This window comes from Elusimicrobiota bacterium (assembly GCA_028718185.1).
In the GTDB taxonomy this organism is placed as follows: domain Bacteria; phylum Elusimicrobiota; class UBA8919; order UBA8919; family UBA8919; genus JAQUMH01.
Genome location: JAQUMH010000003.1, coordinates 144,482 through 202,152 on the forward strand (window position 1 = coordinate 144,482; position 57,671 = coordinate 202,152).

Genomic DNA, 57,671 nt, shown 5'->3' on the forward strand with positions numbered 1-57,671 from the left:
ATGTAATGTTACCGCAAATGAGCGGTTGGGAAGTGTGTAAGAATATAAAAAATAACCCTGCGTATAAAGATATTTTAGTAGTCATATTGACTGCTTCTACACAGAAGTCGGATATGAACAAAGCAGTTTCGGCAGGTGCAGATGGATTTTTCGGTAAACCATTTGAAATAGATTTTATAACCGGAAAAATAAAAGAATTATTTGAAAAAAGGACTATTCGGTAAAATCTTCTCCCCTAAGGGGAGAAGAATAAAGATGAGGGGAGAATGATAAATTATGCGTATTCTTGTCGTGGAAGATGAGAAAAAACTTGCCAGTTTTGTAAAACGCGGTTTGAAAGAAGAGGGTTATGCAGTGGACGTTGCACTTGACGGTGAAGAGGGGTATAATTTAGCTACTATTAATTTAAACGAATACGATTTAATTATTTTAGATGTTGTAATTCCTAAAATTGACGGGATAACTTTATGCAGGAAACTAAGGGAAGAAAAAATAAATACCCCTATTTTAATGCTTACCGGAAAGGATACTGTCAAGGATAAAGTCGCAGGATTAGATTCCGGGGCAAATGATTATTTAACAAAGCCTTTTGCTTTTGAAGAACTGCTTGCCCGTGTCCGTGCAATAACGAGAAGAAAGAACGAAAAAAATGTTACGAAGTTGGTAGTAGGCGATTTGGAGTTGGATTTATTGACTCACAAGGTGATGCGTGCCAACAAGGAAATAATATTGACTACTAAGGAATATTCGCTTTTAGAGTATTTAATGCAAAATGCAGGGAATGTTGTAACCAGAACTATGATTTCAGAACATGTCTGGGATATTAATTTTGATTCATACACAAATGTAATAGACGTATATATAAATTACCTGCGAAATAAAATTGACAGTAATTTTAACAGCAAGATGCTCCATACTATTCGCGGCCGTGGCTATATTTTGAAGAATAAATAATCTTGTTTGCCATGCTTCCGTTTGTTATATATCCGCATCTCCTTGGTATGCCCATGTTTATGTAGTAGCTTGCCCTTGGCAAGCAGGTCATATTGTGTAGTCGCAAACCTTGGTTTGCTGCCGTTGTTTGTTTTTGTAGTTGCCTTGTCTTGCGAACTGATGTTATGTAGTAGCTTGCCCTTGGCAAGCAATGTCATATTGTGTAGTTGCAAACCTTGGTTTGCTGCCGTTGTTTGTTTTTTATAGTTGCCCTGTCTCGTGATCTGATGTTATGTCGTTGCCCGCCATCGATTCAGTGGCGGGGCCTAACTTTTATGATTAAAAAACCTAAAAATTCAGATTCTACGCAAAGTAGTCTTGTCCACCACATGCTACACGAATTAAAAACCCCCTTAACTATTCTAAAAGGTGAAATAAGCTTGGTCTTAAAAAATAACAATTCACCGCGTAATTATAAGTCAGTTTTGATTAGCAGTATGGAAGAAGTAAACAGAATTTCAGTTATTGTCGAAAATTTAACAACACTTATGAAATATGAAAACAACGAAATAATTCTTCAAAAGAAAATCATTGATATGAATTTAGTGATAAAAAGTGTCTTGGATGATACCAAAATATTACTAAAACAAAAAAATATTAAAATAAAGTTATTATCAAAACCAAAAATATTTTTAGAAGGGGATGAAAAACAGTTAAAAGTCCTTTTTGCTAACTTATTGAGAAGCATTATCAAATACACCCCTGAAAAAGGAAATATTCTTTTAAATTTAAGTAAAAAAGCTAAATATACTATAGTCCAAATAACAGGCACAGATATTACGGGTTCCGCCGGTATTGAAAATTTTTATTTAAGTTTAAAGTTACCCGAATATATAGTCAAAGCCCACAACGGCAAAATTAAAATAAAAAAAGAATCAACCCATCCCAAAACCCTGATAGTTTATATCCCATTATCCTTTTAATATGTTATCCGCCAACGGTTCAGTGGCGGGTTCATTCCATAGTTTAATCAATAGTTCTTACCCGCCAAAGCCCCAGTGGCGGGCTAATGTTATGTAGTAGCTTGCCCTTGGCAAGCAATGTCATGTTGTGTAGTCGCAAACCTTGGTTTGCTGCCGTTGTTTGTTTTTTGTAGTTGCCCTGTTTTGCAGACTTGTTGTTATGTAGTTACCCGCCAAAGCTTCAGTGGCGGGTCAATCCCATTATTCAATCTTTTAATCTTCCTAATCGTCGTTAACATTAAAATCTTTTAATCTATTTTTAACGTTATTTTAATTGCCGTTATTATAATATCTTGTCAAATAAATCCGGGGTATTATAATGGAAAAACAAAAATATAAAATATTGATAGTTGATGATGACCCAAAAATAGTCGAGTTCATCAGAGTCAATCTTGAAGGAGAAGATTACGAGGTTGATATCGCATATGACGGGGAGCAGGCATTAGAAAAAGTAATTAACCAGGGGAGAGAGCGGCCCGATTTGATAATTTTGGATTTAATGTTGCCAAAATTAGATGGTCATGAGGTGGCGAAACGAATTAAGGGAAAAGAAATGTTATCTGATATACCTATTATTATGTTAACTGGCAAAGATAGACCTTTAGATAAGATTGAAGGATTAATTAATACCGGAGTAGATTATTATTTCACCAAACCTATTAATATCAACGATTTATTAATATATATTTTTAAGATTTTATCAGAAAAAAATAAATAGTATTAGAAAAGTTAAGGCATAGCTGGAGTATATTTATGACACAGAATCCGGGTTCACCTGTAAGAAAAGATAAAAAAAGCGTAGAAAAATATGTTGATACAAATTATCTGCTGCCTGATTATTATAATGAGTCCTATCTAATTATTTTACCGAGAGATCCTCTCTGGATGTTTGCGTGCTGGGAGGTTACAGATAAACAAAGAGAACAAATTAAGAAAGAATACGGTAAAGATATTTTCGAAGAATCTCAGCCAATATTGCGTGTTCATGATATAACGGATGTAGAGAAATTCACTGGTGTCAATTCTAAAAGTTATAAAGATGTTCCTGTTTTTATTAATGTTAGATGCTGGTACATAAAAGTTGATCATCCCGGGCGTAATTGGTGTGTTGAGCTTGGTTTTAAAACGAAAGAAGGGAAATTTATTATGTTATTACGGTCAAATATTATTGCGTTGCCGTTAAATAAAGTATCTGATAATACATTTGAACAATGGTTATTGATGACAGAAGATTATGAAAAACTTCTAAACCTTTCTGGTGTTGGTAAAATGGGTGCAGGTTCATTAGAGATAGTTAACTCTTTGGCAAAAAGATGGGAGATGTCTCAAAGAGCATCTTCCAGTACATTTCAAAAAATTAATCGTGCAAAAAAAATTCTTGAAGAAAAGTAGTTTGAAGGGAGGTGAAAATACATAAGGAAATAATATGTAAGTATGTGCAAATTGTAGCGGTAGGTTGAGTTGTCCGGATTTAGAAAAGTAAAAAATAATCCGGCAAAAGGAGGAGCGATGTTTATTGTGGTTCATGTATTAGGGGTGGTATTGGTTGTAACAGTCGGGTATTTTGTTATGTGGACAGCTTCACAGACAAATACACCGAAAGGTGTAGCGGTTTTTGGAAAAATTGTGTCAATTGCTTTGCTTATCATTGCCGGGTTGGTATTGATTTATGGACCCAGAATGCATCAAAGGATGATGGGTAGTATGAGTTGTCCATATATGTCTATGGGAAGCATGCACGGAATGAAAGATATGGAAGAAATGAAAGAAGGAGAGGGCGATGAAGGCATAGTGAAAATGTACAAAGATATGAAAATGAAAAAGAAAGCGGAATCTACAGAGAAAGGAACAGATATGAAAGGAATGCCAAAAAGTAAGTAACAATTATTAAAGAAGGAATATGAAAAGAGCTCAGGTTGATTGTTTATTTTAGAGTATGAGAATTTTAATGTAGCGGCAAAGCTAAACGGTAGCAGGCAGCAAAGAGGCACAAAAAAAGGAGATGATAAATCATGGCGAAGAAAAAAATAAAAAAAAGTGAGAAGACTGAAAAAAGCCAGAAGTACAAATGTTCAGAATGCGGGAAGGTTGTTAGCGTAGACGAATGTGGATGTTCAGACTGTTGTGATTTAGTATGTTGCGGTGAACCCATGGTTGCATGTTAATAGTGGTTAGTAAGAATAATATTCTCACCTCTTCCCTCTCCCCTGCTGGGGTTTGCTGAAAAAGTCCCCAGGTGTCATTGCGAGGAGTCACGTTGTAAGCGGGACGACGAAGCAATCTCGTCTGAAGAATAGATTGCCGCGCTCCCATTGGTCGTTCGCAATGACCGGCAAAGAGAGTTTTTCAGCAATCTCCCTGCTGGGAGAGGGCGAAGGGTAAGGGGAATATTTAGCGGACTCCGATAAATATTTAAATTAAAATGAACCCTATATTTGAAGTTCCTCAGGAACTGAAATTAAATTTACCTTTAATAGAAAAGCTTTACGATGTCGCAATCATCGGGGCAGGACCTGCCGGTATGACAGCCACTGTTTATTGTTCCAGGAAAAAATTAGATACGTTGCTAATCACTAAGGACATAGGCGGTCAGGTGCTGGTTACCAGCGGAATTGAAAATTATATGGGCTATCAGCACATAACCGGCAGAGAACTTTCGGAAAAGTTTTATAACCAGATATCACAGTTCCCTATATCTCTATTGAAGGATGTAAAAATAAGTAATTTGGAGCTATCCAAAGATAAATTTGTTCTTAGTTGCGAGGGGAAAAAGTATTTTTCAAAAACTGTGATTATAACATCCGGCAAAAGGGCTAAAGAGTTAGATGTTCCTGGCGAGAAAGAATTTTTAGGCAAAGGTGTTGCTTTTTGTTCGACCTGCGACGCGCCTCTTTTCAAAGATAAGGTAACTGCCGTTATCGGAGGCGGGAATTCTGCCTTGTCAGCTGTAATAGACTTGCTTTCATATTCGCCCAAAGTCTATTTAATAAATATTGCAAGTACAATACAAGGTGACCCGGTACTTATTGAAAAAATAAAAAATTCAGGCAAAGTAGAGATAATATTAAATACAGAAGTTGTTGAAATAAAAGGCGAAAAAAGGGTTGAATCTGTTGTGGTTAGAAATAGTGATACAAATCAAATACGACAGATTGATGTTTCGGGGGTTTTTATAGAGGTGGGACTTACACCAAATACCGAGTTTGTAAAGAACGTCCTGAGCCTTAACAATAACAAGGAAATAATTATTGATTGTAATAGCAGAACATCTGTTCCTGGGATTTTTGCTGCAGGTGATGTTACCAGTACCACCGGTAAGCAAATAATCATTGCTGCAGGTGAGGGTGCAAAAGCCGCACTTTCAGTTTATAAGTATCTGTTGGAGACAAAGTGAATTTTATGGACGATAAAGCAAAAGATACGATAAAAAAAGATTTATCGGTTCTAACAAAAAAAGTCAAACTCATTGTTTTTACTAAAGAAACAGAGTGTTCTTCATGTAAAGATAGCATTTTAAGTATTGAAGAAGTTGTCTCACTTTCAGATAATATTTTAATGGAAAAATATGATTTTACGAAAGATAAAGAGAAAGCAGAGCAATATAATATTGATAAAACTCCGGCAATAGCAGTAGTTAGCGATAAAGATTTTGGTATAAGGTTCTACGGTTTTCCTGATGGTTTGGAGTTTTTATCGCTGCTTGATGCAATAAAATTGGTATCTTCCGGAGAATCAAATTTGACTTTGGAGACAAGAGAAATGACTTCAAAAATCACAAAACCTGTCGTTATAAAAGTTTTCACAACAGTAAGTTGTCCATACTGTCCGGCAGTAGTTAAACTTGCAAATAGGTTTGCTGTTGAAAGTGATTTAATAGGTTCACATTCCATAATCGCAAATGAATTTCCGGAACTCGTTGAAAAATATAGTATTTTTTCTGTACCTAAAGTTATGATAAATGAAACGGCGGAATTTGAAGGTGTTCCTTCTGAAAAGGAATTTTTAGAAAATATATTAAGAGCATGAGAAACTTTAAGACAGCATTTTTAATGATTAGAATTTTTTAATTTATTTTTAATGTTAGTTTAATACCGTTTATTATATACTTGCCCCGTAAAATGACAATGTCCGTAAAATAACAATGTCGCAATGTAGTCGCCCGCCATCGATTCAGTGGCGGGCTGATGTTGTGCAAGGGGTGAAACTAAAGGAGGTGAAGATGAGCTGGTTGTCAATTTTATTACAAGGAATCGAGCAACTCGTAAGCTGGAATAATTACAAGAGCATATACGAGGAATATGATATGTTTTGGTATCAGAAGTTATTTGTTTTACTTGTTTTGTTTTTGTTCTTTTCCGAAGGAAACCAATTGATTGCCAAAAGGACGAATATTAAATAAGTGACTGAGTATTTCAAAGGTTAAGCAGTAAGAGATGCCAACCTTGATGTATAGGAGAATTTCAATGTCTGGCAGAGCTGACGCTCTGCGGTTACAACATCAGCTGTTTTGTAGCTGCAAAGCAAAGCTTTGCTTAACTTGGTTATAGAAATTTCAATGTTTGTAGTTGTCGTAGATTCTTGGCGTGCCTAACTTGGGGGGGGATATAGTATTATGAAAGACATAAAAGAAGAGTTGATTTCCATGTTAAATAAAGCGTTAGAATTAGAACATGCAGCAAGGATTCAATATCTATCGCATGCTGAACTTGTTAAAGGTGAGGATGCCGAGAAAATAATAGAGAGGATTAAAGAGATTGCTTCAGATGAAAGTAAGCACGAAGATATTTACCGGAACTTGATAGGAAATTATTTATGTGGAGAACCCAGTATGGGTATTGCAGGAACATATCATGCGCATCTGAGAAAAGAAATATTTGAAATTAATCTAAAAGGTGAAAAAGAAGCCATTGATTTCTATAAACAGATTTATCAAAAAGTTATAGATAATAAAAAAGATTTACAGTATGAATATGAAAAATTAGAACACGATATTCGTCACGTTATAATAGACGAACAAGAACACGTATCAGAACTTTTACAACTTCTTGGTATATAACGGGATTACATTGTTTGTTATGTATAGTTTATATGTTTTTGTCCATATCCCTGTAGTAGCTTGCCCTCGGCAAGCAGGTTGTATTAAGTAGTTGCCCGCCAACGGTTCAGTGGCGGGCTAATATTGTCTTCATGTTTAAGTAGTAGTCCCGCCTTGCGGGATTCCAAGTAGCGGTGAGATTGCCATCTCACGGTAGTTATGTAGTAGCTTGCCCTCGGCAAGCAAGTTGTTTTGTGTAGTAGCAAACCTTGGTTTGCTGATGTTATGTAGCCGCAAAGCGATAGCTTTGCATAAGTATTACAGGAGGGAAAAATGAAAGGTTATGTATGTAATGTATGTGGTTTTATCTCTATTGATGGAACGGCTCCCGAGTCTTGTCCTGTATGCGGAGCACCGAAAAAAGCATTCCAGGAAAAAGACGCGATAAATTTACCGCAAGACACGAAAAATCTTACGGAACTTGAAAAAAAACATATTCCTGTGATAAAAATTGTTAAAAAATGCGGGTTAATCCCGGATACCGGTTGTATAGATGCCCATGTGCGGATTGGTGAAATACTTCATCCTTCTCTTCCGGAGCACTTTATAGTCCGTATAGATTTTTATTTAGATAAAAAATATATATCAAGGATGATGCTTAATCCCGAAAAAATCAATCCGGCGGCTTGTGTACATCTTAGAGTAAAAAGCGGTAAACTTACAGTTATTGACTTCTGTAACCAGCACGGCAACTGGATAAGTGAGGTTGATTTATAGAAAATCTCATTTCTTTCTTCTCCCAATTGAGAGATTGCTGAAAAAGTCCCCATGTGTCATTGCGAGGAGTCACGCTATAAGCGGGACGACGAAGCAATCTCGTAGGAAAAAGAGATTACCACGCTCCCGTCGGTTGCTCGCAATGACCAACAAAGAGGGTTTTAATGTTAGGGGGGAATTGGCAGGTCAAAAAAAATGAAAAAAATTCATAATGAAGGAAAGAAAGTCGGTGACATAATCCTGTATGCTCTTAGTACATGTATCTGGTGCAAAAAAACAAAACAGCTGCTGAAAGACTTGGGCATAGATTTCTATTATGTTGATGTGGATTTACTTGATAAAAAGGATATGAAAGCTGCTGAAAAAGAAATTATGAAGTGGAATCCCGACCGGTCATTTCCAACTCTTGTTAAAGATAACAAGTTTTGTATAACCGGATATAAACCGGATGAAATTAAAGAAAAAGTTTTGTAGGGGAAAAAATGGAAGAAAAAAATAAAGTAACTTCCGAACAGATTAATCAATTATACCGGAAACTCAAAGAAGAAGCCGAAAATTCCGGATATCATTTGAATTTTGATAAAAAATTTACGAAAGAACTTATTGAAGGGCTTCTTGTTAATGAAATAAGGTACGGTTATTATTCATGCCCGTGCCGGCTTTCTTCCGGTAATAAGCAGGATGATATGGATATTATATGTCCTTGTGATTATAGAGATGCAGATTTAAATGATTATGACACTTGTTACTGCGGGCTTTATGTTTCAAATAAGATATTAAGCGGTGAAAAAGAACTGAAATCTATACCTGAAAGGAGACCTTCTTTGGAAAAAAGAAAAGGCAAAAAGCCAGATACGGCAAATCCTATTTTTTCAGTTCCTTTGCCGGTGTGGCGATGCAAGGTATGCGGATATCTTTGTGCCAGGAACGAACCACCGGAGATATGTCCTATATGTAAGGTAAAAAAAGAAAGGTTTGAAAGATTTATATAGATTGTTTAAACCTCTCAATTATTTATTCTCCCCACTTATTCCTTTCCTCTCCCCTGTGGGGAGAGGAAAAAAGGTGAGGGGGAAATTATGAGATTTTTAACGGAATGATTTAATTTAAAAAAAACAAAAATGGCAAAAACTTCAATTATTATTTGCGGTCAGGCAGGGCAGGGAATACAGACTGTTTGTAATATTCTGGCAAAGGCAATTTTACGTTCAGGGTATTATGTTTTTGCCTGGCAGGATTTCCAGTCAAGGATTCGCGGCGGAGAATCTTCTTCCCGTCTTGTCCTGAGTGATATGCCGGTTGAATCTCTGCCGGAGAAATATGATATTTTAGTGTCACTGGACAAATCCAATACTTCCGTATATTTGCCGTTCCTTAAAAAGGATGGTATTGCAGTAGCTGAAGATGAAACCGGTGAAAATATTTTAGCGGTACCTTTTCAAAAAACTGCTGTTGAAATCGGGGGCAACAAAATTTATGCAAACGCTTCCGCTATAGGAACGATAGCAGGAATTATTAATCTGGGTTTTGAAAGAATAGAAACTGTTTTAAGAGAGGAATTTACAAGAAAAAGCAATGAGATTGCTGATAAAAATGTTTTAGTCGCAAAATATTCTTATGATTGGGCTGTTAAAAATAGTAAAAAATATCCAACTGAAACAAAAGGACTGAAAAACCTGAATATGAAAGTTATGACCGGGAACGAATCGCTGGCTCTCGGTGCTATTGCTGGTGGCTGTAAATTTATGTCTGCATATCCAATGACACCTTCAACGGGCATAATAACTTATCTTTCCGAAACATCTCATAAAACAGGTATTTTAACAGAACAAGCGGAAGATGAGATATCAGCTATTAATATGGTGATAGGGGCGAGTTATGCCGGTGTCAGGTCTTTAACTGCAACCAGCGGCGGTGGATTTTGCCTTATGGTAGAAGGACTTTCGCTTGCAGCAATGACAGAAACGCCTGTTGTTATTGTTTTAGGCCAGCGTCCCGGACCTGCAACTGGGCTTCCAACGAGAACCGAACAGGGTGAATTAAATTTTGCGTTGAATGCTGCACATGGCGAATTTCCTAGATTTATTTTTGCTCCTTCAAATGCTTATGATGCTTTCAATATAATGATAAAAGCTTTTGAGATGAGCCAGAAATACAGGGTACCGGTTATAATTCTTACTGACCAGTATCTTGCCGATTCATATTGGACGGTTAAAAATTTTAATATTGATAAAGTTGAAATAAAAGATTATTTTTCTAACCCCAATGACATAGCAGGTGAATTTAAAAAATATTCTATAACTGACGACGGTCTTTCTCCTCGGCTTAAACCCGGCGAAAGTGAGAATCTTGTAGTTGATGATTCGGATGAGCATGACCAGTATGGTCATATAACCGAGAATAACACAATAAGAAAACTGATGGTTGAAAAAAGATGGAATAAAAACTGTTTAATGGCAGAAGAGATGAATGTATCTGTTCCGGATGGTATTGAAGATTCGGAACTTGTTCTTGTGTCCTGGGGTTCTAACGGAGGGATAGTTTCATATGCAGTTGATGTTTTGTTAGAAAAGGGAATCAGAGCAAAAAATATAAACTATACAGAAATCTGGCCTTTAAAAATCCCAAAGGAATTTCTGGATAAAAACAGAAAATTTAAAATAGTAGTTATTGAGAATAATTTTACCGGGCAATTTGCCAGACTCCTTGAGAGCGAGGGTGTTAAGATTTACGGAAAAATACTCAAATATGACGGATTGCCTTTTACGGAAGACGAAGTTATCGAAGAGGTTTTAAAATATACAAGTGTCCATCCCCTAAACTCTTCCTTCACACCTATAGATGGAAGATAAAGGGGAAAGCGAGCAGGTTTGTTTAAAATATTATGTTAAAAATAGACGATTTTAAAAATAATGTAAAATCCGCTTGGTGTCCCGGGTGCAGCAATTTTGGGATATTGAACGCTGTAAAAAATTCATTTGTAAAACTTGATGCTAAACCGCAGGATATTGTTATTGTTTCCGGCATAGGTCAGGCACCAAAGTTGCCCCATTACTTAAACTGTAATGTTTTTAACGGTCTGCATGGACGGGCATTGCCTGTTGCTACCGGTATAAAAGCTGTCAATCCGGAATTAACCGTTTTAACTGTCTGCGGAGATGGTGATTTCTATGGTGAAGGCGGTAATCATCTTTTACATGCTTTTCGCAGGAATCCTGATATAACTTCTCTTATACATAATAATCAGGTATATGCTTTGACAAAAGGTCAGGCATCGCCTACTACGGATATTGGAGTGAAAACAAAGTTACAGTTTGACGGTGTTAAAGAGGAACCGCTTAATCCGCTGGCATTAGCAATAATAATGAATTGTTCATTTGTTGCAAGAGGTTATGCCGGTGATTTGGAATTTCTGTCTGAAATTATAGTTGCAGGAATACAACATAAAGGATTTGCCCTGATAGATATAATTCAACCTTGTATAACCTTTGGGTATCATCAGGGTCCGTGGTATAAGGACAAGATTTATCATTTAGAGAAAGATTATAATCCTTACGATAAAGAATCGGCATTAAAAAAAGCAAGTGAAACAGGAGATAAAATACCAACGGGTATTTTTTACATAAATAAAAAGCCGGTATTTCCTGAAAACGAATCAAACCTTACAAAAATTGCAAAAATTGATAAAGATATTATTTATGGGTTGTTGAAGTTGTTTGAGTAGAGGAGAAAACAATGGATTTAAAAAACATTTTCGAAAAAAGACGTTCTGTTAATTTTTTTGATACTAAAGAGAATATTAATGAAACGTTACTTGAAAAAATTTATAACATAGCCAGGCTGGTCCCGTCATCGTTTAACCTCCAGCCATGGAAGATGCTGCTTGTGAAAAATCAGGAGGACAAGAGAAAACTAAGAAAAGCTGCGTTCAATCAGGAAAAAATAGAAGATGCATCTGTCGTGATTGTATTGCTTGCAGATATGGAAGGATATAAAAATACAGATAAACTTTTAAATGATATGATAGCAAAAGGATATATTAAACAGGAAGAAAAAGAAAAACATAGCAAAATGCCGGAAACTCTTTACGGGAATCCTTTTGCCGGTCGCGGTTTTGCTTTAAGAAACGTCGGTCTTTTTGCTATGGGATTTATGCTTGCTGCAAAAGATTTGGGAGTGGATACGCATCCTATGGACGGGTTTGAGCCGGAAAAAGTAAAAGAAGCGTTTAAAATCCCCGATAGATATGAAGTGGCAATGCTTATAGCGGTTGGTTATCATGATAAGTCTAAAAATTTATTACAGCGCCTGAACAGAAAAGAGTACGAAGAAGTTGTTGTCCGGGGAAGTTTCTGAATTTATGGAACAAATATATCTGGAAAATCAGTCAAATACGAAAGTTGACGAGCGTGTTTTTAACGAAATGCTCCCGTTTTTAAAAGAAAATTACGGTAACGCCCAAAGCATGCATTCATTGGGTGCGGTATCAAAAGATGCAGTAGAAAAAGCCCGTGGTCAGGCAGCTGATTTGATTAATTCAAAGCCTGATGAAATATATTTTACATCCTGTGCTTCGGAATCAAATAATTTGGCTGTAAAAGGTGTTGCAGAAGCATATAAGCAAAAAGGGAAACATATAATAGTTTCCGATATTGAACACTTTTCTGTTTTATATTCTGCGAAGCGTTTAGGTCAGAATAATTTTGAGGTTACATATTTACCCGTTGATAGAAACGGTTTTGTGTTTCCGGAAAATGTTGAAAAAGCGATTCGTGAAGATACAATACTTGTTTCAATACAGCATGCAAACCCGGAAATCGGTACAATTCAGCATATAGAAAAAATTTCAAATATTTGCCGTGCAAAAGGTGTTCTATTCCATACTGATGCTGTTTGCAGTGTTGGTACAATCCCTGTTGATGTTGACAAGATAGGTGCTGATTTATTAACTTTCTCCGGAAGCCAGTTTTACGGTCCCAAAGGAGCTGCCGCTCTGTATTTAAAGAAAGGTATAAAAATAATTTCGCAGATTGACGGCGGCATACAGGAAAATGGGCGTCGTGCAGGAACTGAAAACGTTCCGGCGATTGTCGGTTTTGGAAAAGCGTGCGAAATCATAAAAAGTGAGATGGCAGAAAATAACAGAAGAATTACTGCTTTAAGAGATAAATTGATTTTTGAATTACCCCAAAAAATAGAATATATTTATTTAAACGGACCGGTTGAAAATCGTTTACCCAATAATGTTAATTTTTCAGTTGAGTTTATTGAAGGCGAAGGGATGTTTTTATTATTGGACCAAAAAGGTATTTATGTGTCAAGCGGTTCTGCCTGTGCATCTAAATCGTTGAAAATGTCACACGTTTTAACATCTATAAAAGTTGACACTGCAATAGGACAAGGCTCCATTTTAATGACCCTTTCAAAAGATAACAGTTATGAGCAAATCGAGTATGTTATGTCGGAATTTCCGGCAGTAGTAAAAAAATTACGTGACATGTCTCCATTATACAGTTATTTTCTAAAAACAGGTACTAGACATCAGGCAGGTCCCGGTACCGACTACGAGCATGAATCCGAGCACGATGTAAATAAAGAATAATGGTCGAAAAGTGTATTTTAATGTATAGGAATTTCAATGTTTAGCAGATCTGACACTCTGCGGCTAAACATCAGCTGTTTTGTAGCTGCAAAGCAAAGCTTTGCTTAACTTGAATCTGTTGTTTTAGTTATTCATTACACATCACACATTACTCATTGCACGGTTTTTAATAGGGGATAACGTTATGCCGTTTTATTCAGAAAAAGTGATGGACCATTTTCAAAATCCGAGAAATGTAGGTGAGATAAATGACGCTGACGGAGTCGGAGAAGTCGGTAATCCTGTCTGCGGCGATATGATGACTTTTTATATAAAAGTAAAAGACAACAAGCTTGAAGATGTAAAATTTAAAACTTTTGGATGCGGCGCGGCAATAGCGGTTTCGTCAATGGTAAGTGAAATGGCTAAGGGAAAAACAATTGATGAAGCTCTCAAGATTACCAACGCTTCTGTTGCACAGGAATTAGGCGGTCTTCCGCCGAACAAAATGCACTGTTCCAACTTAGGTGCCAGTGCACTGCATAAAGCTATAGAAGATTATAAGAAAAAAACAGGTAAATAAATGAAAAAAAAGTGTAAATGTAATTTTTGTGAAAGTGAGTTAAAAGAAGGTTGTTTCGAACCGGTTTTTTGTAAACCTTGCAGTGTAAAACTGGTAGAATGTAAAACTTGCGGGCATTTATATAAATCAGATTTAAAAAAATGCCCAAAGTGCAGTAATTTGTGATGGTGTAATGTCACCGATACTTCTTGACATTTGGTTGTCATTGCGAGCCCGCCAACGGTTCAGTGGCGGGCGTGGCAATCTCGTCTTCGACGAAATACATTTTATAAGATTGCTTCACTTTGTTCGCAATGACAAATTTAAAGGGACTTATGAGATAGTCTTATGAAAGAAAAAATGACAATCATTATGTTTTCCGGTGAGTTAGATAAAGCAATCGCTGCCTTTACTCTTGCAACTACAGCTGCTGCCAGCGGTATGGACGTTTCGATATTTTTCACTTTTTGGGGATTAAATATTATTAAAAAATCAGTATTTTCCATGTCAAAATCACAAAATATGTTGCAAAGAATGTTTAACTTTATGAGTACGACAAGACTTCCGATATCAAAATTAAATATGTTGGGTATTGGTCCCTGGATGATGAAAAAATTGATGAAAAAAACAGGGATGGCGTCACTGGACGACCTTATGAAGCTTGCCCGGGAACTAAACGTTAAATATATTGCATGTACTACAAGTTGCGGTGTTTTAGGTTTGACAAAAGAGAACCTTGCTAATACTGTAGATGAATTTGCCGGTGCCTCAACTTATCTTGCAGAAGCAAGAAATTCTAAAATAAATCTGTTTATTTGACCTCAATTTTTTCTTCTACTCAAGGAGGAGGATTTTTCATTTCTTTCCTCTCCCCTTCGGGGAGAGGATAAAAGGTGAGGGGAAAATTATAAGACTTTTAGCGGATAGCTTTAATGAAAATTGATAAAACACTTGATTGTTCCGGGCTTTTTTGCCCGATGCCTATTGTAAAAACTAAACTTGAACTTGAAAAAATGAAACCGGGCGAAGTTATTGAAATCATCGCTGATGACCCGGGATTTGAAAAGGATTTGCCTGCGTGGTGCCAGATGACAGGTGAAAAATTACTGGAAGTAAAAAAAGAGGGAAATATTATTAAAGGTTATGTGGTGAAAAAATGAATGAAATTGAAAAACGGGAATTAGAAAAACTATTGAAAGTTTTTAAATTTGCTGTTAAGGAAGAACAAAAAGCGCAGAAAATGTACAGGAAATTCCAGAATATGTTTTATTATGACAACAAATGTCTAAGGATATTCAATTGGTTTATTGGTGAAGAAGTTGAGCATGAAAGAATATTACGTAAAAAATATATTGTTTTTAAAAGAATGTTTAAAATAAAGTAAACAAAATGAAAAAGCACTGTTTCAATATTGTAGTTGCAGAGCTTGCTCTGCCTGCATTTTAAAATTTCACCGTAGCCGCAAAGCGCCAGCTTTGCTTAAGTAAAGGAGGAGTTTTTATGTCTGAGTCACATTCTGCAAGAAGAAATTTATTCTGGACAGTAGCCGTTTTTGCAGTACTAATCTTAGTGTTTTTTATTGGTAAATCGCAAAAAAGATTGGATACCTCTTTAGGAATTCAGACGGCTGTTTCTCAGGATATTTTAAATCTACAAGAGGCATTTGTGGGTGTTTCTGAGCAGACAAAACCGGCGGTAGTTTCTATTTACACCGAACAAGTGGTAAAAGAAGCGATGCCTTTTGATTTCTTTTTTTCTGACCCATTTAATGATTTTTTTAATGATTTGCCTAACAAAAGAACTCCAAAAGGGAAAAATTATCAGCAGAGAAAGATTGAGGGTGCCGGCAGCGGTGTTATTATTGACAAAGACGGTTATATTCTTACAAATTATCATGTTGTAAAAGATGCAGAGAAAATTACTGTAAAACTTGCCGGTGACAAAGAATATTCGGGAAAGGTAATAGGTAAAGATGCGAGAACAGATTTGGCAGTAGTAAAAATAAAACCGCATGGGATTCTTCCTGTTGTGAAATTAGGTGATTCGGATAAAATACGTGTCGGTGACTGGGCGATTGCCATAGGTTCTCCTTTTGGATTAGAACAAACGGTTACTGTCGGAATAATATCCGCAAAAAGGCAAAACATTAATGTAGAAGGGAATAATTACAGGGATTTTATACAGACAGATGCTTCAATTAACAGGGGAAATTCCGGAGGTCCTCTTGTAAATATTAACGGTGAAGTTATAGGGATTAATACTGCTATTTTTAGTCAGTCAGGCGGATCGGTAGGAGTAGGATTCGCAATTCCGATAAATCTCGCAAAAAGTATATTGGTTCCGCTTATGACAAAAGGTAAAGTTGAGAGAGGATTTTTAGGCGTGTCTATTGAGAAAGTTGACGAGGTAATTGCTAAGCAATCAGGACTGAAAGAAATTACCGGTGTTATAGTCGGGAGTGTTTCTAATAATACAGCAGCTTCCAGAGCTGGAATTAAAAGAGGGGATATTATCCTTGAATTTGATAATCAAAAGATAGATTCACCCGAAAAACTTCAGGATATTGTTGCCGCTACTCCTCCTAATAAAAAAATAAATGTTGTCATCCTGCAGGAAAATGTTAAAAAAACAGTTTCTGTTATTCTTGGTGAAATGACTGAGGAAGCTGTTGCGAATCAATCAGAGCCGCAGAAAAGCGAAAAAACAGCAGAGTGGCTGGGTATAAAAGTAAAGCAGTTTACCAGGGATATGGCGGAAGAACTAAATGTTTCACCGGATGAACAGGGAGTTGTAATTGTTGAAATAGGAAATGGTTCAAAAGCGGAAGAGATGGGGCTTAACGTTGGTGATGTAATAAGAGCAATCAATAATAAAAAAACGACAAATATTGCAGAATTTGAATCTGCAACAAAAAAGATATCGCTTTCCGAAGGTGTTTTATTCGATATAAACAGGGGTGGAAACCTGATTTATAGAACATATGCAGAAAATTAAAGAAATATAATCTCAATTTTTCTTCTGTTCTTAGGGAGACCTATGAAAAAGTCGCGGTGTCATTGCGAGGAGTCACGCTATAAGCGGGACGACGAAGCAATCTCGTATGAAGAAAGAATTGCCGCACTCCCGTTGGTCGCTCGCAATGACCAGCAAGGGTGGTTTTTCGGCTAACTTTCTAAAAGAAGGAGACGAAAAATTAGAGAGATAATTATAATATTTTAAACTGATAAAAGGAGGTGAACAAAAATGAAAAAAAGTTCAATAAAATATTTTAAACCGGATGAAGTAGTAAAAGAAGAAGGCAATTACTACTGTCATGTTTGTGGAACTGAGAGCGGTACTGAAGAACAAGCATTAAAGAAGGGTAAAAAATTTAGCGAATGTCAGAATTGTGGCAAATCAACCCTTTGGATTAAGAAATAAGTTTTTTTAATAAGAATTTCAATGTTATCACGCCGAGGGCGTGAAACTACAATTTAATTATAGGTTTGTAGTTGTCGCCAGACCCTTGGCAAGCCTAACTCGAAGTAGAAAGCTAATATTAAAGGAGGAAGAACAATTATGTGCAAAAAAAGTTTGTTTATTGGTGTAGCATTGTTTGTAGCAGTTGCTGCAAGTTATGTCTTTGGAGTAGAACCGGAAAAAGCCGGTAGTAAATTGCAGACAGTAAAGATTGATGAAATTAAAGAATTTAGTGCCGATAAGTTTTTAAAGAAGGAGCCGCTTAACACGGACAAAATAATTTTCAATACTTTTTGTTTTAAAGCCCGTCAGATTTTGCCGTTTCATAAACATCCTACGACAGATGAACTTTTTTATATTGTCAGCGGAGTCGGCGAATTTACTGTCGGGAAAGAGAGCGTTATTGTAGGTCCGACATCAACTGTTTATGGTCCCGCTAACATTTTTCACGGTCTCATAAATTCCGGCAATGAAGACATGGTAGTAATTTCCGTACAAGCCCCAAAACCTCTTAAGACTGTTTATGCCGAAAATGCAACAATAATATGTCCTGTTTGTAAGCAGGAGATAATATTAAAAGATGGCGTAAAAGAGGGAGACATATATGTCTGTCCGCGTTGTCATGCAAAGTTAAAAATCATTAAAAATAAAGACGGCAAATTAGAAGCAGTACATATATAATTGTCCGTTACAATTTATAGCTGGACTGATGTTATGCAGCAGTGAATGTAAATTCACATAATATATTGTAGCCGCACCGCCTTGCGGTGCTTATGTTATGTAGCTGCAGAGCGAAGCTCTGCTTCCGTTAGTCTTGGATTTTCTTGTCTTTGAGCAAGTTATTATAAAAAAAATCAAGGATACATTTTTTACTTGACAAATATTTTATTTTTAATTATAATTATACTAAAGCACATTGAAAGTGTTTTAAAAAAACAAAGGCAAAGATGTCTTTTGACAATAAGCGTCAGAAGGCATTTTTTATTATCCTTGCCGAACGGCAAGGATAATCCCCCCGTTTAGATTTACTTTAGTAAATCTGGGGGGATCAAATTTGGGTGAGTGCTTCAGAATCTTCAATAAAATGAATATAAGATTAAAACCGGAAAAAGAAAACCAGATATTGAGAAAAATCACTCAAACTATAAGTTGTAACTTGAATTTGGAAGAAGTATTGAAACAAATAGTAGAAATGGTTATACAAGTTACAAAAGGAGATGCTTGCCTGTTATATCTTCTTAATGACAAAAAGGAAGAATTAACTTTGCGTGCATCTAAAAATCCACATCCGAAAATATTAGGTAAAATAAAAATCAAAGTAGGGGAAGGGATAACTGGTTGGGTGGCAAAAGAGAGGAAACCCGTAGCAATATCCAAAAATGCAAGTGATGACCCGAGGTTTAAGTTTTTTCATAATCTTCCGGAAGATAAATATGATTCTTTTCTTTCCGTGCCTATTATAAGCAGGAATGTAATAATCGGTGTAATTAATGTACAACATAAGCGTTCTCATACACATAGTTCGAATGAGATTGCACTTCTTTCTACTGTAGCCCAGCAGGTAGGCTTTGCTATAGAGAATGCAAGATTATATGAAGAGACTAAAAAAATAACCGTACAGATAGAAACTTTAGCAGAAGTCAGCAAGGCTATTGTTTCTAACCGGTACCTGAAAGAGATACTTCATTTGGTAGTTACAATGACAGCTGAAATGATGAATTCAAAGATATGTTCGATAATGTTACTTGATGAGAAGAAGCAAGAGTTGACTATTGAAGCGACACAAAGTAATATTGAGGAATATATTAAAAAAGCTCCCTTGAAAGTTTCTGAAAGTATCAGTGGTAAAGCGGTGAGAGAGAAAAAACCAATCACTGTTTTAGATGTCACTAAAGAACCCGGGTATAAATATCAGCAATTGGCAAAGAAAGAAGGTATATGTTCAATGCTAGTTTTGCCGATGATGGTTAAAGAAAAAGCTATTGGCGTAATAAATATTTATACTGCTGTTGAACATAGGTTTACTGAAGATGAGATAAAAATATTACAATCTGTGGCTAATCAGGCTGCGGTAGCCATTGAGAACACAAAATTGATGGAAGAAACTTTAGCTGCCAAAGAAGCGTTGGAGATACGTAAATTAGTTGAACGGGCTAAAGGTATATTAATGAAAGAAACGGGAATGGACGAAGATAAGGCATACAGGATAATTCATAAGAAAAGCATGGATAGTTGTAAGCCGATGAAAGAAATTGCCGAAGCAATTATTTTGAGTTCAGAAATAAAGACCAAAATCTAAAAACCCTTCTCAACTCTTTTTTCTCCTTAAGGGAGAAGATTTCTCATTTCTTTCCTCTCCCCCGATGGGGAGAGGATAAAAGGTGAGGGGGTAAATTATAAGACTTTTAGCGTACAAGTCTAAAAAAATTACATATAGAGTTAAGTTGATGGGCATTGATGTCCTTGGGTTCCTCTGATTTGGAACAAAGGGCATTTTTATTTGGAGTATGATATGGAAAATAATTTACGTTTAGCTTGTGTCCAGTTAAATTGCATAGTTGGTGATTTGGAGGGTAATTGTAAAAAAATAATTGGATATATCCAAAAGGCAAAAGAATCAGGGGTTGATATAATCTCTTTCCCGGAGTTGGCTATTACCGGATATCCTCCTGAAGATTTATTGTTCAATCCTAAATTCATTAAAGATAATTTAAAAAAGTTAAAAGAGATATCTAAATCAACAAATAATATTGTGGCATTAGTTGGTTTTGTAGACAGAAGAGTAAAAGACATTTATAATGCCGGTGCTGTAATTCATAATAGCGAAATAAAGGGAATATATCACAAAATGTTTTTACCAAACTATGGTGTTTTTGATGAAGAACGTTATTTTATTTCAGGGAACGAACCATTGGTTTTTAAATTCAACAAATTAGTTTTTGGTGTAAATATTTGTGAAGATATATGGCATATAGATGAACCGACAAAATCGCAAGTTTTATCTGGTGCAGGTTTGGTTCTTAACATTAATGCTTCACCATATAATATGGGTAAACTTAGAGAAAGAGAAAAAATTATTCAAAAACAAGCAAAAGATAATCATGTCTGGATTGCTTATACTAACTTGGTGGGTGGTCAAGATGAGCTAATTTTTGATGGGCAGAGTATGATTGTTGATAATAATGGTAAAATAATTGCCAAAGCAGAAGCATTTAAGGAAGATATGCTAATAGTAGATTTAAATATTTTACCATGTAAGAACATACCATCAAAAAGTGTAATTGTGGTTACAGACAAGCTATTGCATAAAAATAAGCCTTCATTATTAAAAAGAGAAACTAAGCCGTTGGAACCTGTTGCAGAAGTATATCAGGCTTTAGTACTGGGACTAAAAGATTATGTATCTAAAAATGGTTTTCAAAAAGTTGTTATTGGTTTAAGTGGTGGAATTGATTCCTCTTTGGTTGCATCTTTAGCGGTCGACGCTTTAGGAAAAGATGATGTAGTTGGAATATTTATGCCTTCACGTTATTCTTCTCAAGAATCAAAAATTGATGCGGAACAATTGGCACAAAATTTAGATATAAAATTAATAAAAATATCAATTGAACAGATATATAAAATTTACTTAAATATTTTTAAACCGCATTTTTCAGGATTGGGAAAAAATATAACAGAAGAGAACTTGCAGGCACGAATTAGGGGCAACATTTTAATGGCATTCTCCAATAAATGTGATTGGCTTGTCTTAACTACCGGAAATAAATCTGAGATGAGTGTAGGATATGCTACTCTTTATGGAGACATGGCAGGAGGCTTTGCAGTAATTAAAGATGTTCCTAAAACATTGGTTTATAAGTTAGTTCAATATAGGAATTCTCTTGGTTTGGTTATTCCTGAACGTGTACTAATAAAGGAACCTACAGCTGAACTTAGACCAAACCAAAAGGATACAGATACATTACCCCCATATAATACGTTAGATACGATTCTGAAAGCATACATTGAGGAAGATAAAGATTTGGATGAGATTATCTCTTTAGGATTTGACAAAGATATCGTATTTAAAGTATTGACTATGGTTAATAAAAGTGAGTATAAACGCAGACAGTCACCTCCGGGAATTAAAATTACACCCAAAGCATTTGGTAAAGACCGGAGGATACCGATTACAAATAGATATAAAATGTAACAGGTGTCTGCTTATATAGACCCCTCAACTCTTTTTTCTTCTTAAGGGAGAAGATTTCTTGTTTCTTTCCTCTCCCCGATGGGGAGAGGATTAAAGGTGAGGGGGTAAGTTATAAGACTTTTAGCAGACTAAAAGATGTTAAAACTTTGGAGGTGATGGAGAATGGAATTTAAAAAAGTATTGGAAGAGTTTTATCCTAAACTTAGGGGAATAGCTAGGAAGTTTAACGGATATTTGCAATTTGTTGATGAAGACGATTTATTACAAGAAATGTCTATTTACTTGTTGGAAAAGTGGGAACAAGATAAATTCAAGGGAAAGACTGAAAGTTACCTGATGCAGGGCTGCTGGTTTCATATTAAGAATTATTTAAGAACGGTTAATGATAAGGTAAATATTGTAAGTATTGATGAACCGATTAATAGTGATGGGACAACACTTAATGAAATAATACCGGATAATTCTCAACTTCTTTCTGAAATAATTGCATATAAAATATATATCAAAATAGTTAAAGCAAACGGTCTCACAAAAAGAGAGAAAGAAGTACTTGTTTTTTGTTTAAACGGGTACACGTTGAGAGAGATTGGCAATAAATTAAAAATTTCCTTCGTAAGAGTAGCCAGAATCCGTAAGAATATTTGTAAAAAATGGAGTAGTAAAATGAATTAGGGGGTTTACAAAATCACCATTTTTTTACTTGTATAAGTAGAAAGAGAAGTTAATCGGACCTATTGACGGGTCTATGAAGTAAAGAGAACGTAGACGTTCTATCAACCAGTGGTGGATAGAGCGTTTTTTATTTTTTCGCAGAAAAAAATACCCCCCTGCCAGTTTTGCGTCAGTCCCCCAGTTTAGTTCCGATTTATCGGAACTGGGGGGATAAAAACTAGGGGGGTGCTTAATAGTGTGTCCTAAGGAGGTAAAACAATGTGTAGAATGTTAGGGGTTATTTCAACAAATAAAATTTCACCGTTATGGCTTGAGAGTTTTCAGGAACTTGCAGTTAGAGGTAGAATAAAAAATACAATGTCCGAAGGTCATTATGATGGCTGGGGAGTTGCAGGTTATCTTGGTAAATGGGCGGTTCATTTTGGTAGAAGTGAAAAAAGTGCTATTAGTGATTCTGATAATTTTCTTATTGCAACTGAAAAAGCAATGATGTCAAGCACAAAAATTTTAATAGCACACTTAAGAAAAGCATCAGAAGGGGATAAAATAATTGAAAACACCCATCCTTTTATCAAGGATGATTGGATTTTTTGTCATAACGGGACGATTTATAACTCGGAAAGATTATTAATGCCCGGGTGTAAATATGAAGGGACAACTGATAGTGAAAGATTTTTTAAATTCTTAATTGATAGACTTGATAAGAAAAGTGTAAAAGATTATAAGGAAACAATTAGAGACGTTATCAGTGAAATTGAAAGTAAATGTAAATTTACATCTCTTACATTCCTTTTAAGTGACGGTAAAAATATGTATTGTTATAGAGGTTTTGCGGAAGATGAGAATTATTACACCCTTAATTATTCATTTTATAAAGGTCTGTTTTTGGTTTGTTCGGAAGAACTTCGTGGTTTTGAATGGAAAGAAATGAAAAATGGTGAAATAGTAGTAGTTAATAAATACGGACTTATTGAAAATGAATCTGAAGAGGTTTGTAAAAAAATATTTTTATGTTCATTTAAGTATTAACGTTGGAGAATAATATAATGAGAAAAAAATTATTTATTTTGGTTCTACTAATTACTAATTATTATTCGGTATTTACTGCTTTATTTGCTACACCTTCAACCGTTTTTTGGACTCCGTGTACACCGTATTTCCAGCCTTATATGAAAGGGCATATTACATATGATACATATGTTAGAACTAAAAGTGCCATGCCGGTAGATTATGGTTTCACAACGGGAGTTTTACCATTTAAAAAAATACAGATGGAAATCGGATATGATGCTTTTTTACCGGTTCCTACTCCAGAAGAGCAACATTATCTAAATGCCAAAATTGGTTCACCGGAAGGTGAATTGTTACCGGTAGGTTTTTCTTTAGGTATGTTCTCAAAAGGAGTCAGAAGCGGAGTAACCGATTATGATATATGGCATTTAGATATAGGTAAGACCTTTAAATCTGGAAGTTTTTCTGCAGGTTATTATTCAGGGAATAAAAGCCTTCTCGTAGATGAAAAAGGAAAAACAGATAACACTGGTTTTATGTTGGGTTATCTTTCCCCGCAGTATAAGAAATTTATTTTTGCTTTTGATTATATGAGCGGCAAAAATTCCTTTTCAGCAACAGGTTTTGGATTATATACCTATTTTGCTGATAATGTGACTTTACTCACTGGTCCGGTGTTCCCTTTAGCAAAGACATTTTACGGTGGTGATAAAATGACATGGACGCTTCAGCTTGACATTGATTTTGATATAAAGTAACGGAGGTTTATATGAAATTTAAAATTTCTATTTTTCTATTTGGTTTAATTATAATTGGTTGTTCGTTCTTACCTATGTTGATGGCTGCTTCAAATCCTGATTCTGCGGGTTCAAATACTGGCGGAATTATGGATGTCTCTGCTTCAGTTGTCGGTAAGCCGACAATAGAAGAAGTAGCTCAGGTTGCAGGACATAATAGGGTGGCAATTAACTTTGTTTGGGTGCTTGTCGCCGGGTTTCTTGTTATGTTCATGCAGCCGGGATTTGCAATGGTTGAGACGGGTCTGACTCGCGCAAAAAATGTTGCTCACACTATGGGGATGAATTTCCTGATTTACCCGTTGGGTATGTTAGGATTCTACGTCTGTGGGTTTGCCCTGATGTTTGGAGGTATGGGTGCTATCGGAACATTAGGAGGATACGCCGGGTTAAATCATGAAGTTACCATTAGCTTATTCGGGAAATCATTTGGTTTATTTGGAGCAAAGGGATTTCTCTTGACAGGTTCATCTTATGATGTAGCGATATTTACACTTTTTCTCTTTCAAATGGTATTTATGGATACTACTGCTACAATTCCAACCGGTGCGCTTGCCGAGAGATGGAAATTTATTGCATTTTGTATTTATGGTGTTTTTGTCGGGACCATAATCTATCCGATTTTCGGTAACTGGGTATGGGGTGGTGGTTGGCTGGCTATGTTAGGCCAGAATTTTCATCTGGGTCATGGGCATGTAGATTTTGCCGGTTCATCCGTAGTACATATGTGCGGAGGAGTGATTGCTTTGGTAGGAGCATGGATTGTGGGCCCTCGTTTAGGTAAATTTAACCGTGATGGAAGCGTTAATGCAATTCCCGGCCATAATATACCTATGGCTGTTGTTGGAACATTTATTCTTGCTTTTGGGTGGTTTGGTTTTAATGCCGGTTCCACATTGGCTGGAACAGATTTGCGTATTGGGGTCATTGCAGTTAATACTATGCTTGCATCGGCAACGGGAGCAGTGGCTTCAACATTGTGGATGTGGATTGTCCGCACTAAGAAACCGGACCCCAGTATGATGTGCAATGGTATGTTGGCAGGGTTGGTAGCAATTACCGCTCCCTGTGCATTTGTCAATTCTGTTAGTGCATGTATTATAGGTTTTATCGCAGGAATATTGGTTGTGGAGTCAGTTTTCTTCGTTGACAGTAAACTAAAAATTGACGATCCGGTGGGTGCTATATCAGTTCACGGTGTAAACGGTGCATGGGGTTGTTTCGCTCTAGGACTTTTTGCCGATGGTTCCTATGGTGACGGATGGAACGGTGTCGCCGGAACGGTTAAAGGATTATTTTACGGTGATGCTTCACAGTTTATAGCTCAGAGTATAGGAGTAATTTCTAACATCATTTATGTAGGATTAGTTTCATTGATTATTTTCAAGCTTATTGAATTTTTTGTTGGCAATCGTGTGGAACCGGAAAAAGAAATATCAGGATTGGATGTCCCGGAAATGGGAGTTCCCGGATATTCCGGAGTAAAACTTGACAAGCATTCGGAAACACCTATTGCTATACAGAAATTTTAGTTTAAAACTTGATGGAGGTATAAATTATGAAGAAAATAGAAGCTATAGTGCGTCCTGCAAAATTAGAATCCATTAGACAATCTTTGGAGGAAAGCGGTTTTCCGGGTTTAATGGTTACGGAAATAGAGGGTTGTGGTAAACAAAAAGGGATAGACCAGCAGTGGCGTGGTAAAAAATACAAAGTAGAACTTTTGCCGAAAATAAAAATAGAGATAGTAGCTAAAGACCAAGATGTAGAACGTATTGTCAAGGTTATAAGTGAAACTGCAAAAACCGGTGCAATCGGGGATGGTAAGATATTTATATACAACATAGAAAATGCAATAAGGATTAGGACTGGTGAAAAAGGAGACATAACAATTTAATTAAATGATAGATAAAGAATTGATTGAAAAAATTATTAGAGTAAAACAGGAAAGAGGTTATACATTATTTGACTTGTCTAAAAAACTTGATATATCTATTTCTACAATAGAAAGATGGTTTAAAACAAGCCATATAAATAAAGTATATGCACATTTAGTTAAAGAAATATTAGAGATAGAATAATCAATGAAGAAAAATAAACAAATAAAAGAAAGGATTTTTATATTTAATATTTATTCAATTGCATAAACAATTGTTTGATTTTAATAGGAGAAAATACAATGAAAAAGTTGTACGGTTTATTTTTTGCGGGTTTAGTATTTTTGTTTTCTGGAATTGTTTTTGCGGAAAATGTAAAATTATTGCCGACTCAAATAACTGTGGAAAAAAGTGCACAAGCAGTTTCATCTGTGCTAGTTACAAAAGTTGATAGCGGCGATACGGCGTGGGTTCTTATCTCAACTGCACTTGTCATGCTCATGACTTTGCCCGGACTTGCTTTTTTCTACGGCGGGCTTGTCAGAAAAAAAAATGTTTTAAGTATTTTAATGCAATGTGCTGTAATGCTTTGTGTGATAAGTTTACAATGGGTTTTGTTCGGATATAGCCTTTCTTTCGGTCCTGACAAAGGTTTCTGGGGTGGTTTTAAATGGTTTGGTTTAAGCGGGGTCGGTCTTGAGCTGTATCCAGGATACTCAAGTACTATTCCACATCAGTTATTTATGATATTTCAAATGATGTTTGCGGTTATAACACCGGCGCTTATCATAGGCGCTTTTGCGGAAAGAATGAAGTTTTCTGCTTTCCTTCTATTCAGTATTTTATGGACCACGTTTGTATATGACCCCATGGCTCACTGGGTTTGGGGTTTGGGTGGTTGGTTAAGAAATATGGGAGCTTTAGATTTTGCAGGTGGAACAGTTGTTCATATTAATGCCGGTATAGCGGCTATAGTTACCGCTTTAGTAATAGGTAAAAGGAAAGATTATTCCACACCTATACCCCCGCATAACTTACCGTTTACGTTACTTGGTGCCGGACTTTTATGGTTTGGCTGGTTTGGTTTTAATGCGGGAAGCGCTTTAGGTGCAAATGGGTCAGCAGTTAATGCTTTTGTTGTGACAAATACTTCAGCTGCAGCGGCAGGATTAACATGGGCTGTTCTGGAATGGTTATTCAATGACAGACCGACTACTTTGGGTGTTGCAACCGGAGCTGTTGCAGGGTTGGTTGCTATAACACCGGCATCGGGCTTTGTGAGTGCGACCTCCGCTATTGCAATAGGGTTTTTTGTCAGCATATTCTGTTTTATAATGGTTGCAGTTGTAAAACCTAAATTCGGATATGATGATTCACTGGATGCTTTTGGTGTTCATGGAATTGGCGGAATTTGGGGTGCCCTTGCGACAGGACTTTTTGCTTCAAAAGCAATCAATTCTTCCGGTGCTGATGGATTGTTTTATGGTAATCCTGCCCAGTTCATTATTCAGTTGAAAACCGTATTGGTGACGATAATTTACAGTTTTATTGTTACATTGATAATATACAAGCTTGTTGATGTCTTAATCGGTGTTCGGGCTAAAGATAAAGAAGAAGTAATCGGGCTTGACCTTACCGAGCATCATGAAAGTGCCTATACAGTACTATAATCTCTCGCACTTCATTCCTCTCCCCTATGGGGAGAGGACGAAAGGTGAGGGGTATGTAGCTGTAATGTAGACACAGAAGAGACTTAATCTCTAAACTATTTACAGACTCTAAGGAGGTAAAACCATGAAACTGGTAATAGCAATAATTCAACCAGACAGACTTGAAGAAGTAAAAAAAGAGCTTTATAAAAAGGAGGTTAATCTTATTACAGTCAATGAGGTTTTAGGACACGGCAAGCAGATGGGTGTAACAGAAGTATATCGCGGTGTTAAAGAAAGCGGTAATTTACTGAGAAAAGTAAGGCTTGAAATCGCCGTAAACGAAATGTTTGTCCAACCCACAATTGACGCAATCATCGCCGGCGCGAGAACAGGCAATGTCGGCGACGGCAAAATATTTGTTTTGGATTTAAAGGAATGCATCCGGATAAGGACAGGTGAAAAAGGAGGTGAAGCAATCGGATAAAAAATTTGACATTATAAAAAATATTTTATACAATAAAATCTTTAAGAAATAACAATCGCACTATCGTACTATCGCACCATCGCACTATTTTAATAGGGGGTTTGTTTATGAAGACGAAAAATGATGTTTTGGCAATTGTAAAGAAGGAGAATGTAAAGTTTATCAAGTTGTGGTTTGTGGATATTCTTGGACAGTTGAAATCATTCACAATTACACCGAGAGAACTTGAAGGCGCTCTTTCGGAAGGTATGGGATTTGATGGTTCGTCCATTGAAGGTTTTGCGAGAATTTTCGAATCGGATTTAATTGCTAAGGCGAATCCGGAAACATTTGAAATATTACCATGGAGACCTCAAGATGAAAAAGTTGCCCGTATGTTCTGTGACATATTGAATCCTGATGGTACGCCGTATGACGGGGATACAAGATATATTTTAAAGAAGAACCTGGAAGAAGTAAAGAAACTTGGGTTTACATTTAATGTAGGACCGGAATTAGAATACTTTTATTTTAAATCTGATAAATCGCCGGAAATTATTGATGAAGGCGGATATTTTGATTATGTGCCTTTGGATGAAGCGCATGATTTAAGAAGAGATACGGTACTCTATCTTGAAAAAATGGGGATAAAAGTTGAATATTCGCATCACGAAGTTGCACCTTCACAGCATGAGATAGATTTGCGTTATAATGATGCGATTACCATGGCAGATAATGTTATGACATATAAAGTAGTTGTTAAACAGGTTGCCTATTCCAAAGGGCTTTATGCTACTTTTATGCCGAAACCTTTGTTTGGAAAGAACGGTTCCGGTATGCATGTTCATCAATCATTGTTTAAAGGGAATAAAAATGCTTTTTTTGATGCAAAAGATAAATATCTTTTATCTCCGCTTGCAAAACATTATATAGCAGGCGTATTAAAGCACGTTCCTGAAATATGTGCAATAACTAACCAGTGGGTCAATTCTTATAAGCGTTTAGTCCCAGGTTACGAAGCACCGGTTTATATATCATGGGCAAGAAGGAACCGCTCGGCGCTTGTCAGAGTTCCGATGTATAAGCCCGGTAAAGAAGTTGCAACCAGAATTGAGTTGCGTTTTCCTGACCCGGCTTGCAACCCGTATCTTGCATTTTCTGTAATGCTTGCAGCAGGTCTTGATGGGATTAAGAACAAATATCCTTTGACCGAACCAATCGAGAAAGATATATTTCATATGAATGAAACGGAACGTAGAAAAGAAAAAATATTTTCACTTCCCGGTTCTTTGATTGAAGCTATAGAACTTGCTGAGAAGAGCGAACTTTTAAAAAAAGCACTTGGTCAACATGTGTTTGAGAAATTTATAGAGAACAAAAAAATAGAATGGGATATGTATCGTACCCAGATAACAGGTTACGAAATAGAGAAGTATTTACCTGTTCTGTAAAATAATTTCAGGAACTAGAAAATAAAAAAGTGTGAATTTTAAATATTTTCACACTTTTTTATTTGCAAAATTTTATATTTTTTATATAATTTAATGTATAGGGATTTTGATGTTTGTAGCTGCACCGCCTTGCGGTGCCTAATTTGACGTATAGGAATTTCAATGTTTGTAGTTGCCCGCCAACGGTTCAGTGGCGGGCCTAATTTGCGGAGGTAATTATAGTCATGAAAAAAGTTCTTATTAGCGATCCACTAGCAAAGGAAGGGATTGAAGTTCTTAAAAACAATCCTGAATTTTCTGTTACTGTGAAAACCGGACTCAAACCTGAGGAGCTCTTAAAAATTATCGGCGAGTTTGACGGACTTTTAGTCAGAAGTGAAACGAAAGTTACAAAGGAAATTTTAGCTGCAGCTCAAAATTTAAAAGTCATAGGTCGTGCAGGGACCGGTGTTGATAACATAGATGTCAAAGAGGCGTCAAAAAAAGGGATTGTTGTTATGAACGTTCCCGGAGGGAATACCATTTCTGCTGCGGAACACACTGTTTCTATGCTGCTTTCACTTTCAAGAAATATTCCGCAGGCAAATGCGTCGCTTAAAAAAGGCGAGTGGAAAAAGAAAGAATTTGTCGGTGTTGAAGTATTGGGAAAAACTGTGGGAGTTGTCGGTTTCGGAAAAATCGGGATTGAAGTTGCAAAACGGCTCCTGTCCTTTGGAATGAAAGTGCTTGTTTTCGACCCGTTTATTTCAAAAGAAAGAGCGGTTCAATTAGGAGTTGAATCCGTTTCATTGGATGAACTTTTTAAAGAATCGGATTATATAACGATTCACACACCTAAAACAGAAGCGACAAAAAACCTTATTAATGCTGAAACAATCAAGAAAATGAAAGATGGAGTCCGTATAGTTAACTGTGCCAGAGGAGGACTTATTGATGAACAGGCACTGGCTTCGGCGTTAAAATCCGGCAAAGTTAAAGGTGCTGCTCTTGATGTTTTTGAAAAAGAACCTTTAGTCGAGTCGCCTTTTTTTGAAATTAACAGTGTTATAATGACACCGCACTTAGGTGCATCAACAGAAGAAGCCCAGACAAACGTTTCTGTTGAAGTAGCTAAGCAGGTTGTTGAATATTTTTCTATAGGTACAATAAGAAATGCGGTAAATTTTCCGTTTATACCTTCTGAAATGCTTCAGAAAATGCAGCCTTATATCAACCTTTCCGAAAAATTAGGTTTATTTGCTTCACAATTTGCTGACGGCAGAATTTCATCGATTGAAATTAATTATTCGGGTGAAGTTACAAAATATGATTTAGCGTCTCTGACAATTGCTGCTGTTAAAGGTGTTCTTGAAAATATGAGCGAAGAAGGGGTCGTTAATTTTATTAATGCCCTGATAGTCGCGCAGGAAAAAGGCATAAAGGTTTCAGAATCAAGAATTTCTGAAACAACCGATTTTACTAATCTGGTAGTTGTAAAGTTGAAAACTGAGGTTGGCGAGAGTATTATTGCCGGGACAGTTTTTGGCAAAAAGGATTTTCGCATTGTAAGGATTAACGACTATTATGTAGATGTGGAACCTGATAAAAATATTCTTGTTTTTTCCAACACAGATAAACCGGGTGTTGTCGGTAAAATAGGAATGATTCTTGGAAAAAATTCTGTGAATATCGCTTCAATGGAAGTCGGCAGAAAAACAGTTGGCGGTGAAGCGATTACAATTATAAATGTTGATGATGTAATAGCAGAAAATGTTTTAAAGGAAATAAAAAATCAGCCCGAAATAAAAAATGTAAAGATGATAGTCCTATAAAAAGCGTTATAGAGTTCATAGAGTTTGTAGAGTTATAGAGTTCATAGAGTTTAAAAACCCTAAACCCTAAAACTCTAAAACCCTATAACCCTATAACTCTCTTATTTATGAAACAAAACATTGTTCAAAAAATTATTGAAAAACATTTGTTGGAAGGTAGTATAAAAGCCGGTGAGGAAATTGGTATAAGAATCGACCAGACTCTTACCCAGGACGCGACAGGTACGCTTGCTTATCTTGAATTTGAGGCTATGGGTGTTAAAAAAATAAAAACAAAACGGTCGGTATCATATATTGACCATAACACGCTCCAGACCGGTTTTGAAAATGCCGATGACCACAAGTACTTGCAATCAATAGCGGAAAAATATGGTCTTTATTTTTCCCCCAGCGGTAACGGTGTCTGTCATCAGCTCCATTTAGAAAGGTTTGCTGTTCCGTCTGAAACCCTGATTGGGTCTGATTCCCATACACCGACTTCGGGTGCATTGGGAATGCTTGCCATAGGTGTTGGTGGGTTAGATATTGCATATGCGCTGGCTACCGGTAAATTTTATTTTAAAGTGCCAAAAATTGTTAATATTCAGCTTTCAGGAAAACTAACCGGATGGGCGTCCGCAAAAGACGTTATTTTGGAACTTTTGCGCAGGTTGACTGTCAAAGGCGGAGTCGGTAAGATTTTTGAATACAGCGGTGAAGGAGTCCGGACTCTTTCCGTTTATGAGCGGGCGACCATTACAAATATGGGCGCTGAGTTAGGATTGACGACATCAATCTTTCCTTCAGATGAACAAACCAAAAAATTTCTGAAATTACAAAAAAGAGAGAATGAATGGCAGGAGATTTGTGCTGATGAATATGCTTTATATGACGAGACCATAAAAATTGATTTAGGGGAAATTGTCCCTCTTGTCGCCTGCCCGCATTCACCTGATAATGTAAAGAAGGTTAAGGATATTGGAAAAGTAAAATTAGACCAGGTAATTATTGGTTCCTGTACTAATTCTTCGCTGGTAGATTTAATGCTGGTTGCTAAAATAGTAAAAGGTAAAAAAGTGAAAGTATCTACAATAGTTTCTCCGGGCTCGAAGCAGGTTCTTATGAATTTGGTAAAGACAGGTGCTTTATACGATATGATTGATTCCGGTATAAGGGTGCTTGAACCTGCTTGCGGTCCCTGTATAGGAATGGGTTGTGCACCTAATGCAGGGGGTGTTTCTTTAAGGACCTTTAATAGAAATTTTGAGGGAAGGAGTGGAACAGCCGATGCTCAAATGTACATCTCCGGACCTGTTGTCGCCGCGTTTTCTGCGATTGAAGGCAATATTACAGAACCATCGGGAAAAATACCAAAAATAAAATTACCTAAAAATATTATATTGGGTGATGATTTAATAGTCGCTCCTCAGCAGGGAAAGTCAGATGTCCGGATATATAAAGGTGAAAATATAAAACCAATGGAAGATATTGTTGAATTGGAAGATGTTATTATCGGTGAGGTAATACTTAAACTTAAAGATAATATAACTACGGATGACATTATCCCGGCCGGTGCGAAGATATTGCCTTTGCGTTCAAATATTCCCGCAATTTCCCAATACGTATTTAATAAAATCGACCCTGAATTTGTTGAAAAGGTAAAAAATAAAAGTGGCAGTATTATTGTTGCAGGTATAAATTATGGGCAGGGCTCGTCACGCGAACATGCAGCTTTATGTCTTAGGTATCTTGGTGTAAAAGTGATTCTTGCAAAATCATATGCAAGAATACACAAATCAAACCTTGTTAATTTTGGAATTGCACCTTTAGCTTTTGAAAATCCGGCAGATTACGAAAAGATTGATATTTTCGATAAACTTGAAATTAAGGATGTTAAAGATGATATTTCTAAATGCAAACTTACCATTAAAAATATCACAAAAGATACTTCCTTTACGGTTACCCACGATTTAACCCAAAGACAGCTAAAAATTCTCTTAGCTGGCGGGCTGTTGAACTACAGGTGATTTTACCGCTGATTTTTCCTGCTGAGATTTCAACAGAGCTTTCTTGTTCTTCAACCTTCTTAAATACCTTTGTCTGATTTGATGCCTTCTTGTTTCCTGCTTAATTTTACTCATATTCCTCCTTTTCTATTTTCTTGTGCCCTTTCTAAAATTCAATTTATCTGTAATTATATCAAATTTATAAATTAATGCCATTCCGAATATATCTCACTGTCTTCTTTGAAAGGGTGATTTTCAATATATTTTGCCTTTTCATTGAAATCCTGTTCATTGCGAATTATATGGTCATAATAAGATCGCTGCCATATCATGTCCGCCTGTTTTTTCTTATAATGAAAACCAATCATGTCCGCGTAGGGGCGGGCTTGCCCGCCCATTGTTTGGTCGCATTCTTTGCGAACCATTTGGGTTATTTTTACCTTTGATATGCCGATATATTGTGATAAATTTACTTTTCTTTCTTCCGGTAAAGTTACAAGTCCATGAATATGGTCTATCGTAATCACAATTACATGTATTGTTACATCTTTTATCGTTGAAAGATTCTTAAAAATATCAATTGTTTTATTGCGAATAAATTCAGCATTGAATATTACTGCCCGTTTAAACGTACAAATTGTAAAAAAATATGAACCCGGTAAAAAATAATCCCAGGTTTTAAGGCGTAAAGAATTTTTACGATAATTTTCAGATAAATTCATTTATATTTTTGGGTGAGCAAGCTCACCCCTACGTGTAATTTTGCGTAACTTCTATATATTATATCCGCGTAGGGGCGGGCTTGCCCGCCCTTTAATTCCTATTTTTCCTTAAATGCGAAAACAGTAAATATATATATGTCGACATCACCTTTTTTCCAGGCGTCAGGTTCAAGTCCAGCTTTTTGATAGCATAATTCGGATAAAAATGCATCTTTTTTACAAAGTTCAGGATGTTCCCAGACTTGCGGTAAAAATAATCCGGAACGCAACCCTTTTTTTATAACAACGCCGTGTTTGCCTTCAATAATTTCATCAACTGATGCTACTTTTGTAAGTGGTGACAGAACAGAAATTTCTATTGTTATATCTTTCAGTTCATTTTTTGATACCGGTGGAAATCTATGGTCTTCAACAGCAGCAGCAATAGCAAGCTGTGTTACCGCTTCATATAAAGGCATTCTTGCTTCCGTTGTCCCTATACATCCCCGTAAATCATGGCTTTTCTCAAGCGTAACAAATACAGCACCATTATTTAATAATTCCTGATTTTTAGTAGAAAATTTGGGAATTTTCCCGTTAGTTAAATACCCCTCGATAGAACTTCGAGCAATATTCAGTAATTCCTTCTGTGATTCTTTGGTTATTGAAAATTCCTTTTTCTCTGACTTTGAACTTTTGACCTCGGACCTCGGACCTCGGACCTCGGACTTATTTCCCGTTCTCACAAATGCCACCGCCCCATACCCCACAACCCTGTTTTCATCACCATAAGTTGATTCAGCAGAATTGGAATAATGGATTGTTACCGCTTTGTCAGCTCCCAAAATTTTTGAAGCAGCCATAACAGTCAATACGGCAGGAAGCCCGCATAATGTACAGTGAAGTTCAGTAATTCCTTTTGACAACCAATTTTCATCAGTTTCTATTAGTTTCTCCGGATTAAATTTTTCTATTGTATCAAGTGTATTTTTATCTATCATTTCTGCATCTTTTTTTACAGGATAATGAGTCATATCTGTTGATGCAACAAGTAATATGGATTTATTGGAACCTTTAATTACTTTTGCAATTACCCCGGCAACTTCTTCATATTGCTGCATATCATTTATAAGTATAGCTACAATTTTAAAATTACTCAGCACCTTTTGTAAAAATGGAATTTGGACTTCTATTGAATGTTCCGGGATATGAACATCATTGTCTGCCTGAATAATTTTTGATGGGTCGTGCAAGAGTTCTTTTACAATTTCATCATCAATTTTAATATCCCCTATAGGGGTTGAAAAATTCCCGCCTGTCCATAAAGCAGCATTTTTTACCGGAAAGTTATGACTTGACCCTATCAAAATCACAGTGTCAATTTTTTCACCTTCAATCTGCTTATAAGCATAAGCAGCAGTCTGTCCTGAAAATACATATCCGGCATGTGGGGAAATAAGTCCTATTATTTTACCGTTAAGGTTTTGTCTTTTGGTCTTTGATAAAAAGCCATCAATCATTTTTGAAAGTTCATTTTTATCTGCAGGGTAAAATTGTCCTGCGACAGCAGGTTCCCGTTTCATTTTTACCTCCTCGGCATAACTGCTTGCAGCGGAAACAATAAATAATAGAAGAAACAAATTTGAAAATTTCATGTTAAGGCAATAACATCTTGTAATCGGGCATTTTATTACTTTTTTATTACAATGTCAACTTTTCGAGTCGTTATCGCCGTGAAATGGAAAAACAAACATTTGTATTGACTTTTAAACAGGTATTATATAAAATTAGAACATGCCTGAAATATTTTCGTTTTATGCAATTAGATACAATAGAAAAGATATCTCTGATTTAGTATGTCCGCCGTATGATGTAATATCTCCGCCAGAAAAAGAATTGTTTCTGAAAAAGAGTTCATATAATGCAGTGGCTATCGAATTGCCGGAAAGCCATAAATCAGCAAAAGAAAAATTTGAAAAGTGGAAAGAAGAAAGAGTATTGATAAAAGAAGAAAGCCCGTCATTTTATTTATATGAGCAGACCTTTTATTCTAAAGATAAAAAATATGCGAGAATAGGTTTCTTTGCGCTTCTGAAGACAGAGAAATTCGGCAAAAACATTTTTCCTCATGAGAAAACGCTTTCAGCACCCAAAGTAGACAGGTTAGAACTTCTTAAGGCAACCAAAATAAATACCAGCCCCATATTCTGCCTTTTTTCAGATACTAAAAACATATTCAAGGAAATATCGCAAAGGATAAAAGCCAAAGAACCCAATATATTCGTAAGATTACCTAAAGTTTTTGAAAGAGTCTGGATTATAAATGATTTAAAAACAATAAATTCCTTAAAGAAACTTTTAAAAAACAATAAAATATTAATTGCTGATGGTCATCACAGGTATGAAACGTTTCATGAATTTACAAATGGCGGTAACATTTTATCGTTTTTATGTCCTTTTGAAGATAAGGGGTTATTAATTCTTCCTACCCATCGGCTGATTAAAAAGTGGAAAGTAAAAAGCACTAAAACATTAAGTAATTATTTTAAAATTACAAAAAATAACGGTGATTTTAAGTTTTACATGAATAATAAGTTTATAAATGTAAAAGTTAAAAAGAAACGCAATGGCTTGCCAATAGAATATTTGCATTCAACAATATTGAAAGATGCTGAGTTCAGTTATACAAAGGATGAGGAAGAAGCAATTAAAAGAGTTGATAGCGGTGAATTTTCCGCTGCGGTTATTTTAAATCCGTTAACAATAAAAGATTTGAAATTTATTGTGAGAAAAAAAATGATTTTACCTCAAAAATCCACATATTTCTATCCTAAAGTATCAACAGGAATTGTTTTCAATGAACTTGGTTGATATTTCTATTTTTTTATTAATAATAATTCTCGCCTGGTTTGGTTCTTGGATAGGAATACTTACAACCGTTTCATATGTTATTTCCGGGCTAATAGGTTCTGTTCTTGCAAATTTACTTTATGTAAAATTTGCAGTTTTTTTTTCGCCTAAACCATCTGGTTTAATAATAAGTTATCTGATAATATTCGTATCCGTAACTGCTGTTGCATTTTATCTGTGTACTATAATTTCAAAGCTGCTGAATATCTTATTTTTGGGACTGGTTGACAGGTTTTTTGGTGCATTACTGGGAGTTGTTTTAGGTGTTATTTTTTGTGGTGCAATTTTGAATATTATGGTAATAGTTCCTTTATCCAGCAATATAGAATATTACGTAGAAAATTCCACATTTACGCCTTTAATAATTAATAACATAATAATCCCTGTAATGAAACCATTTTCAAAGAATGATTACAAGGTAGTTACAAAAGATATTCCTAAAGAAGTTGTTAAAAAAATTAAAAACCTGCCTTCCCCGCATAAATGAAAAAACCATTCTTATTTTGTCTTAATTCTATTTATAATCCAATAGACCTTTTTGAGAAAATTTCTACAGGAGAGCAGTATTCTTTTTTTCTTGATAGTGTAGAAAAAGGGAAAAATGCAGCGTATTCTCTGATAGGTTTCAATTGCGATATGGTAGTTAAAAGCAAACATAATAAAATTAAGATAATCAAAAATGGAAAAATCGAAGTTGAAACCGGTAATCCTGTAGAATATTTAAGAAAAATATTTTATAAAAAAGTAAAAGAGTTTAAGTGTAATGAAAAAATAATTAAGGGTAATCTGCCGCTAAACGTTGGCGGTGCAATAGGGTATTTTTCATATGATATCCGGCATTTTTTTGAAAAATTGCCGGCATCCGCTATTGATGATATTAAATTACCAGACATGTATTTTGCTTTTTGCAGGAACTTTATAATTATCAATCAAAATACAAACCAGGCAAAAATATTAATACTTGCTGATACTAAAACTAATGCCATAAGTGAATTAAACAGGATTTACAAAATATTAGAAAAAGAAAGTTCTTGCGATTCTAAAAACAAAAAAAAGAAAATTAAAATTAAGTCAAATTTAACTAAAAAACAGTTCGAGAACATTGTCAAAAAAGCAAAAGATTACATTAAAGAAGGTGATATTTTCCAGGCTAACCTTTCGCACAGGCTGGAATGTGTTTTTGACGGAAATCCGTTATTACTTTATAGAAATTTAAGGAAAGTAAATCCGTCGCCATTTTCCTGCTTCTTGAATTTTCCGGATTTGAAGATTTTCGGCTGCTCGCCGGAACGCCTTCTTAAAATAGAAAATGGTAAAGTGATAACAAGGCCTATTGCCGGAACAAGACCACGGGGTTTAAGTAAATTGAAAGATGAGCAACTTAAAAATGAGCTTTTAGTAGATGCCAAAGAAAAAGCTGAACATATAATGCTTGTTGATTTGGAAAGGAATGACTTAGGACGAGTTTGTGAATACGGTAGCGTTAAAGTAAACGAAATGATGATAACTGAAAGTTATTCTCACGTTTCCCACATCGTATCAAATGTTTGCGGTATTCTTAAGAAAAATAAAGACGTGTTTGATGTAATAGCGTCAATTTTCCCCGGAGGAACTATTACCGGTTGCCCGAAAATCAGATGTATGGAAATTATAGATGAACTTGAACCGACAGCCCGTGGACCTTATACCGGGAGTTGCGGTTGGATAGGATACAACGGCGATTGTGACCTTAACATAATAATAAGAACCTTTATTTTAAAAGACAAAAAATTATATTTTCAAGTAGGTGCCGGAATTGTCGCCGATTCCGTCCCCGAAAGAGAATATCACGAAACACTTCACAAAGCCAAAGCATTAATCCAAGCTCTAAAAGAAACAAGGTAATGTATTAATGCAAGCCCTAAAAGAAACATGTTGATGTTCACGTTTTGTAAAATCCATAAGGTTATCCTCCTCTCCCTTGACGGGAGAGGATAGGGGGTTAGTTTTTCCCGCGTAGGGGCAGGCTTGCCTGCCCAATTGATACGCTGTGGTTACAATATCAACTGATTAGTAGCTGCAAAGCGAAGCTTTGCTTAACTTGATGTATAGGAATTTCAATGATATCACGCCAAAGGGCGTGAAACTACAATATTTTTGTTGAAAACCTACTTGGTAGTTGTCGTAGACTCTTGGCGTGCTTAACTTGTTAAACATGAATATGAAAGAATATGCAAAGCAAGTTTTGCCACTGCAATGTTGCTGTAGTTGCCGACCTTGGTCGGCATAACTTGTCAGGAAATTACACAAATGAAAATATTTATTAACGGTAGATTTTATTCTAAAAAAAACGCAAAAATATCTGTATTTGACCATGGTTTTTTGTATGGTGACGGTATTTACGAAACAATGCGTTCCTATAATAATATTGTTTATAAAATAGACGAACATATAAGCCGGTTTTTTAAATCAGCCGGTTTGATTTCGCTAAAAATCCCATTTTCAAAGCAATATATAAAAAAATCAGTTTACCAAACACTTAAAATAAATAAATTAAAAGATGCATATATCAGAATGAGTTTATCAAGAGGTGAAGGCGAAATAGGGCTTGATCCTGCACTTTGTCCAAAACCCACATTTGTTATAATTGTTAAAAAATTCAAACCATATCCAAGGGAATTTTGTGAAAAAGGTATTAAAATAATAATTGCTAAAACAAGAAGGAATCATCCTGCAGCACTTAACCCGGAAATAAAATCAACAAATTTTCTTAATAATATACTCGCTAAAATTGAAGCAAAGAACAAAAATGCCTTTGAAGCAATAATGCTGAATATTGAAGGCTTTGTTACGGAAGGCACTATATCAAATATTTTTATAGTAAAAAACAACGTCCTGAAAACACCGTCTATTAAATGCGGTATTCTTGATGGTATAACAAGAAAATATATCCTTAAAATTGCAAAAAGTCTAAGGATAAAAACCAAAGAATCATTTCTCAAACCAAAAGATTTATATACAGCAGATGAATGTTTTATCACCAACACCTCGCTCGAAATTATGCCCGTAAGCTTAATTGACAATAAAAAGATAATGGTGGTTGGCAAAATTACAAAAGAACTGATTGGGAATTTTTAAGGCAAATATTTTTTTATTTAATATTGCACACATTTATATGCTATTTTACCCTACCTAAAAATAAAAATATTTCAAAAGTCAAAAAATCACTTGACATTTTTTTTTTTTTCAATATATAATTATAGTAGATGGTTGCATAGAAAAAGTCTCAGTAGTGCCATTCCACTCAGTTCTTTCTTCTCCCCGCCGGGGAGAAGATGAAAGATGAGGGGGGACTAACTCCTTAACTAATATATTAATGAAAAAAGTCATATTTTGTTTACCCGGCAACAATTTTTCAGGAAAGTTTTTAGATTGTTGGACAAATCTAATAAGTTATTGTATGGCAAATGGTATCCAATTTGCTGTTTCCCGTAAAGAGTCCAACAATATCTATTATGTCCGTAATATGTGTTTAGGTGCTGATATATCTCGCGGAGAAAACCAGAAACCCTTTGACGGCAAAATAGATTATGATTATTTAATGTGGATAGATTCTGACATTATATTTACTCCACAGCAATTTCAAAAGTTACTAAATCAGGATAAAGATATTGTTTCGGGAGTTTACTCAATGGAAGGTGGCGGACAATTTGCTTCGGTAAAAGATTGGGATGAAAAATTCTTTGAGAAGAATGGATATTTTCAATTTCTTACACCGAAAGATATTGAAAAAAGTAATGATTTAATGGAAGTAAGTTATACCGGATTCGGGTTTATATTGATTAAGAAAGGCGTATTTGAAAGCATACTCTATCCATGGTTTAAACCATTAGAAAAAAGAATAGGCAACATGACAGATTTTACAATGGAAGATGTAGGCTTTTGCCTAAGAGCAAAAGAAAAAGGATTTAAAATCTGGATAGACCCGCAAATCCGGGTAGGTCACGAGAAGAAGATTATATATTGATTAAAATAAGGAAATAAAATATTTTTCATATTTAATGTAGCGGCAAAGCGGCAGCTTTGCTTAAGTGGAAGAATAAATCAAGATAATATTTGGTAAGAATAACAAGAAAGGGAAAGAGATAAATAAATAAAATAGGAGGTATGGAAAAATGACAGATGTAAATTTAGTATTGAAGGATGGTGGTTTCGGAGAATCAAATGTAAGAGAAATTAAAGATGCTGATGGTGGAATAACTAATCATAGGATTTCATCTACAAAATTAGGTATAGATGTGAGTTGCAATCCTGCTAGTACGCTTACGGTTGGTGGAGGTGTTTCTATTGGTAGTGAATCTGTAGTTGCACCAACTGATGGGCTTTATGTACATCAAAGAGTTGGTATAGGAGCAACTTCTCCATCTTCACAACTTCATATATATAAAGGTGATTTAGGGGATAATTATATAATTATAGATTATCAACAAAATTACTCGGCTGGTTTACAGTTTAATGAACTTGGTTCAGTAAGGGCATATATAATATGGAATGATGGTAGTAATAAAATGATATTTAAATTTGGAGGAAATGAAAGAGTTACTTTTCAGGAAGATGGCAAAGTAGGAATAGGGACAACAGTACCAACATATAAACTTGATGTAAATGGTGATATTAATGTTCCTACAGGAAGTCAATATAAAATAAATGGAGTTGACCAAGCTTTTGACAAATGGACAGCGGGAACAGGAGACAATATTTATCGGTCCAGTGGCAGTGTAGGTATAGGGACGACTTCACCTGCAGAGAAACTTCATATTTACAGTACAGCTAATGCTATAAATAAATTACTTTTACAGGGGACTACGGATTATGGAACAGAGATTAGACTAAAAGATTCTACGCAAGAATGGAGCATATCTGAAAATGTCTATGTTGGTTCAGCTCTTTGTATAAGAAGTATTACTGGTAGTGATACACTTATGACTTTTACTGCCTCAAGTAAGGTTGGTATTGGGACAACAAGTCCGTCAAGAAAATTATTTGTAAGTGGTGATGCAGGAGGAACAACTCAATGGTACAATGATTCTGATTCGTGTTTAAAGGAAAATATTAAAACTATCGAGAATGCTTTGGAAAAAGTGATAAAATTGAGAGGAATAAATTTTGAATGGAAAGATAAGGAAAATAGACCCAAAGGTTTGCAAATGGGTTTAATAGCCCAAGAAGTAAAAGAGATAGTTCCTGAAATAGTGGATAAGAAAAACGAACACTATTCAATGGCGACTGCTAATTTAACTGCTCTTTTAGTAGAAGCAGTTAAACAATTGAATAGCAAAGTTAAAGAATTAGAAGAGCAATTGAAAAATAAACAGTAAAATTGTCATAGTTTAATTCTCGCTGAAATTACTGAAAATTAGCATGGGGGATAGAATGAAAAAATATTTACTGTTAATAATAGTTAGTTTTATTCTTGTAGGATGCGGTAAGAACGAGAAAAAGTCAGAACTTATATTAGGCAGTTCTCCAATATCTAATCTTGTTCCCATGGGTACAATTTCGTGTTATAGTGGTAAGTTAAATAGCTCTTCAACCATTTCATTTCGCCCAGTTAATAAACATGCAGATGGAATGAGTAAGGAATTCTATATTTACATAAAAAGCATTGAAATTTCTACGGCAGGTAATGAATGGATTAAAATTTTGGATAATTCTGGTAATCCTCTGGAAACAAAAGTGAAATATGGTGACATAATAAGGATAAATACTTCTTCTGTTTCTGTGCCATCAGACCAATACCATGGCGTTCGGTTAGTTATAGAACCAAAAATAAAAATTCTATCACTACATAAATGGGAAGATAGCAGCGATACTGTTGTCGATATAACCCTTAATAAGTTACCATCTAGAATAGGTATGCTTGTTGGTAGTACAGATACAAAAATTTCAGCAATAGATACTATATCATTTACCTCTGCGAATGGATATTTAGTACCTTTTACTATTGAAACAGGGAAAGAAACTTTTCTTGTATTTGAATTTTCTGTAGCTTGGTTAGGCAGCAGTATTTCTGATATTACCGATTGGGAACTCAGTCTTGCTTGTCGTGCAACAAGATTTTTGTATTAAGGTGTGTTTAGATGGGTAAGTTTATGAAAAAGAATCTATTGTTAGTATTAACGATTTTATTCATTTTGGGTTGTGGAAAAGATGAAAAAAAATCAAATCTTATATTAGATACTTCTCCAATATCCAATCTTTCGCCAGTTGGTACTATATCATGTTATAGCGGTAAGATAAATAATGGTTCATCGATGATTCCACATAGTTCAATTAGTGGGGTGCTAAACTATGGATTTGGGCTTGAATCAGACATTTATATAAAAAGTATTGAAATCTCTACTACTGGAACAGAATGGATTAAAGTAGTTGAAGGACCAATAGAAGTAAAAGTGAAAGATGGAGAGATAGTAAAAATTGGTAGTTCAATAATTATTCCAGAAGGAAAATATGAGGGATTAAGGCTTATTTTAGAACCAGAAGTTAAGTTTCTAGAAATTAAATGGGCTGAAGACAATTCAACTCATCAGAATGAAATATTACTTAATAAATTGCCATCATTAATAAGGTTAGGAGAAGGTGGAACTAAAAATTGGAGAGGATTGGCTACAGTATCAGATACCATATTATTTACATCTTCAAATGGTTATTTGATTCCATTTGATATAGAAAAAGGTAAAGAAACATTTTTGGTTTTTGATATTAGCACATTCTGTGAGGGTGGTAATGTTACCGCCATTACAGATTGGCAAATTAATATTGTTACACGTGCCACTCGGTTTTTGTATTGAGGTGTGTTTAAATGAATAAGTTTATGAAAAAGAATCTATTGTTAATATTAACAGTATTACTTCTTCTTAGTTGTGGTAAAAATGAAAAGAAGACAGATTTAATATTGGGTACTTCCTCTTTGTCTAATCTTGCACCTATCGGTAAGATTTCATTTTATAGTGGTAAAGTAAGCAATGGTTCTGCAACTATACGATATAGTCAAAATGCTAAATATTCAACAAGTGGGCCAGCTATAGAGTCATATATTTATATTAAGAGTATAGAAATATCTACTACGGGAGAAGAATGGATTAAGATAGTTGAAGGACCTATAGAAGTAAGAGTAAAAGATGGCGAAACAATAAGGATAAGCACTTCTACATCGATTCCAATTGGTGAGTATCATGGAGTTAGACTTATTATTAATCCAGAAATCAAATTTTCAGTGGTAAAATGGGAGGAAGCACCTAATCAACAAGTTACAGTAACGTTAAATAAACTTCCAACGATTATGCGGATAAATAGAGGTGGGTCATATAATAATATAGTTGTGACTGATACAATTATGCTTACTTCTGCAAATGGTTTTTTGGTACCATTTAACATAGAAGAAAACAAAGAAACATTCTTCATATTTGAGTTTAATGTTAACTGGGTTGGGGATAATATTGATAATATAAGTGATTGGGAACTTAATATTGCTGCCCGTGCCACTCGGTTTTTGTATTGAGGTGTGTTTAAATGAATAAGTTTATGAAAAAGTATTTTGTATTATTTTGGGTTTTAGTTTGTTTGGTGTCGTTAGGGTTTTCAGAACCAATTATGACAGAAGAATCTAAATGTTTAACTAAGAACAACCTTGAAGTTGGGTTGGGGTTAAGTTATGGAGTGGACTCTTGGGAATGGGTCGGAACCTGGACAGGGGATAATAAAGTATCAGCAACTGTGGTTCAAATACCTGTTAGATACGGGTTGTCGGATAAATTACAGTTAAATTTGAGCATTCCATACAGGTCGTGGGCATCAGAAATAGAAGTTGGAAGTGCAAAAAGTAATACTAATGAATCAGGACTTGGGCAGATTAGCATTGGCGGTAAATATGGTGTTTCTGAAAATATAGCAGTAGGTCTTGATATCCAAACACCGACAGCAGATATAGACAAATCACTAGGAGAAGGAACAAATGTCGGATTGCTTTTAATAGCATCTACTAAATTTAAGACTTTGAACATTTCAGGGAATGCCGAGTATCTGTTAAAGATGAAATATGAAGATGATAATGATACGAAGTATGATCCAGCAGACCTTATAATTGTAAGAGCAGCAGTAGAATATCCAATAAATGCACTTTCCCTTATAGGTGAAGTACAGGGACAATTCTTTGGGAAATCTAAAACTACCCTTGATGGTGGTACGGAAACAGATGTGGCTGATTCTAATGGTTCCACACTTGATTTTCTTGTTGGCAGTCAATACTTAAAAGACCCGTTAAAACTCAAACTTGGTGTTAAATTTGCAGTAGGAGATGAGTCCTTAAGAGGTGGTGTATATCCATTTTATGATTCCTGGGATTGGAAAGTTATTCTTTCCGGTTCTTATAAAATAGGGTTGTAATATGAGATTGTTAAAAACAAACAATCTCTGATTGCACAGATTATGAAATGCGATTACATAGATTCTATATAGAATCTTAATTGATGAAAAATAATAGGGCAGGCAAGCCTGCCCCTACATGTATTGTAAGGGTAATTATTAAAGCCAACATATAGTTGGTTTTATTTTTTTATGAAAAGTAAAAATTTCAATTGACTTTTACTCACTTGTTTTATAAAATAGCATTCTTATATATAGTTTAAGAAGTCCGTGGTTTGTGGATTAAACTATTAACAATGTCCGCCACTACTTTTTTGGCGGACCTGCCGATAAATCAGTGGCAGGAACTATGAGCTTGTTTAGATATTAGAGTTTGTTTTAACAAGGGGGTTTTTAATCAATGAGAGTTCTTATTACAGGTATTACTGGTTTTGCGGGAAGTCATCTGGCGGAATTTTTGCTTTCAAAAAACTATGAAGTTCATGGGATTGAAAGGTGGAGAAGTGATACGGCAAATATTGAATTATTTAAAAATAAGGTTGTTCTTCATGAATGCGATATAAGGGATTTTCATTCAGTTAGTAGCGTAATGGAGAAGGTAAAACCGGAAAAAATATTTCATCTCGCTGCGCAATCGTTCGTCCCGTCTTCATGGGGCGCACCTTCAGAAACGATATCAACAAATGTAATAGGAGAGTTGAATATTTTTGAAGCAGTAAGAGAGTTAAAAATTAATCCATGGATTCAGATTGCGTGTTCTTCTGAAGAATACGGTATGGTTCATGAAAATGAAGTCCCTATAAAGGAAACTAATCCTCTCCGGCCGCTTTCCCCATATGCAGTTTCAAAAGTGGCACAGGATTTGTTGGGTTACCAATACAATCAGAGCTATAAGCTCAATATAGTAAGAACTCGTGCATTCAATCACGAGGGTCCCCGTCGTGGAGAAGTTTTTGTAACCAGTAATTTTGCCAAGCAAATAGCAGATATAGAAAAGAAGAAAAACCCGCCGGTAATATATGTCGGTAATTTAGAGGCTCGCAGGGATTACACGGATGTCAGGGATACTGTCCGGGCATACTGGCTTGCAACAGAGAAATGTATTGCTGGTGAAGTTTATAATATTTGTTCCGGCAGGGACTGGAAAATAAAGGATATGCTTAGTTATTTATTAAGTTTATCAAAAGTTAAAGTCGAAATCAAACAGGATCCTGCAAGGATGAGACCGTCTGACGTTCAGATTTTGTTAGGTGATAACACGAAATTTGTAAAACAAACCGGCTGGAAGATAGAAATACCTTTTGAAAAAACACTGGAAGATTTACTTAATTACTGGCGGGAGAGGGTATAAAGAACGCGAATAAACTCGAATTGAAATGCAACGCAAATATTCGCAAATATTCGCGAGTATCAGCGTTTGATTAGCGATAATTCGCGTGTGAGCGGAGCGAACGATATGAAAGCATTAGTTTTAGCAGGTGGTAAGGGGACGCGATTAAGACCAATTACGCATACTTCGGCAAAACAGCTTGTTCCGGTGGCGAACAAGCCGATACTTTTCTATGGAATTGAAGCAATAGCAGAAAGCGGGATAAAAGAAGTAGGAATAATAGTTGGAGACACTAAAAATGAAATAAAAACTGCTGTTGGTGATGGAAGCAAATTCGGAGTTAAGGTTACTTACATAGAACAGTCTGCCCCGCTTGGTCTTGCGCATGCGGTAAAAACTGCACAGGATTTTCTAAAAGAAGATGAGTTCGTAATGTATCTTGGTGATAATTTAATCAGGGACGGTATCAAAACGTTCGTTGATGAGTTTAAAAAGAAAAAACCGAACTCGCAGATTTTACTTGCAAAGGTTCCTAATCCGCAACAGTTTGGTGTTGCAGAACTAAAGGATGGTAAAGTTGTAAATCTTGTTGAAAAACCGAAACAGCCGAAAAGCGATTTAGCGTTAGTCGGTGTTTATATGTTTGATAAAAATATTTTTGAGGCAGTTGATAACATAAAACCATCATGGAGAGGAGAATTGGAAATTACTGACGCTATACAGTATCTCGTGTCAAAGAAATTTGTAGTTATACCGCACGTAATTAATGGCTGGTGGAAGGATACGGGAAAACTCGAAGATATGCTTGAAGCAAATCGGATTATTTTGGATACTCTTGAAGCATCAAATTTAGGTAAAATTGAAAATTCAAGAATTGAAGGTAAAGTTGTAATTCAAAAAGATGCGGAGGTTATAAATTCAACAGTAAGGGGACCGGTTATTATTGGTGAAAACTGTAAAATAATCAATTCTTACATAGGTCCTTTTACATCTGTTTATTTTAATACCGTTGTTGAAAATAGCGAAATTGAGCATTCAATAATTTTGGAAAATTCAAAAATAAAAGATGTGAAGAAGATAGAAGATTCTTTAATAGGTCAAAACGTAGAAATTTTGAAATCGGAAAAGAAACCAACCGCTTATAGGATTATGGTTGGTGATTCCTCAAGGGTTGAAATAATATGATAAAAAATGTTTTGCTGAAAGAATTAACAATTCACAAGGATGAACGTGGAGCACTTTTTGAAATACTTCGCAGTGATTGGCCGGATTTTAAAAAGTTCGGGCAGGCATATATTACTGTATGTAAAACTGGCTGGGTTAAAGGATGGCATTATCATAAAATCCAAACAGATAATTTTTGTGTTGTAAAAGGCAAGGCTAGAATTGTTCTAATTGACTCTAAAAAAAAGGAATTTATGGAATTTGAGCTTTCAGAAAAGAAACCGGCGTTATTAACAATCCCGCCAAAGGTCATTCACGGGTTTGAATGCATTTCAAAAGGTGAGAGTTGGATTATGAATATTCCAACCGAAATTTATAGATATAAAAAGCCGGATGAATACCGTATTCAGTTGGATGATCCGACAATACCGTATAATCCGTGGAAAAAGAAAAAAGGCTGGTAGGGAAAACAGGTAAAGATAAGTAGTAAGTAAATTACTCCAAAATCTTGAATCTTGAATCTTAGATCTTAATTTGGTATTTATATGAAAATTTTAGTTACAGGCGGAGCCGGTTTTATAGGCAGCAATTTTATATTATATATTTTGAAAAAATATAAAAATTATAAAATTGTAAATTTAGATAAACTGACATATGCGGGTAATATAAAAAATCTTGCTTCTGTTGCAAATAACACAAGGTATAAATTTATAAAAGGAGATATTTGTAATAAGAAACTGGTAAATTCAGTAATGAAAGATGTTGACGCAGTGGTGCACTTTGCTGCTGAAAGTCATGTTGACAGGAGTATCCTGCATGCAGATGATTTTATAAAAACAAATGTTGTTGGGACACAGATTTTGCTGGATTCTGCATTAAGAAACGGTAACAAAAGGTTTCATTATGTTTCAACTGATGAGGTTTTTGGAGAACTGGGTAAGACAGGAAAATTCAACGAAAATACTTCTTATAGTCCTCGTTCTCCTTACTCTGCATCAAAGGCTGCAGCTGACCATATTGTTCGTGCTTATTTTTATACTTTCGGACTTCCTGTAACAATATCCAATTGTTCAAACAACTATGGTCCGTATCAGTTTCCTGAAAAGCTTATTCCTTTGTTTATTACAAATTTGATTGAAGGTAAAAAAGTTCCTGTATATGGTAAAGGTATGAATATCCGTGATTGGATTCATGTTGAAGACCACAATGAAGGTGTGGATTTAATTTTACATAAAGGGAAAATCGGTGAAACTTATTGTCTTGGCGGAAATGCGGAAATTAAAAATATCGACATAACAAAAATGATTTTGAAAGAGTTTGGCAAAGGTTCTGAAATGATGGAATTTGTTGTTGACAGGAAAGGTCACGATTTCAGATATGCAATCGATTTTGCAAAAATAAAAAAAGAACTTGGTTGGTATCCCAGACATACATTTGAAAAAGGTTTAAAAGAAACAATAAAATGGTACAAAGATAATAAGAATTGGTGGCGCCCGTTAAAGAAAAAAATTATTAAAAATATTACTAAAAAACAATAGAAGTTTTTAATCTGTGAAATTGCAGTAAAAATATATAGATAGTACAAAGGATGTGTCGCGATGTCATTGCGAGTGTAAGCGAAGCAATCTCAAGAAATGTAGTCTGTCGAAGACGGAATTGCCACGAGCCAATAAATTGGCTCTCGCAATGACAAATTGTGGGTTATGACACAATCTCTAAACTATTACAGAAATCTGTTCAGTTCTGTGTCAGTTCAGTGTGTTTGCGGAGCAAACAATGAAGATTATAATTACCGGTTGTGGAATGCTTGGTTATGATTTATGTAGAATTTTTAACGAAGATGAACTCTTTGCTATTGACATAAAAGAACCTAATTTCCAATTTCCAGTTTCCAGTTTCCATCTCTGTGACATTACCGATTTTGAAAAAACATATAATACCATAACAAAAATAAATCCTGATATTGTAATTCATACCGCTGCTTGGACTGATGTTGATGGTGCAGAAAGCAAGCCGGATGCAGCTTACAGGTTAAATGTATTAGGGACAAGGAATATTGCGCTTGCCTGCCAAAGATTTGATACTGCAATGGTTTATATATCTACTGATTATGTTTTTGATGGCGAAAAAAAAGAACCATATATTGAGTTTGACAAAACTAATCCTTTATCTATATATGGTAAATCAAAATATTTTGGTGAGGTTATCATTCAGCAGCTGCTGAATAAATATTTTATTGTTCGTTCTTCATGGCTTTTCGGAAAAAACGGCAAGAATTTTGTAAAAACAGTTTTAAATTTAGCTAAAGAGAAAAAAGAAATAAAAATTGTGAATGATCAAATTGGCTCCCCGACATATACAAAAGATTTAGCAGAATCTATTAAACAGCTTATAACTATGAACTATGAACGCTCAACTGGCCTTTATGGGACATACCATATTACAAATTCCGAAAGCTGCAGTTGGTATGATTTTGCTAAGGAGATAATAAGACAGTCCGGGGTCCGAGGTCCGAGGTCCGAAGTCAAAATAAAACCTATAACGACTGAGGAATTAAATCGTCCTGCTAAAAGACCTAAGGCATCAATACTTAAAAATTTTATGTGGGAACTAAATGGTTTTGAGCCTGTAAGAAGTTGGAAAGAAGCGTTAAAAAGCTATTTGGAAGAAATATAAATTTGTGTAATAGAAAATCCAATCAATAATATAACTTCTATCTTTGTAGATTATGTCATTATTGTAGTTGTCGTAGACCCTTGGCGTGCTATATGTTAGTTGAGGTGAATGGAGCGAATAAAAATATGAAATTAGCGGTAATTGGAACTGGTTATGTTGGACTTACGACCGGTGTGTGTTTTGCAGAGATCGGACATACCGTGATATGTGTTGATAATGATAAAAATAAAATATCATCACTGAAGAAAAACAAAATTCCTATTTTTGAACCGGGACTTGAAGAGATTTTAAAGAAAAATATAAAAAATAAAAAAATATCGTTCACAACAAACATTAGGGATGCGGTGAGAAAATCGGAGGCAATATTCATTTGCGTGGGAACACCGTCCCGTGAAGACGGTTCTGCTGATTTATCATATATAGAGGATGTCGCATCTGAAATAGCCAGAAATATGGATAGCTATAAACTTATAGTTGAAAAATCTACAGTACCGGTTGAAACAGGCGAAAAAGTTGAGATGACCATAAAAAGAAATCTTAAAAAGAACGTTTCATTTGACGTTGCTTCAAATCCGGAATTTTTAAGAGAAGGTTCTGCTGTGCATGATACCTTTAATCCGGACAGGGTAGTTATAGGAGTATCGTCAAAGAAGGCAGAAAATATATTAAAAGAAATTTATAAACCGCTGAATGCAAAAATTTTGGTTACTGATATAAAAAGTGCTGAAATTATTAAACATGCATCTAATTCATTTCTTGCAACAAAAATATCTTTTATAAATGCGGTTGCAAATGTTTGTGAAAGATGCGGTGCGGATATAGAAAAAGTTGCTGAAGGAATGGGGTTAGATAAAAGAATCGGCAAATCATTTTTAAATGCAGGAACCGGTTTTGGCGGATTTTGTTTTCCGAAAGACCTTGAAGCATTCTTTTGGATTTCCAAAAAACTTGGATATGATTTTGAATTATTAAAAAATGTTAAAGTAATAAATGAGAAACAAAAACAAAATTTGATTAAAAAAATAGAGGATGCTTTGTGGGTTATTAAAGGTAAAACAATCGGTATTTTGGGTCTCGCATTTAAGCCAAATACAGATGATATGCGTTTTGCTCCGTCAATTGATATAATAAATATGCTTCAGAACGAAGGTGCAAAAATTAAAGCATATGACCCGCAGGCAGGAGAAAAAGCAAAAGAAGTTCTAAAAAATGTTATATATTGTAAAAACCCGTATGATGTTGCAAAAAACTCCGACTGTCTTGTAATTATGACAGAATGGGATGAGATAAGAAATGTTGATTTAGAAAAAATAAAGAAACTCTTGAAACACCCTATAATTATTGATGGAAGAAATGTTTTTGAACCGGAAACAATGAGAAAATTAGGTTTTATATATAAAAGTATTGGGAGATAGATTTAAAATTAAAATATTGAAAGATTAAAAGATTGAAGAGTTACATTCATATGAAAATTTTAATTACTGGCGGATCTGGTTTTGTAGGAAGTCACTTATGCGACAGATTTATAAATGATGGACATCATGTTGTCTGCATAGACAACCTTTTAACTGGTTCTCTGAAAAATATAGCACATCTTAGGAAGACAAAAAAATTTAAATTTGTGAAACACGATGTAACTAAATTTATAAAAATTAATGGTTCAATAGATGCTATCCTTCACTTTGCATCTCCGGCAAGCCCAATCGATTACGAAAAGCTTCCAATACAGACACTAAAAGTCGGTTCTCTAGGTACTCATAATGTATTAGGACTTGCAAGAGAAAAAAAAGCAAAATTTTTACTTGCTTCAACTTCTGAAGTTTATGGTGATCCGCTTGTTCATCCTCAGAGAGAAGATTATTGGGGAAATGTTAATCCAATAGGTCCGCGTGGTGTTTATGATGAGGCAAAGAGGTTTGCTGAAGCAATTACAATGGCATACCACAGAGTTCATAAGATTGATACAAAAATTATTAGAATTTTTAATACCTTTGGCGAAAGAATGCGACTAAATGATGGAAGAGTTGTACCTAATTTCATATCAGAAGCGTTGAGGGGAAAACCTTTAACGATTTACGGGACTGGCGAACAAACGAGAAGCTTTTGCTATGTATCCGATATGGTTGAGGGTATATGCAGGTTATTAAATTCATCGCAAAATGAACCGGTAAATATTGGTAACCCTGATGAATATTCAATTTTAGAATTTGCAAAAATTATATTAAAACTAACAGGTTCAAAAAGCAAAATAGTTTTTAGAAAACTTCCGATTGATGATCCTAAGGTTAGACAACCTAATATTTCAAAAGCAAAAAAAATATTAAAATGGTATCCAAAAGTATTTTTGGAAGAAGGGCTTGAAAGGACAATAAAATGGTTTCAAAAAAAAGTTTAGTTTTAGTTACCGGAGGGGCTGGTTTTATCGGTTCGCATATTGTTGACGAGCTTTTAGTGAGAGATTATAAGGTTCGTATAATTGACAATTTTTGTACAGGTCGTTTAGAAAATATAAAACATATATTTAATAAAATTGAACTTATTAAAGGAGATATCAGGGACGAAAAGATAGTTAGAAAAGCAATGAAAGGCATTGATTTCGTTTTTCACGAAGCTGCTTTGCGTTCAGTCCCGCGTTCTATTGATGATCCTGTTTCAACTAATGATGTAAATATTGCAGGAACACTTAATCTGTTGGTTGCAGCGAAAAATGAAAAGGTTAAGAGATTTATTTATGCATCTTCGTCGTCGGCCTATGGGGATACAAAAGAACTTCCGAAAAGAGAAACTCAGAAACCTCAGCCGGTCTCCCCATATGCCGTCTCAAAATTAACCGGTGAGTATTATTGTCAGGTTTTTTCAAAAATATTCGGGCTTGAAACTGTTTCATTACGTTATTTCAATGTATTTGGTCCCCGCCAGGACCCGGAATCAAAATATGCGGTTGTAGTCCCGTTATTTATTTATTGCGGACTTAAAAATAAGCCGTTTGAAATTCATAGTGATGGGAAACAATCGCGGGATTTTACATATATTGATAATGTTGTTAACGCAAATATATTATCAATGACTGCTAAGAACATATCAGGATCCGGGGGAGTTTTTAATATTGCCTGTAATAGTAAACATTCAATCTTAGAAATTGCCAATACCATATCAAAAATTACAAGAATAAAACCAAAGTTTATTTTTAAACCAAAACGGGTAGGTGATGTGAGGCATACACTTGCTGATATATCATTGGCAAAAAAGTATTTGGGTTATAAACCGTCCGTAAATTTTGAAGAAGGTATGGAAAAAACAATAGATTATTTTCGGGAGTTTTATGGATATTAAAGAGAAAATAAAAAAAAGAAAAGCTATTGTATCTGTTATAGGATTAGGATATGTCGGGCTTCCGCTTGCAATTGAGTTTGCTAAGGAAGGTTTTCGTACAATCGGGCTCGATGTCGATAAAAGAAAGGTGGCGTTATTGAAAAATAAAAAGAGTTACATAAAACATATCCCGTCAGAAACAATAAAAAGTATAAAAGATTTTGAATCATCTACAGATTTTTCAAAATTGAAAGTTTGTGATTGCATTATTATATGTGTACCTACCCCGTTAACAGTTATGAAGGAACCGGACATGAGTTTTATCGTTAACACGACAGAAGTAATTTCAAAATATTTAAAGAAAGGACAGCTGATTGTTCTTGAAAGCACAACATATCCGGGTACCACAGATGAAGTTGTAAAGCCGATATTAGAAAAAGATGGACTTAAAGCTGGCAAAGATTTTCATCTTGCATTTTCTCCTGAAAGAGAGGATCCCGGTAACAAAAAATATACAACAAAAACAATTCCAAAAGTTGTTGGTGGCATAAATGTAATATCAACCGAAATTGCGTCACTTTTGTATGGCAGTGTGATAAATAAAGTCATACCTGTCTCCTCTACAAAAGTGGCTGAATCAACGAAAATGTTGGAAAATACCTTTAGGGCTGTTAACATTGCTCTGATAAATGAACTTAAAATTTTATTTGATAAAATGGGTTTTGATGTTTGGGAAGTAATAAAAGCATCAGAGACTAAACCGTTTGGTTTTATGCCTTTTTATCCGGGACCTGGTTGGGGTGGGCATTGTATTCCAATTGACCCTTTTTATCTTTCCTGGAAGGCAAAACAATATAATTTTCAGGCAAAGTTTATTGAACTTGCCGGAGAAGTCAATACTAAAATGCCGGAATATGTCATTGAAAAATTGCAAGATGCCTTAAACGAAAAAGGTATTGCTTTGAAAAATTCAAAAATACTGATATTAGGTATGGCGTATAAAAAAGACTCAGATGATATACGAGAATCGCCTTCACTAGAACTTACTGAAATTTTAGAGAAAAAAGGTGTAATAGTTTCTTATAACGACCCGTACATTAACAAAATACCAAAAATGCGTCACCACAAAATTGAAAAAGCATCTGTTAAGCTAACAGCTGAAAATATTAAAAAATATGACGCTGTTTTGATTGCAACCGATCATTCCTGTTATGACCACGATTTTATATTGAAAAATTCCAAATTGATTATTGATACGAGAAATGCGATAAAACAAAAAAATAAAAAAGTTATTAAAGCATAATAAACGCGAATTATCACGAATTTTGTAACATCTCACGAATTATAGCACGAATAATCTAACTTGATTTATTCGTGTAGTATTTGTGATATTTGTCGTTATTCGTGTGCATTCGTGTATTATGAACATATCAAAAATAAGTGAAACAGTTATTAATTTTTTCTTTCCAAATATTTGTGTTGTTTGTGGAGAAGATGCAAATAAAGTGAATCCATTCGTTTGTCAAACCTGCCTTGATAAAATTGAATATATAAAATTCCCATATTGTTTAACCTGTTTTCAACCTCTTCCCGATGGTGGTGCTCACTGTTGGCAGTGCCGTAAAACAAAATATCATTTTGATAAAATAATTACTGTTGGTAAATATTGCAGTATATTAAGAGAACTAATATTAAAATTTAAAGAAAAAGATTTTTTAAAAGTAGTATTAGGGAATCTGCTGTTAGATACAATAAAAAAGAACATAGATGTAAATCTGATTGATTATTTTATTTCTGTTCCGTTGAGCACAAAAAGAGAGTTTGAGCGTGGTTACAATCAATCACAGCTTCTGGTAGAGTTTATTTCGAATAAATTAAACAAAGAAGTTATTAAGAAAAATTTAATAAGAATAAAAGATACAAAACCTCAGTTTGAACTTTCCCGTGCAGAACGGCTCGTCAACTTAAAAGATGTATTTATCGTGAAAGAACCGGCATTGTTAAAAGAAAAGAATATAGTACTTGTTGATGATATTGTAACCACGTGTTCCACTTTTGAAGAATGTTCAAAGGTTTTAAAACGTACAGGGGTAAGAAAAGTTTACGGTTTAGCCCTAGCCCGTGACTGAATCTACAAATATTTATAATTTCACCCGCCAGCAGTCATTCTGACCCCGACGTTTCTTCGGGGGAAGAATCTCGCCTTTAAAGTCACAAAAATATTTTTCATAAAAGTAGAAAAAGGCTTGACATTTACATTCATTTTTATATAATGTTCATAAATTGAACAAAGAGGTAAAAATGGGTGCCGCTATATCGGAAAAAGAGTTCGCTGTAATTTCAGAACTTTCAAATAATCATTCACCGAACCAAAGGATAATTGCCTGGAAACTGGGCATATCGCTTGGACTTACCAATCTTATAATTAACCGGTTAGCAAGAACAGGTTATATCAAAATAAAACAGCTTAATCATCGCAACATACAATATTTTTTAACACCAAAGGGATTTTCAGAAAAAGCAAAGAAATCATATAACTATACGCTTAAAACCATCAGTGTTTTGAAACTTATCCGTGAAAAAATCCAAAGCTTAGTTATGGAAAGATATAAGTCCGGGGCTAAAAACTTTTTAATAGTAGGTGATAACGAATTAGCAGATTTAACAGAAATAGCCATAAAAAAACTTTCTATACCGGATGTTAAATATTCCCGTGCAGTTAAAATTGAGAAGATTGCTAATAATACAGTTATATTTTACACAGTAAAAAATAAAACTACAGAAAACTCTGTAGATTTGATTTCACATCTTGCTAATTCGGGATTAAATGTTTAAATCCGACGTTTCTTGAATTTTATAAATGTGGAATATTCAGCGTTTATCTGCGTAGTAATCAGCGTAAATCAGCGAGGTTTTTAATGAATATATTAAGAAATGTCAGAGAAGTCATAAAAAGTGAAATAGATACTTTAAAAAGTGTAAAAATCGGGGTTAACGATTCATATAAAAAAGCAATAAGAATGATTTTTACTTGTAAGGGAAAAATTATCGTGACCGGTGTTGGAAAATCTGGAAATATAGCTCAAAAAATTGCTGCTACACTGGTTTCAACAGGTACCCCGGCTATATATTTACATCCTACTGAAGGGATGCATGGGAGTTTGGGGGTTATTCATAAAAATGATATAATTTTAGCGATTGGGAAATCGGGGGAGAGCGAAGAACTTTTAGGCATACTTCCGTCCATTAAAAAAATAGGAGCAAAAATAATTTCTATAACAGCTAATCTTGAATCTACACTTGCAGAAAATTCTGATTTAATTTTATTTACGAAAATAAATCAGGAGGCCTGCCCTTTAAATCTGATACCGACAAATTCCACTACTGCCGCTTTGGTTATTGGTGATGCAATTGCGATAACATTAATGAAAATGAGAAAATTTAAATCAGAGGATTTCGGGTTACTTCATCCCGGTGGTATAATAGGTAAACGGCTTCTTTTAACAATTGGCGATATTATGAGGTCCGGTACAGATAACCCGTTGATTAAAATTGATGATTCAATAAGTAAAATGTTTTTAGAAATTACAAAAAAGAGATGCGGTGCGGTTTCTGTGATAGGTAAAAGCCAGAAATTATTAGGTTTTATAACTGATTACGATATAAGAAAAGTTTTAGAGAAAAGAGAAGATATATTTTCAAAAAAAATAAAAGATATTATGAATCCAAGACCGGTGTTTGCATATTCAGATATGAAAGCAACAGATGTATTAGCAGTTATGCAGAACAGGGAAAAAGCAATTGTTGTTTTACCTGTCCTAAATAGGAATAAAAAAGTTGTTGGTATAATCCACATGCAGGATATTTTAGCGAGAGGTCTATAAAGGAACGCGGA

At 35.1% G+C, this 57,671-nt stretch carries 61 protein-coding genes (1 of these 61 cut by a window edge); 59 read left to right on the plus strand and 2 right to left on the minus strand.

Annotated features, from left to right (window positions below):
• From PHE88_06205 to PHE88_06385, 37 genes are all read left to right on the plus strand, one after another.
• A protein-coding gene (locus PHE88_06205) for a response regulator (protein MDD5687404.1) crosses the window boundary here: on the plus strand, positions 1–224 show its 3' portion. 157 nt of this gene lie to the left of the window's left edge; 224 of the gene's 381 nt are visible here — the last part of the coding sequence; the start codon falls outside the window, past its left edge; its stop codon occupies positions 222–224.
• Positions 225–276: 52 nt separating this feature from the next.
• The gene (locus PHE88_06210; GenBank protein MDD5687405.1) at positions 277–954 is read left to right on the plus strand and encodes a response regulator transcription factor; all 678 of its coding nucleotides are present in this window, start codon (positions 277–279) and stop codon (positions 952–954) included.
• A gap of 314 nt (positions 955–1,268) precedes the next feature.
• The gene (locus tag PHE88_06215) at positions 1,269–1,916 is read left to right on the plus strand and encodes a HAMP domain-containing sensor histidine kinase (GenBank protein MDD5687406.1); all 648 of its coding nucleotides are present in this window, start codon (positions 1,269–1,271) and stop codon (positions 1,914–1,916) included.
• Between the two features lie 358 nt (positions 1,917–2,274).
• Positions 2,275–2,673, plus strand: a complete 399-nt coding sequence (locus PHE88_06220; protein MDD5687407.1) for a response regulator — start codon at positions 2,275–2,277, stop codon at positions 2,671–2,673.
• Positions 2,674–2,708: 35 nt separating this feature from the next.
• Positions 2,709–3,347 (plus strand): DUF4912 domain-containing protein, encoded by a 639-nt coding sequence (locus tag PHE88_06225; protein ID MDD5687408.1) that lies wholly within the window; start codon positions 2,709–2,711, stop codon positions 3,345–3,347.
• Positions 3,348–3,416: 69 nt separating this feature from the next.
• Positions 3,417–3,836, plus strand: a complete 420-nt coding sequence (locus tag PHE88_06230) for a hypothetical protein (GenBank protein ID MDD5687409.1) — start codon at positions 3,417–3,419, stop codon at positions 3,834–3,836.
• Positions 3,837–3,967: 131 nt separating this feature from the next.
• Positions 3,968–4,120: a hypothetical protein gene (locus PHE88_06235; GenBank protein ID MDD5687410.1), complete on the plus strand. Its 153-nt coding sequence runs from the start codon at positions 3,968–3,970 to the stop codon at positions 4,118–4,120.
• A 257-nt stretch (positions 4,121–4,377) separates the two neighbouring features.
• Positions 4,378–5,349 carry an FAD-dependent oxidoreductase gene (locus tag PHE88_06240; GenBank protein ID MDD5687411.1) on the plus strand — a complete coding sequence of 324 codons (972 nt, stop codon included), beginning with the start codon at positions 4,378–4,380 and terminating at the stop codon, positions 5,347–5,349.
• A 5-nt stretch (positions 5,350–5,354) separates the two neighbouring features.
• Positions 5,355–5,981 carry a thioredoxin family protein gene (locus PHE88_06245; GenBank protein ID MDD5687412.1) on the plus strand — a complete coding sequence of 209 codons (627 nt, stop codon included), beginning with the start codon at positions 5,355–5,357 and terminating at the stop codon, positions 5,979–5,981.
• A 586-nt stretch (positions 5,982–6,567) separates the two neighbouring features.
• Complete coding sequence (locus tag PHE88_06250; GenBank protein MDD5687413.1) at positions 6,568–7,011, plus strand: ferritin-like domain-containing protein; 444 nt, start codon at positions 6,568–6,570, stop codon at positions 7,009–7,011.
• A gap of 312 nt (positions 7,012–7,323) precedes the next feature.
• On the plus strand, positions 7,324–7,767 hold the full coding sequence (locus PHE88_06255; GenBank protein ID MDD5687414.1) for a desulfoferrodoxin family protein: 444 nt from the start codon (positions 7,324–7,326) through the stop codon (positions 7,765–7,767).
• Positions 7,768–7,962: 195 nt separating this feature from the next.
• Positions 7,963–8,241, plus strand: a complete 279-nt coding sequence (locus PHE88_06260) for a glutaredoxin family protein (GenBank protein ID MDD5687415.1) — start codon at positions 7,963–7,965, stop codon at positions 8,239–8,241.
• Positions 8,242–8,249: 8 nt separating this feature from the next.
• Positions 8,250–8,759 (plus strand): ferredoxin-thioredoxin reductase catalytic domain-containing protein, encoded by a 510-nt coding sequence (locus tag PHE88_06265; protein MDD5687416.1) that lies wholly within the window; start codon positions 8,250–8,252, stop codon positions 8,757–8,759.
• A gap of 129 nt (positions 8,760–8,888) precedes the next feature.
• Positions 8,889–10,619: a 2-oxoacid:acceptor oxidoreductase subunit alpha gene (locus PHE88_06270; GenBank protein ID MDD5687417.1), complete on the plus strand. Its 1,731-nt coding sequence runs from the start codon at positions 8,889–8,891 to the stop codon at positions 10,617–10,619.
• A gap of 32 nt (positions 10,620–10,651) precedes the next feature.
• The gene (locus tag PHE88_06275) at positions 10,652–11,491 is read left to right on the plus strand and encodes a thiamine pyrophosphate-dependent enzyme (protein MDD5687418.1); all 840 of its coding nucleotides are present in this window, start codon (positions 10,652–10,654) and stop codon (positions 11,489–11,491) included.
• Between the two features lie 11 nt (positions 11,492–11,502).
• Complete coding sequence (locus PHE88_06280; GenBank protein ID MDD5687419.1) at positions 11,503–12,123, plus strand: nitroreductase family protein; 621 nt, start codon at positions 11,503–11,505, stop codon at positions 12,121–12,123.
• Between the two features lie 4 nt (positions 12,124–12,127).
• Positions 12,128–13,369, plus strand: a complete 1,242-nt coding sequence (locus PHE88_06285; protein MDD5687420.1) for a cysteine desulfurase family protein — start codon at positions 12,128–12,130, stop codon at positions 13,367–13,369.
• 184 nt (positions 13,370–13,553) lie between these two features.
• On the plus strand, positions 13,554–13,931 hold the full coding sequence (nifU, locus tag PHE88_06290) for a Fe-S cluster assembly scaffold protein NifU (GenBank protein ID MDD5687421.1): 378 nt from the start codon (positions 13,554–13,556) through the stop codon (positions 13,929–13,931).
• Positions 13,932–14,258: 327 nt separating this feature from the next.
• Positions 14,259–14,729, plus strand: a complete 471-nt coding sequence (locus PHE88_06295; GenBank protein MDD5687422.1) for a DsrE/DsrF/DrsH-like family protein — start codon at positions 14,259–14,261, stop codon at positions 14,727–14,729.
• Positions 14,730–14,842: 113 nt separating this feature from the next.
• A complete protein-coding gene (locus tag PHE88_06300; GenBank protein MDD5687423.1) occupies positions 14,843–15,070 on the plus strand; it encodes a sulfurtransferase TusA family protein in 228 nt (75 codons plus the stop codon).
• Positions 15,067–15,294: a hypothetical protein gene (locus tag PHE88_06305; protein MDD5687424.1), complete on the plus strand. Its 228-nt coding sequence runs from the start codon at positions 15,067–15,069 to the stop codon at positions 15,292–15,294. The genes PHE88_06300 and PHE88_06305 overlap by 4 nt, the downstream gene beginning before the upstream one ends.
• Before the next feature lie 116 nt (positions 15,295–15,410).
• Positions 15,411–16,904, plus strand: a complete 1,494-nt coding sequence (locus tag PHE88_06310) for a Do family serine endopeptidase (protein ID MDD5687425.1) — start codon at positions 15,411–15,413, stop codon at positions 16,902–16,904.
• Between the two features lie 249 nt (positions 16,905–17,153).
• Complete coding sequence (locus PHE88_06315) at positions 17,154–17,330, plus strand: hypothetical protein (protein MDD5687426.1); 177 nt, start codon at positions 17,154–17,156, stop codon at positions 17,328–17,330.
• A 138-nt stretch (positions 17,331–17,468) separates the two neighbouring features.
• Positions 17,469–18,050, plus strand: coding sequence for a cupin domain-containing protein (locus PHE88_06320; protein MDD5687427.1), 582 nt, complete (start codon positions 17,469–17,471; stop codon positions 18,048–18,050).
• A 403-nt stretch (positions 18,051–18,453) separates the two neighbouring features.
• The gene (locus PHE88_06325; protein MDD5687428.1) at positions 18,454–19,668 is read left to right on the plus strand and encodes a GAF domain-containing protein; all 1,215 of its coding nucleotides are present in this window, start codon (positions 18,454–18,456) and stop codon (positions 19,666–19,668) included.
• A gap of 213 nt (positions 19,669–19,881) precedes the next feature.
• A complete protein-coding gene (locus PHE88_06330; protein ID MDD5687429.1) occupies positions 19,882–21,561 on the plus strand; it encodes an NAD+ synthase in 1,680 nt (559 codons plus the stop codon).
• A gap of 162 nt (positions 21,562–21,723) precedes the next feature.
• Positions 21,724–22,233: a sigma-70 family RNA polymerase sigma factor gene (locus tag PHE88_06335; GenBank protein ID MDD5687430.1), complete on the plus strand. Its 510-nt coding sequence runs from the start codon at positions 21,724–21,726 to the stop codon at positions 22,231–22,233.
• Positions 22,234–22,491: 258 nt separating this feature from the next.
• The gene (locus PHE88_06340; GenBank protein ID MDD5687431.1) at positions 22,492–23,262 is read left to right on the plus strand and encodes a class II glutamine amidotransferase; all 771 of its coding nucleotides are present in this window, start codon (positions 22,492–22,494) and stop codon (positions 23,260–23,262) included.
• Between the two features lie 17 nt (positions 23,263–23,279).
• Entirely contained in the window at positions 23,280–24,002 is a 723-nt protein-coding gene (locus PHE88_06345; GenBank protein ID MDD5687432.1) for a hypothetical protein, read from the plus strand.
• Positions 24,003–24,013: 11 nt separating this feature from the next.
• Complete coding sequence (locus PHE88_06350) at positions 24,014–25,573, plus strand: ammonium transporter (protein ID MDD5687433.1); 1,560 nt, start codon at positions 24,014–24,016, stop codon at positions 25,571–25,573.
• Between the two features lie 26 nt (positions 25,574–25,599).
• On the plus strand, positions 25,600–25,938 hold the full coding sequence (locus PHE88_06355; protein MDD5687434.1) for a P-II family nitrogen regulator: 339 nt from the start codon (positions 25,600–25,602) through the stop codon (positions 25,936–25,938).
• Positions 25,939–25,942: 4 nt separating this feature from the next.
• Positions 25,943–26,122 (plus strand): hypothetical protein, encoded by a 180-nt coding sequence (locus tag PHE88_06360; protein MDD5687435.1) that lies wholly within the window; start codon positions 25,943–25,945, stop codon positions 26,120–26,122.
• Positions 26,123–26,220: 98 nt separating this feature from the next.
• A complete protein-coding gene (locus tag PHE88_06365; protein MDD5687436.1) occupies positions 26,221–27,588 on the plus strand; it encodes an ammonium transporter in 1,368 nt (455 codons plus the stop codon).
• 124 nt (positions 27,589–27,712) lie between these two features.
• Positions 27,713–28,054, plus strand: coding sequence for a P-II family nitrogen regulator (locus PHE88_06370; GenBank protein MDD5687437.1), 342 nt, complete (start codon positions 27,713–27,715; stop codon positions 28,052–28,054).
• Between the two features lie 107 nt (positions 28,055–28,161).
• On the plus strand, positions 28,162–29,484 hold the full coding sequence (locus PHE88_06375) for a glutamine synthetase family protein (protein ID MDD5687438.1): 1,323 nt from the start codon (positions 28,162–28,164) through the stop codon (positions 29,482–29,484).
• 224 nt (positions 29,485–29,708) lie between these two features.
• Entirely contained in the window at positions 29,709–31,295 is a 1,587-nt protein-coding gene (serA, locus tag PHE88_06380) for a phosphoglycerate dehydrogenase (protein ID MDD5687439.1), read from the plus strand.
• A 107-nt stretch (positions 31,296–31,402) separates the two neighbouring features.
• Positions 31,403–33,301, plus strand: a complete 1,899-nt coding sequence (locus tag PHE88_06385; protein ID MDD5687440.1) for an aconitate hydratase — start codon at positions 31,403–31,405, stop codon at positions 33,299–33,301.
• 185 nt (positions 33,302–33,486) lie between these two features.
• Here the strand turns inward: PHE88_06385 and PHE88_06390 are convergent, their stop codons facing one another.
• Together PHE88_06390 and amrB are read right to left on the minus strand one after the other, a co-directional pair.
• Positions 33,487–34,002 carry a transposase gene (locus tag PHE88_06390; GenBank protein ID MDD5687441.1) on the minus strand — a complete coding sequence of 172 codons (516 nt, stop codon included), beginning with the start codon at positions 34,000–34,002 and terminating at the stop codon, positions 33,487–33,489.
• Positions 34,003–34,100: 98 nt separating this feature from the next.
• A complete protein-coding gene (amrB, locus tag PHE88_06395) occupies positions 34,101–35,564 on the minus strand; it encodes an AmmeMemoRadiSam system protein B (GenBank protein ID MDD5687442.1) in 1,464 nt (487 codons plus the stop codon).
• Between the two features lie 211 nt (positions 35,565–35,775).
• Between amrB and PHE88_06400 the strand changes: the two genes are divergently transcribed.
• From PHE88_06400 to PHE88_06505, 22 genes are all read left to right on the plus strand, one after another.
• Positions 35,776–36,852, plus strand: a complete 1,077-nt coding sequence (locus PHE88_06400; protein ID MDD5687443.1) for a DUF1015 domain-containing protein — start codon at positions 35,776–35,778, stop codon at positions 36,850–36,852.
• On the plus strand, positions 36,839–37,378 hold the full coding sequence (locus PHE88_06405) for a CvpA family protein (GenBank protein MDD5687444.1): 540 nt from the start codon (positions 36,839–36,841) through the stop codon (positions 37,376–37,378). The genes PHE88_06400 and PHE88_06405 overlap by 14 nt, the downstream gene beginning before the upstream one ends.
• The gene (locus tag PHE88_06410; protein MDD5687445.1) at positions 37,375–38,775 is read left to right on the plus strand and encodes an anthranilate synthase component I family protein; all 1,401 of its coding nucleotides are present in this window, start codon (positions 37,375–37,377) and stop codon (positions 38,773–38,775) included. The genes PHE88_06405 and PHE88_06410 overlap by 4 nt, the downstream gene beginning before the upstream one ends.
• A 405-nt stretch (positions 38,776–39,180) precedes the next feature.
• Positions 39,181–40,008: a branched-chain-amino-acid transaminase gene (gene ilvE / locus PHE88_06415; protein MDD5687446.1), complete on the plus strand. Its 828-nt coding sequence runs from the start codon at positions 39,181–39,183 to the stop codon at positions 40,006–40,008.
• A 238-nt stretch (positions 40,009–40,246) separates the two neighbouring features.
• Entirely contained in the window at positions 40,247–40,897 is a 651-nt protein-coding gene (locus PHE88_06420) for a hypothetical protein (GenBank protein ID MDD5687447.1), read from the plus strand.
• A gap of 148 nt (positions 40,898–41,045) precedes the next feature.
• Positions 41,046–42,248: a tail fiber domain-containing protein gene (locus PHE88_06425; protein MDD5687448.1), complete on the plus strand. Its 1,203-nt coding sequence runs from the start codon at positions 41,046–41,048 to the stop codon at positions 42,246–42,248.
• A gap of 55 nt (positions 42,249–42,303) precedes the next feature.
• Positions 42,304–42,999 carry a hypothetical protein gene (locus PHE88_06430; GenBank protein ID MDD5687449.1) on the plus strand — a complete coding sequence of 232 codons (696 nt, stop codon included), beginning with the start codon at positions 42,304–42,306 and terminating at the stop codon, positions 42,997–42,999.
• Between the two features lie 23 nt (positions 43,000–43,022).
• Positions 43,023–43,721 carry a hypothetical protein gene (locus tag PHE88_06435; GenBank protein ID MDD5687450.1) on the plus strand — a complete coding sequence of 233 codons (699 nt, stop codon included), beginning with the start codon at positions 43,023–43,025 and terminating at the stop codon, positions 43,719–43,721.
• Between the two features lie 11 nt (positions 43,722–43,732).
• Positions 43,733–44,431 (plus strand): hypothetical protein, encoded by a 699-nt coding sequence (locus PHE88_06440; GenBank protein MDD5687451.1) that lies wholly within the window; start codon positions 43,733–43,735, stop codon positions 44,429–44,431.
• 11 nt (positions 44,432–44,442) lie between these two features.
• The gene (locus PHE88_06445; GenBank protein ID MDD5687452.1) at positions 44,443–45,315 is read left to right on the plus strand and encodes a transporter; all 873 of its coding nucleotides are present in this window, start codon (positions 44,443–44,445) and stop codon (positions 45,313–45,315) included.
• A gap of 379 nt (positions 45,316–45,694) precedes the next feature.
• The gene (locus PHE88_06450) at positions 45,695–46,645 is read left to right on the plus strand and encodes a GDP-mannose 4,6-dehydratase (GenBank protein ID MDD5687453.1); all 951 of its coding nucleotides are present in this window, start codon (positions 45,695–45,697) and stop codon (positions 46,643–46,645) included.
• 105 nt (positions 46,646–46,750) lie between these two features.
• Entirely contained in the window at positions 46,751–47,809 is a 1,059-nt protein-coding gene (locus PHE88_06455; protein ID MDD5687454.1) for a glucose-1-phosphate thymidylyltransferase, read from the plus strand.
• Positions 47,806–48,252: a dTDP-4-dehydrorhamnose 3,5-epimerase family protein gene (locus PHE88_06460; protein ID MDD5687455.1), complete on the plus strand. Its 447-nt coding sequence runs from the start codon at positions 47,806–47,808 to the stop codon at positions 48,250–48,252. Before PHE88_06455 ends, PHE88_06460 begins: the two co-directional genes overlap by 4 nt.
• Before the next feature lie 81 nt (positions 48,253–48,333).
• Complete coding sequence (gene rfbB / locus PHE88_06465) at positions 48,334–49,326, plus strand: dTDP-glucose 4,6-dehydratase (protein ID MDD5687456.1); 993 nt, start codon at positions 48,334–48,336, stop codon at positions 49,324–49,326.
• A 238-nt stretch (positions 49,327–49,564) separates the two neighbouring features.
• A complete protein-coding gene (rfbD, locus tag PHE88_06470; protein ID MDD5687457.1) occupies positions 49,565–50,464 on the plus strand; it encodes a dTDP-4-dehydrorhamnose reductase in 900 nt (299 codons plus the stop codon).
• Positions 50,465–50,589: 125 nt separating this feature from the next.
• Complete coding sequence (locus PHE88_06475) at positions 50,590–51,879, plus strand: UDP-glucose/GDP-mannose dehydrogenase family protein (GenBank protein MDD5687458.1); 1,290 nt, start codon at positions 50,590–50,592, stop codon at positions 51,877–51,879.
• A gap of 50 nt (positions 51,880–51,929) precedes the next feature.
• A complete protein-coding gene (locus PHE88_06480) occupies positions 51,930–52,859 on the plus strand; it encodes an SDR family oxidoreductase (protein MDD5687459.1) in 930 nt (309 codons plus the stop codon).
• Positions 52,838–53,797: an SDR family oxidoreductase gene (locus PHE88_06485; protein MDD5687460.1), complete on the plus strand. Its 960-nt coding sequence runs from the start codon at positions 52,838–52,840 to the stop codon at positions 53,795–53,797. The genes PHE88_06480 and PHE88_06485 overlap by 22 nt, the downstream gene beginning before the upstream one ends.
• Positions 53,787–55,079: a nucleotide sugar dehydrogenase gene (locus PHE88_06490; protein ID MDD5687461.1), complete on the plus strand. Its 1,293-nt coding sequence runs from the start codon at positions 53,787–53,789 to the stop codon at positions 55,077–55,079. Before PHE88_06485 ends, PHE88_06490 begins: the two co-directional genes overlap by 11 nt.
• Positions 55,080–55,197: 118 nt before the next feature.
• A complete protein-coding gene (locus PHE88_06495; protein ID MDD5687462.1) occupies positions 55,198–55,905 on the plus strand; it encodes a ComF family protein in 708 nt (235 codons plus the stop codon).
• Between the two features lie 172 nt (positions 55,906–56,077).
• On the plus strand, positions 56,078–56,611 hold the full coding sequence (locus PHE88_06500) for a winged helix-turn-helix transcriptional regulator (protein ID MDD5687463.1): 534 nt from the start codon (positions 56,078–56,080) through the stop codon (positions 56,609–56,611).
• 83 nt (positions 56,612–56,694) lie between these two features.
• Positions 56,695–57,660: a KpsF/GutQ family sugar-phosphate isomerase gene (locus tag PHE88_06505; GenBank protein ID MDD5687464.1), complete on the plus strand. Its 966-nt coding sequence runs from the start codon at positions 56,695–56,697 to the stop codon at positions 57,658–57,660.
• Positions 57,661–57,671: the final 11 nt, after the last annotated feature.

Bases quoted from the DNA above. Each gene is read 5' to 3' on its own strand.
- PHE88_06210 (MDD5687405.1), top strand. From the start codon at position 277: ATGCGTATTCTTGTCGTGGAAGATGAGAAAAAACTTGCCAGTTTTGTA.
- PHE88_06215 (MDD5687406.1), top strand. From the start codon at position 1,269: ATGATTAAAAAACCTAAAAATTCAGATTCTACGCAAAGTAGTCTTGTC.
- PHE88_06220 (MDD5687407.1), top strand. From the start codon at position 2,275: ATGGAAAAACAAAAATATAAAATATTGATAGTTGATGATGACCCAAAA.
- PHE88_06225 (MDD5687408.1), top strand. From the start codon at position 2,709: ATGACACAGAATCCGGGTTCACCTGTAAGAAAAGATAAAAAAAGCGTA.
- PHE88_06235 (MDD5687410.1), top strand. From the start codon at position 3,968: ATGGCGAAGAAAAAAATAAAAAAAAGTGAGAAGACTGAAAAAAGCCAG.
- PHE88_06240 (MDD5687411.1), top strand. From the start codon at position 4,378: ATGAACCCTATATTTGAAGTTCCTCAGGAACTGAAATTAAATTTACCT.
- PHE88_06245 (MDD5687412.1), top strand. From the start codon at position 5,355: ATGGACGATAAAGCAAAAGATACGATAAAAAAAGATTTATCGGTTCTA.
- PHE88_06250 (MDD5687413.1), top strand. From the start codon at position 6,568: ATGAAAGACATAAAAGAAGAGTTGATTTCCATGTTAAATAAAGCGTTA.
- PHE88_06255 (MDD5687414.1), top strand. From the start codon at position 7,324: ATGAAAGGTTATGTATGTAATGTATGTGGTTTTATCTCTATTGATGGA.
- PHE88_06260 (MDD5687415.1), top strand. From the start codon at position 7,963: ATGAAAAAAATTCATAATGAAGGAAAGAAAGTCGGTGACATAATCCTG.
- PHE88_06265 (MDD5687416.1), top strand. From the start codon at position 8,250: ATGGAAGAAAAAAATAAAGTAACTTCCGAACAGATTAATCAATTATAC.
- PHE88_06270 (MDD5687417.1), top strand. From the start codon at position 8,889: ATGGCAAAAACTTCAATTATTATTTGCGGTCAGGCAGGGCAGGGAATA.
- PHE88_06275 (MDD5687418.1), top strand. From the start codon at position 10,652: ATGTTAAAAATAGACGATTTTAAAAATAATGTAAAATCCGCTTGGTGT.
- PHE88_06280 (MDD5687419.1), top strand. From the start codon at position 11,503: ATGGATTTAAAAAACATTTTCGAAAAAAGACGTTCTGTTAATTTTTTT.
- PHE88_06285 (MDD5687420.1), top strand. From the start codon at position 12,128: ATGGAACAAATATATCTGGAAAATCAGTCAAATACGAAAGTTGACGAG.
- nifU (MDD5687421.1), top strand. From the start codon at position 13,554: ATGCCGTTTTATTCAGAAAAAGTGATGGACCATTTTCAAAATCCGAGA.
- PHE88_06295 (MDD5687422.1), top strand. From the start codon at position 14,259: ATGAAAGAAAAAATGACAATCATTATGTTTTCCGGTGAGTTAGATAAA.
- PHE88_06300 (MDD5687423.1), top strand. From the start codon at position 14,843: ATGAAAATTGATAAAACACTTGATTGTTCCGGGCTTTTTTGCCCGATG.
- PHE88_06305 (MDD5687424.1), top strand. From the start codon at position 15,067: ATGAATGAAATTGAAAAACGGGAATTAGAAAAACTATTGAAAGTTTTT.
- PHE88_06310 (MDD5687425.1), top strand. From the start codon at position 15,411: ATGTCTGAGTCACATTCTGCAAGAAGAAATTTATTCTGGACAGTAGCC.
- PHE88_06315 (MDD5687426.1), top strand. From the start codon at position 17,154: ATGAAAAAAAGTTCAATAAAATATTTTAAACCGGATGAAGTAGTAAAA.
- PHE88_06320 (MDD5687427.1), top strand. From the start codon at position 17,469: ATGTGCAAAAAAAGTTTGTTTATTGGTGTAGCATTGTTTGTAGCAGTT.
- PHE88_06325 (MDD5687428.1), top strand. From the start codon at position 18,454: ATGAATATAAGATTAAAACCGGAAAAAGAAAACCAGATATTGAGAAAA.
- PHE88_06330 (MDD5687429.1), top strand. From the start codon at position 19,882: ATGGAAAATAATTTACGTTTAGCTTGTGTCCAGTTAAATTGCATAGTT.
- PHE88_06335 (MDD5687430.1), top strand. From the start codon at position 21,724: ATGGAATTTAAAAAAGTATTGGAAGAGTTTTATCCTAAACTTAGGGGA.
- PHE88_06340 (MDD5687431.1), top strand. From the start codon at position 22,492: ATGTGTAGAATGTTAGGGGTTATTTCAACAAATAAAATTTCACCGTTA.
- PHE88_06345 (MDD5687432.1), top strand. From the start codon at position 23,280: ATGAGAAAAAAATTATTTATTTTGGTTCTACTAATTACTAATTATTAT.
- PHE88_06350 (MDD5687433.1), top strand. From the start codon at position 24,014: ATGAAATTTAAAATTTCTATTTTTCTATTTGGTTTAATTATAATTGGT.
- PHE88_06355 (MDD5687434.1), top strand. From the start codon at position 25,600: ATGAAGAAAATAGAAGCTATAGTGCGTCCTGCAAAATTAGAATCCATT.
- PHE88_06360 (MDD5687435.1), top strand. From the start codon at position 25,943: ATGATAGATAAAGAATTGATTGAAAAAATTATTAGAGTAAAACAGGAA.
- PHE88_06365 (MDD5687436.1), top strand. From the start codon at position 26,221: ATGAAAAAGTTGTACGGTTTATTTTTTGCGGGTTTAGTATTTTTGTTT.
- PHE88_06370 (MDD5687437.1), top strand. From the start codon at position 27,713: ATGAAACTGGTAATAGCAATAATTCAACCAGACAGACTTGAAGAAGTA.
- PHE88_06375 (MDD5687438.1), top strand. From the start codon at position 28,162: ATGAAGACGAAAAATGATGTTTTGGCAATTGTAAAGAAGGAGAATGTA.
- serA (MDD5687439.1), top strand. From the start codon at position 29,709: ATGAAAAAAGTTCTTATTAGCGATCCACTAGCAAAGGAAGGGATTGAA.
- PHE88_06385 (MDD5687440.1), top strand. From the start codon at position 31,403: ATGAAACAAAACATTGTTCAAAAAATTATTGAAAAACATTTGTTGGAA.
- PHE88_06390 (MDD5687441.1), bottom strand. From the start codon at position 34,002: ATGAATTTATCTGAAAATTATCGTAAAAATTCTTTACGCCTTAAAACC.
- amrB (MDD5687442.1), bottom strand. From the start codon at position 35,564: ATGAAACGGGAACCTGCTGTCGCAGGACAATTTTACCCTGCAGATAAA.
- PHE88_06400 (MDD5687443.1), top strand. From the start codon at position 35,776: ATGCCTGAAATATTTTCGTTTTATGCAATTAGATACAATAGAAAAGAT.
- PHE88_06405 (MDD5687444.1), top strand. From the start codon at position 36,839: ATGAACTTGGTTGATATTTCTATTTTTTTATTAATAATAATTCTCGCC.
- PHE88_06410 (MDD5687445.1), top strand. From the start codon at position 37,375: ATGAAAAAACCATTCTTATTTTGTCTTAATTCTATTTATAATCCAATA.
- ilvE (MDD5687446.1), top strand. From the start codon at position 39,181: ATGAAAATATTTATTAACGGTAGATTTTATTCTAAAAAAAACGCAAAA.
- PHE88_06420 (MDD5687447.1), top strand. From the start codon at position 40,247: ATGAAAAAAGTCATATTTTGTTTACCCGGCAACAATTTTTCAGGAAAG.
- PHE88_06425 (MDD5687448.1), top strand. From the start codon at position 41,046: ATGACAGATGTAAATTTAGTATTGAAGGATGGTGGTTTCGGAGAATCA.
- PHE88_06430 (MDD5687449.1), top strand. From the start codon at position 42,304: ATGAAAAAATATTTACTGTTAATAATAGTTAGTTTTATTCTTGTAGGA.
- PHE88_06435 (MDD5687450.1), top strand. From the start codon at position 43,023: ATGAAAAAGAATCTATTGTTAGTATTAACGATTTTATTCATTTTGGGT.
- PHE88_06440 (MDD5687451.1), top strand. From the start codon at position 43,733: ATGAATAAGTTTATGAAAAAGAATCTATTGTTAATATTAACAGTATTA.
- PHE88_06445 (MDD5687452.1), top strand. From the start codon at position 44,443: ATGAATAAGTTTATGAAAAAGTATTTTGTATTATTTTGGGTTTTAGTT.
- PHE88_06450 (MDD5687453.1), top strand. From the start codon at position 45,695: ATGAGAGTTCTTATTACAGGTATTACTGGTTTTGCGGGAAGTCATCTG.
- PHE88_06455 (MDD5687454.1), top strand. From the start codon at position 46,751: ATGAAAGCATTAGTTTTAGCAGGTGGTAAGGGGACGCGATTAAGACCA.
- PHE88_06460 (MDD5687455.1), top strand. From the start codon at position 47,806: ATGATAAAAAATGTTTTGCTGAAAGAATTAACAATTCACAAGGATGAA.
- rfbB (MDD5687456.1), top strand. From the start codon at position 48,334: ATGAAAATTTTAGTTACAGGCGGAGCCGGTTTTATAGGCAGCAATTTT.
- rfbD (MDD5687457.1), top strand. From the start codon at position 49,565: ATGAAGATTATAATTACCGGTTGTGGAATGCTTGGTTATGATTTATGT.
- PHE88_06475 (MDD5687458.1), top strand. From the start codon at position 50,590: ATGAAATTAGCGGTAATTGGAACTGGTTATGTTGGACTTACGACCGGT.
- PHE88_06480 (MDD5687459.1), top strand. From the start codon at position 51,930: ATGAAAATTTTAATTACTGGCGGATCTGGTTTTGTAGGAAGTCACTTA.
- PHE88_06485 (MDD5687460.1), top strand. From the start codon at position 52,838: ATGGTTTCAAAAAAAAGTTTAGTTTTAGTTACCGGAGGGGCTGGTTTT.
- PHE88_06490 (MDD5687461.1), top strand. From the start codon at position 53,787: ATGGATATTAAAGAGAAAATAAAAAAAAGAAAAGCTATTGTATCTGTT.
- PHE88_06495 (MDD5687462.1), top strand. From the start codon at position 55,198: ATGAACATATCAAAAATAAGTGAAACAGTTATTAATTTTTTCTTTCCA.
- PHE88_06500 (MDD5687463.1), top strand. From the start codon at position 56,078: ATGGGTGCCGCTATATCGGAAAAAGAGTTCGCTGTAATTTCAGAACTT.
- PHE88_06505 (MDD5687464.1), top strand. From the start codon at position 56,695: ATGAATATATTAAGAAATGTCAGAGAAGTCATAAAAAGTGAAATAGAT.